This is a genomic window from Priestia sp. RMT2NF4 (assembly GCF_047872835.1).
Taxonomy (GTDB): domain Bacteria; phylum Bacillota; class Bacilli; order Bacillales; family Bacillaceae_H; genus Priestia; species Priestia zanthoxyli.
This window is the reverse complement of the sequence record NZ_JBLQZO010000010.1, coordinates 56,749-112,886: the sequence shown is the minus strand read 5'-3', so window position 1 is coordinate 112,886 and position 56,138 is coordinate 56,749. Positions and strand designations below refer to the sequence as shown.

Sequence of the window (56,138 nt, the reverse complement as noted above, 5' to 3'; positions counted from 1 at the left end):
ACGCCAAGTTCTTTTAATTTGGCTTCAGCTTGTTCCTTAGTCAGGGTACCGTCGCGAAGCTGATCCATAATAGCTTTCGCTTTTGCCTTTGTACCAGCATCTAAATTGCTAAAGGGGCCTTCTTTATGATGCTGAGGTAAGCTTACGCCGAGTTTCTGTAATTTTTCCTGTGCTTTTTTCATAATATCATCAACTTTTTGTTGTGTTGCATCACTCGTAGTTGTTGTATTGCCATTTGTTCGCTCTACAACCGTTGAAGAGCTTGTTTCATCTTTGCTTGCTGCAAATGCCGTGGAGTTTGCAGCGGCCATAACTCCTAGTGTTAAACCGCTTGCCATGATATAACCGAATAGTTTCTTTTTCATGCTGTTGTCACTCCTTAAAAGTTATAGGGGTGTGGTACAGAGCTGTCCACAATTGTTAATGTAACCACCAATAGTGAAAAAATGGTGAAAATAGATAAAAAACGAAAAAATATAGACGTTTGTTGAACACTACAGCTCTTTTATTGGATAACAAAATGAAATTCGATATGATTTTATCTAAGTAACAGCAAAAAAGAATGGAGACTTTATATAGATGAACGTTCTTAAAAAATTGGCAATAGCTTTGATAGTTGTGATAGCGGTAAGCCTGTTATTTTTGTTTCGCGATGAGTTAAAGCCAGGTCCAACGTTAAAAGATTTTTCAGGAGCAGCTGAGTTGCATCCTGTCGTAGAAGAAAAGAAAAATAAACTTGTTCAACAAGCAAACGACCAAGGAATCTCGATTGTCATTACGGAAGGTTTCCGTTCAAAAGAAGAACAAGATAAGCTTTATGCAAAAGGCAGGACGGAAGAAGGCAACATTGTTACCTATTCAAAGGGCGGCCAGTCTTATCATAACTATGGACTAGCTATTGATTTTGCTATTGGGTTAAAAGACGGAGAAGTTATTTGGGACATGAAATATGACGGTAATAACAATAATCGGTCTGATTGGATGGAGGTTGTAGATATCGCAAAAAGTTTAGGGTTTGAATGGGGAGGAGATTGGCAAGGTTTTAAAGACTATCCGCATTTTCAAATGAGTCCGGAAAATATAAAAGGCCACACACGCTAATAAAGCGTGTGTTTTTTAGAGAAATAATATAATTTCACTATATTTATGTCAGAACCTCTAACATGAATGGAAGCTTGTATTTACTTTTTTTATTAATTTACTGCTAAGAGAATTATATATATTAATATAATAAAGTGATAGACGGATAATTAGAAAAAGGGCTGATTAGAGAGAACTGCCCTAGAAAAATGAAAGACAATTCGTATAAAGATATGCGTTAACTAATATAATCTATTGATTAAGCTTATACAAGTACCTTCAGCCTAGCGAACGTATGCTTACATATCGGCAAATGCCAACAAAACCTTTTATTTTTCTAGCATATTTTATTTGAAGATAGTTCATTTTGATTACAAAAAAGAGATAATTTGTCAACTGTTGACTTTGCTTTAAGGGTAAGAATATAATTTTTAACATATTTTAAATATTTTAAAAATTTAAATATTTATCATTGTTCGTAGATTAGGAGGAGGAAAATGATTGTTTTTGACGGAGTGAACAAATATTACGGTGATTTTCACGTATTAAAAGATATCAATTTAACGATTAAAAAAGGTGAAGTTGTCGTCGTAATTGGACCTTCGGGTTCGGGTAAAAGCACGATGCTGCGATGCATAAATTATTTAGAAACAATATCTAACGGACAATTGACGGTAAATAATATATTGGTTGCAGATAAAAAAACAAATATTAACAAACTGCGCCGCAATATAGGTATGGTTTTTCAGCATTTTTATTTATATCCGCACAAAACGGTTTTAGAAAATATCACCTTAGCGCCTATGAAAGTACTGGGACAGTCGTCAGAAGAAGCTAAGAAAACAGCTCTATACTATTTGGATAAAGTAGGAATCGGTGAAAAAGCCAACGCCTACCCATCCCAGCTTTCAGGTGGCCAGCAGCAGCGTGTAGCCATTGCGAGGGGACTTGCAATGAAACCAGAGATTATGCTTTTTGATGAGCCTACCTCTGCTCTTGATCCAGAAATGATTGGAGAAGTGCTGGATGTCATGAAAACATTGGCTAAAGAAGGAATGACGATGGTAGTTGTAACTCATGAAATGGGGTTTGCTAAAGAAGTAGCAGACCGCATTGTATTTATGGATCAAGGAAAAATCTTAGAAGAGGCAACTCCGGCTGAGTTTTATGAAAACCCGCAAGAAGAAAGGGCACGTTTATTTCTTAGCCGTATTTTAAATCATTAATTGTTTAATAGGGGGAGTAATATGAAGAAATCAAAAACGTTTTTAAAGGCAGCTGTGCTTTCATTAGCAGCGGCTATGATGTTAGCGGCTTGTGGAGGGAAAAGTGAAGAAACGAGTGGATCATCAGCTAAAAAAGATGCGCTCACTGAAATCAAAGACAGAGGGAAAATTGTTATTGGAGTTAAAAATGATACGCGTTTGTTTGGCTTAAAGAATCCAAAGACGGGTGAAGTAGAAGGTTTTGATGTTGATATTTCTAAGCAGCTGGCTAAAGAGATTTTAGGAGATGAAAACAAGGTAGAATTTAAAGAAGTTACGTCCAAAACAAGGGTTCCTCTTCTTCAAAAAGGAGATATTGACGCTGTTGTTGCAACAATGACCATCACAGATGAGCGTAAAAAAGAAGTGGATTTTACGGACGTGTATTTTCAAGCTGGCCAGTCTCTTCTTGTGAAAAAAGGCAGTAAAATTAAAAGCGTTGATGATTTGAAGAAAGGTACTAAAGTGTTGGCTGTTAAAGGATCAACTTCAGCTATTAATATTCGCGAAAAAGCACCGGAGACAACGGTATTAGAGTTTGAAAACTATGCAGAAGCATTTACCGCTTTAAAATCTAAGCAAGGAGATGCTTTAACAACTGATGATGCTATTCTTTATGGAATGGCTGATGAAGATCCTTCTTATGAATTAGTAGGAAAGCCGTTCACAGAAGAGCCTTATGGCATTGCTGTGAAAAAAGGAAACAAAGAGCTTGTAGATGCATTAAACGATGCGCTTAAAAAAATGAAAGACTCTGGAAAATATGATGAAATTCACGACAAGTGGATCAAACAATAAGCGTACAGTTTTCTTTTCTCAGGATGAGCAGCATTATGCTCATCCTGCTTGTTTAGTTGAAAGGAGGAAGAAAATTGCTGGATTTTTCAATTCTGACGAACAATATGGATCTTTATTTAGAAGGTTTTAAGTACACCATTATCGCCGGTCTGATTGCTTTAGTGGCCAGTTTTGTACTTGGTACAATCATTGCGGTAATGCGAATAGCCCCTCTCAAAATAGTAAATGTAATTGGCACTGTCTACGTAGAGTTTATTCGAAATATTCCACTTGTGGTTATCGTCTTTTTTATTTTTATTGTGGCAGGAATCAGCGGTACAGCAGCCGGAGTGCTGGGATTAACTATTTATACGGCAGCTTTTATAGCCGAAGCCATACGAGCGGGAATTATGGCAGTTCCAAAAGGGCAGCTTGAAGCGGCGCGTTCATCCGGCCTTACGTATGGTCAGGCTATGCGATTCATTATATTGCCTCAAGCCATTAAAATTGTCATTCCTCCTCTTGGGAATCAATTTATTAATTTAGTGAAAAACTCATCCGTGTTAGGGATTGTTGCTGGTTTTGATTTAATGTATCAGGCAGATCTTGTTTCCTCTCGAACTTACGTAGTGTTTGATGTGTATATTTTTGTGGCCTTATTCTATTTAGTTCTAACCATTCCGTTGAGTTTAGGAGTTGGTTATCTTGAGAAACGTCTTGGTAAAACAAGCTGAAAGGAGTGAAAGTGATGGATTTTATGGGTGCTTATTCTCCTGATCACCTTTCCTTCTTAGTAGAAGGATTTTGGGTTACTTTAAAAGTGGCATTCATTTCGATTGTGTTAAGTTTTCTTATTGGAAGTATAGTAGGTATTTTAAGGTATGCCCGCATTCCAGTTCTTTCTCATGTACTCGCTTTTGTCGTAGAAATTATCCGGAATTTGCCGCTTCTTTTAATCATCTTTTTTACATACTTTGCTTTACCTGAAATCGGAATTGATATGGAAATTACGTCAGCAGCGATTGTGGCCCTCACTGTATTTGAATCTGCTATGATTTCAGAAATTATCCGAAGCGGATTAAAATCAATTGAAAAAGGACAAATTGAAGCGGCACGTTCATCAGGTTTAAACTATTACCAAACGCTTCGTTTTATTGTATTGCCACAAGCTTTGCGACGAATGGTACCTCCTTTAGTTAGTCAATTTATTTCATTATTAAAAGATACGTCGCTTGCAGTGGTCATCGCGCTTCCTGATTTGCTGCATAATGCTCAAATCATTTATGGACAGAAACAAAGTTACGTGGTGCCGATGTTTTTGATCATTGCGATGATGTATTTTATTGTAAACTATGCTTTATCAGTCATTGCACGAAGACTAGAAGTCAAAAGGGTGTAGATACTCTTTTGACTTTATTTTTGGAAAATAAATAACATTGACAATGCATTGTTGCAACGCATAAAATGACTAAAGTAACAGTGATTAAATGAGATTATTTTCATTCATTATATAGAAGAAAAAAACAGTGTTGGTCCAACCCCTACTGAATATCCGGTAGGGGTTTTTGTGCAAGAAGTGATTTGGTTAAACTAACACGTAAAATGAACAGAAGGGACGGGCATTATGGGAAAACAAGATCAAAATTTAAAAAAAGGTCTGTTGCCTCGTCATGTGCAGCTCATTGCACTTGCCGGCATGATTGGGACAGGCATTTTTAAAGGTAGCGCTGACACGCTAGGTATTGCAGGACCAAGTGTTGTACTTGCGTATTTATTTGGCGGCCTTATCTTATTTATTGTAATGACAGCACTAGCGGAGATGGCAATTGTCTATCCGAATATGAACGTACAAAATTTAGTGCATAAGGCATTCGGTACGCAAACCTCTTTTATTGTAGGGTGGCTGTACTGGGTGAACTGGATTGTTGTGACGGTTGTTGAACTGCTTGCGGGAGGAAGCTTTTTGAAGTTTTGGTTCCCTTCTGTACCTCTTTGGCTCTTAAGCTTTCTCTGTGCAGTGCTGATTGTAGGGATGAATTTATTTCAAGTGAAGTATTACGGAGAAATTGAGTTTTGGTTTGCCGGTATTAAAGTAATTGCTCTTACTGCTTTTATCATTTTGGGAGCTTTCATTTTATTCGGTGTAATTCCAAGTGATGTGCAAAATCCTTGGGCAAATTATACGGCTCATGGAGGCTTTTTCCCTCACGGCATGAGCGGTGTGCTGAGCGCCTTTTTAATTGTGATGTTCTCTTACGGGGGAGCTGAACTAATTGGTGTGGCCGTAACGGAAACAAAAGATGTAAAAAACGTGTTACCGAAAGTAATTAAAGGCACAGTATGGCGAGTGATTGGCTTTTATATTTTGCCTATTTTAATTATTTGCGGCCTTATGCCCTGGAATTCTGTATCGGGGCAAGACAGTCCCTTTGTGCAAGTGTTTAGTATTACCGGTCTGCCAGGTGCGGCTCACATTATGAACTTCGTTTTATTGACGGCCGTTTTATCAGCAGCCAATTCAGGGATGTATGCAACTTCGCGTACGCTCTATGCTATGGCTCAAAGCGGAGAAGCATCAAAGCGCTTCTTGAAAGTTTCAAAAAATGGCATTCCGATTAACGGTTTGATGATTACGGCTGCTTGTATTTTAATAGGTTTGTTTTTAGCCTATAAGACGCCGGATAATGTAATTAGTTATTTAATGACTATTCCAGGTTTCACGATCATTCTCATTTGGGTGAGCATTTGTTTAGCTCAATTAAAGCTGCGTAAAGGGTATAAAGAAAAGCCGTTTTTTGCCTTAAAGTGGTTTCCTTATACAACGCTCTTTGCAACAGCAGCACTGCTTGTTATTTTTGTATCGTTTATGTTTAACAAAAACAATGTGATTGGATCAAGCGTATGTGCGGTTATCCTGGTCGTACTCCTCATTTTTTCATTTATTAATAAAAGTCGAAAAGAAAAAAAGTTTGAAGTATAGCAAAAAGGCAATATACTAGAAAGACGAGGGTAAAAGCTTGTCTTTCTTTTTTTGCGAAAATTTCTGTATCACGTTACATATTTCTAGATGAAATGTTTAGTTAAATAAATAAAGGATGAGGACTACAATGGAATCAAATAATGTATTTACAACAAACCCAAAAAAGAAATCAAAGCACTTGGCCACGATTTCTTTGGCGATTATGGGAGTGGGCTTCGTTGCCACCATGCCTTTTGGTGATTCAATTTGGGGTCGGTTGCTTCAAGGTGGGTTCGAAGCTGGATTAGTCGGCGGCTTAGCGGATTGGTTTGCAGTTACGGCTCTTTTTCGTCACCCTTTAGGCATTCCTATTCCACACACTGCGCTGCTTCCTAAAAACAGGCAGCGTATTACAAGAGGGTTAGTCTCAACGCTTGAAAACGACTGGCTGTCAAAAGAAAGTATTCAAGAAAAAGTAAAAAGAATTGCGTTTACAAAGCGTTTGCTTCCGATTGTTCGAAAAGGTGTTCATTCGGAAACGATTCAACAAAAAGGAACAGCACTGCTTGTTGATGCGATTAATCGTGTGGATACAGAGAAAGTAGTTCCTATTATTGAAAAAGAGCTCAAGTCATCGCTTTCAGCAATAGAGTTAAAGCCTATTGTGCATTCGGTTGTTGGAGAAGTGGTTAGAAATCAGTATGATGAAAAAGCACTTGATGTTCTTTTAAATAAGGGAGAGGGCTGGATTAAAAAAGAAGAAACCCAGTATCAGCTCGGAAGTATTGCTAAAAATGCGCTTGATAATATTGAGCTTGACGGTATTTTACAATTTGCTCTCAAATCATTTCAAAGCATGATTAACGAAGAGAAGCTAGGGTCTATTTTGCAAAATCTACTGCTTTCTATTACAGGTCGTCTTCGTAATGAAGATGATGAATATCGCCTTGCTTTGGTAAATGGAATTAGAAAAGAGCTGCAAGGCTTGGAGCACAATGAAGAACTTCTTGAGAAATTAGAAGCATGGAAACAAAAAACGATTAATGAATTAAATGTAACGAATAAATTAACAGAAATCGTCGATAAAATGAAAGCGAAAGTGACGGCATTTATTGAAAGCCCTGAATTTATGAAAAGCTACGCCGTTCCTTACGTAGAGAGCTGGCTGAATGCTCTTGAAGTGGATGCACAGCGTCAAGAAGCAATTGATACGGCTATTCAAAAGCAAATCATGAGTTTTGTAGACGAGAATCATTCAAAAATTGGGCAGCTTGTTCAAGAAAACTTAGATAAATTAGATGATGAAACGCTTGTGGATATGATGGAAAACAATGTCGGAAAAGATTTGCAGTGGATTCGAGTGAACGGAGCTCTATGTGGATTCTTGATTGGTATTGTGTTAACGGTTATTAAATTAGCGGTATAAAAAAAGCACGCCCCTTTTGGAGCGTGCTTTTTCTATTAATCATCTATTTTTACACTGATTACGTCACCGTTTTTGGCATCTACTGAAACAGTTGCTTCACGTTTATCGGCTGTGTCAATTTCAATTTCATATACTAAACGGCTGTTTTCTTGGTCTAAATCCGTTTCATTCACGGTTCCTTTAGCACTTTTTAAAGCTGTTTTGATCGCTTGATCTAATGAAACAGCAGGGGAAATGTTTTGGAGATTTTCTTCTTTCTCATCATCATCGTCTTTTTGGTCTTCATCAAATTCAATGATTTTACCGCTTCTGCTGTCAATATCTACATCGTATTCTTTATTACCTTTTGTGATATCTACTTCATATTGTTTAACGCCGTCATCTACGGCTAATTGGATATTTGTAATGTCACCGCCGTCTGTTTTTTGAAGAGCAATGTCTTTTGCCTTGGCTTCTTCAATCGTTGTGGTTTGCTTCTTGTCATTGCTTTTAGACTGATCCGTCATGGCATATGCACTTGCACCTAATCCACCGACTAATACTGCACTGGCTAAAACGGTTGTAATAACTTTCATATGTTACGGCCTCCTTGATTTGTTGTTAAGACTATCTTAGCCGATGAACTTTAAAGGAAAAGAAGAAGAAGTTTAAAATTTTCTTAGAAATAAATAAAGGTGTATAAAAAAAGCACAGCTTTTCGCTGTACTTTTAGTCGTCGTCATTTTCATAGGTGATGGAATCTACATGCCCAGAGTAAGCGTTTATCATTACTTTAGCTTCTCTTGTTTTAGACTGATCAATTTCGACTTCGTAGAAGGTTTGGCCTTCTTCCTCTTCTATTTCAACTGAGGAAAACGTTCCTTTTACTTTTTGTAAAGCAATATCTCTTGCTTGTTCCATTGAAATGAGAGGCTCGTCGGATGTAGGAGAAACGGGTGGCTGCTCGCTCTTTTTTTGTTCTTTTTCTGTATCATTTTTAGTTTGAGTAGACGTTTGTTTCTCTACTTTTTGTTTGATTAATGACTGGACTTCTCCATTTTCTCCATTTACTGTGATGTGGTATGGAATATCACCTTTAAGCAAAGTGATTCGATAAATCGGTTCATCATCTTTTTGAGAAAAACTTGCATTTTCAATCGTGCCGCCATATTTCTGCTGAATCATACGGCTGATTTCAGACTCGGATAAAATGGTATCAGATCGATTCATTGCTTTTGCTATTCCATAAAAGCAAGCTGAACCAACAGCAAGAAAGATAAGTATAAAAAGCACCGTTTTCTTCATACATTCACCTCCAGTATTATGAAAAATAGTATAGCAGGCAATTCTTAAAAATCTCTAAGAAACGGTGAGAAATCAAAGAGGAAAGCAAACCGTTACGGATGTCCCTTTGCCTTCATCGCTGCTAATCTCAATACGTCCGCTATGGGCTTCTACAATCTTTCGAGCAATGGATAACCCAAGCCCTGAACCACCGGTTTCTCGATTTCTTGCTTTATCTACGCGGAAAAAGCGTTCATACACGTTTGATAAATCTTCTTTTGGAATACCAATTCCTTGATCTGTGACCGTAATCATAAAGCTTTCGCTTCTTGTTATGGTTACCTCTACCGCTTTTTCACTATATTTAATGGCATTATCTAAGAGGATGTACAGCAGCTGCTTTAAGCGCTTTTCATCGGCTGTTACAATTGGATGATCAGTTTTTACGCTTAAATAAATGGTTCGTTCAAAAGCTTGTTCTAGATGCTTGATTGTTTGGTTACAGACGGCCGCCGCATCTACGTGTTCCATGTGAAGCTCCCACTGCGACTCATCTTTCGCAAGCACCAGCATTTGAGACGTAAGCTGTTTCATGCGTAAAGACTCAGAGTGAATGGCTTCGATGGCTTCTTCTAAAATATCTGGACGCTTCATCCCCCAGCGTTTTAGCATATTGGCATAGCTTTCTACCACGGTCAGGGGTGTTTTTAATTCATGAGAAGCATCGGATACGAACTGCTCTTGCTTTTTATAGTTTTCCTCTAATAAATCCATCATATTATTGAAGGTGTTGGCCATTTGATCTAACTCATCTTTAGAAGAGGAAGAGAGAGCGATTTTTTTGAATGTGCGAGACACTTGAATTTCTTCCATAGTATGAATAAGAGATTTGATAGGCCGCAAAATGATTTTACTTAAAAGCCGTCCGGCAAATATGGTCGGAATTAATATAACAAGAGAGGCAATAAGCAAGATGAATTTTAACGTCTGTAAAGATTGTTCCACGTCTTCGAGTTGTTCCGTGACTTCTAAAGAAACGACTTCACCGTTCGTCCAAATGACCGGAGTATGCGAAATTGCGTATAGGTGGCCGTCGTCTTCTTTGATGGTTGTTTGTTCATTTGAATAATAAGAATAGGATAAGTCCTGAAGCTCTTTCGTTTGATCAGTAACCGATACAACTAAAGGACTCCCTGATTTAGGCAAAATACGAATCATTCCGTTAGGAGGCAAATAGGCACGAAGCAAATTGGCTTGTTTAACCGTCGAACTTGTTTGTTTTAGCCCATTTGTTACGTTGCTTGTTTCTGCTTGTAAACGTTCAATTGCATTGTCTTCCATGGTTTTCTTGAAAATGAAGTAAATCGAACTGTTTGCAATTACTAAGAGAATAAAAAGCAGGGCAGTTGATGTAAGGATAATCTTTGTTTGCAGTTTCATAAGCTACTCCTTAAGCATATAGCCAACGCCGCGCACCGTTTGAATATAAGGTGTTGAAAATGGTGCATCAATCTTTTTGCGCAAATAACGAATGTATACGTATACAATATTGGTGTCGCCGTAGTAATCAAATCCCCACACGTTTGTAAGAAGCTGTTCAAAGCTTAGCACTTGATTGTTGTTTTGAAGCATATAGACAAGTAAATCATATTCTTTAGGAGTCAGCTCAATAGCTTCATTTTCACGCGTGACTTCTCGCGTTTTTTCATTAACAACTAAAGTTCCTAGCTGCAGAGTATCTGCTTCTTTTTCAGCAGGAGATGCTGATGCAGGATGGCGAAGCCATACGCGGATACGTGCAAAAAGCTCCTCAATTTGAAAGGGCTTTGTAATGTAATCGTTCGCTCCTAAATCTAGTCCGCTTACCTTATCAGGAAGGGCGTCTCGAGCGGTTAATAAGATAACGGGCGTCTGATCATTGTTTGCTCGAATGCGACGAAGTACTTCAAGTCCGCTCAGTTCAGGAAGCATCACATCTAAAAGCAGCAAATCCCAATCGTGTTCTTGAAACTCTGCCAATCCTTCTGTGCCCGTATAAGCCATGCCGGTTTCATAGCCTTCATGTTCAAGCTCGAGCTGAATTAAACGAGCAATTTTGCGCTCATCTTCTACAATTAAAATTCTGCCTTTACTCAAAAAAATTCCCCCTTGTGTCTATGTATAGTTGCGTACATTATAGCATGGAGAGGATTGAGGTGTATAAAAGCAGCTGGAGGTTAGCCCGGCTGCTGATTGGTTGAAAGAGGAATATGCAAGGTAATGGCAGTGCCTTGGTTAGGAGTGGATTTCACTTCAATATGCCCTTTATGAAGTTCGCAAATGGCCTTTGCGATACTCATGCCGAGTCCAGCACCTTCTGTTTTTTCGGTTGTATTTGTGCCGCGGTAATAGCGGTCAAATAAATTTTTCTGCGTTTCTTCATCCATTCCAATTCCATCATCTTGAATTGTAATCAAGACGTTGTCACTTTTTAGAACGGTCAAAATTGTAATAGTGGTGTTCTCCGGATTATGTTTAATAGCATTAAAAATTAGGTTATCAACCATTCGTTCAAACCAGCGCGGGTCAGCTTGAATAAAAGGTTGAAGGTGAACGGGTACATAAGAGAATTGCACACTTTTAATGGTTCGATCGTTAACGAATTTTAAAACAATATGCTGAAGCAATTGATGAACGTCCACTTTTTTCGTTTCTAAGGCAACCACATTATTTTTAAGCTTAAAGGCCAGTGAAAAATCTTCTACAAGCCCCACCATATATTCACTTTTGTCACGCAGCGTTTGGCCAATTTCTTTTAGCTCTTCTTCGTTCCAATTGTAATAGCCGCTTTCAAGCATATGGCCATATCCTTGAATCGTCGAAAGGGGTGTTCGCAAATCATGTGATATTCCAGTCATCCATTCTTCACGAGTGGTTTCTAGCTGCTTTCGTTCTTTTTCAGCTAAGCTAAGCTGCTCTGCCATCTCATAAAAGGCGTTAATGACTTCTGAATACAAACGATATTGAAAACGTACTTTTCCATTTTTCCGAAAGACGCGCTTCCGCTCTTTTTCTGTTAGCACTTCTGAATAGTTTCCGCTTCCCATGCGCCCGAGCCAGCTGGTGAAGAGAAGTAAGGGGCCACCGTAGCGAAAAGCGTTCCAGATTGAAATAGAGATAGTTGCTAAAAGAACTAAAGCAGCAACTATAACTGCGCCAACTACTGTTTTTTTAATAATTGAGTAGTCAGAAATAGTTTGATGTTTGTTAGGGGTATGAAAAACCCATGAATAATTTTTCTTTGAATCATGAAAAATTGTAGCTGTAGATTCATATTTATCTTTTTCTATTTTGCGGGAAATAATGTCTAAAGGCTCATACTGCTGTTTTTTTTTGGACATTCGAAAGGAAGAGACAACTTCGCCTTGGTTATTAATAACTTGCAGAGAAGCATCTTTACTTAATAACTGCTTTTCCAATTGAGGTACTTTTTCCGTTATTGGAAGGCCGCCTTGGCTGTAATTTTTATATAAATCGTATAGCTGGTCTTTTAATTCATTTTTATAGCCTAGTATGTAATATGTGGGTTGTACCAGAAACGTATCCAGTTCTGTGACGATATGATAGTCTCGAAATTTTTTCTGTTTTTCAATATCGAGAAGTTGAGCAACTGTATAATGCTTAGGGATATTCTTAGGAGTATTGACTTCTCCAATTACATCTCCTTGTTTGTTCAGTACTTGGTACCATAATCCTTCTTGCTTCAACCGTTTTTCTAAATCTGCTGAAATGGTTGCTTTCCCATTTTTCACTGTTGTGTCCGTAGTTAATACGCTAAGTGATCCAGAGGGCAAGTCTCTTTTGATATCTTGTTTTGTAAGGTAATAGCCTAGAAATATTAAAGCGCAAAAAAGAATGCAGCAAACACACGCAATAACCGCAATAAACTGAAACGAAAAATGAAAGGTCAACCTTCTTTTAATTGATTTCATAGTGCTTTTCCGTTCACTAATTTATAGCCAAGCCCTCGTACCGTAACTAAATGTTGTGGACTGCTAGGGTTATCTTCGATTCTTTCTCGAATTCTTCGAATATGAACGGTTACCGTATTATCGTCTACGAACTGGTTATATCCCCAGACGGCTTCAAGCAGCTGGGATTTGGAAAGAACCACGTTCATGTTTTTACAAAAATGAAGTAGCAGCAAAAATACTTGTGCGGGGCAAGCAATCGTTTGACCATCTACAATGAGCTCTCCAGCGGATTCATCTACGATAAAACGATCAAACTCATAGCGATTTGAAGGCTGTAATTCCATTTTTACAGGACTTCTTTCGATCAGCGTTTGTTTTCTGCGCAGTCGTGCTTTAATTCGTGCCGCAATCTCTAAAGGATTAAATGGCTTGGTTACGTAGTCGTCTCCGCCCATCGCGAAACCTGTTAACACATCCAAGTCAGATACTTTGGCTGTTATGAACAGGATATATGCGTTTGAGAGCTCACGAATTTTAGGACAAATATCAAATCCGCTTTTATCGGGAAGCATGACGTCCAACAAAATAATATCAATCGTTTTATTATGTAAAACATCTAGCGCTTCTTGAGCGGTGTGAGCTTTATAGATTTGGTTGAAGCCTTCTTTTTTTAATACTGTCTCCAGCATTTTGACAATAGCAATTTCATCATCCACTAGCAAGATAGATGCATCTTCCAATATAAATCACCTCTGTTTCATTTCATACGTATTCGATTTTAGCATAAGAACATTACGAAAAGATTAACAAAATTGGAAAATGTTAAAGAAAAGATAATCTCCCGTTTATTTTCTTGAAAACTTCATTTCATATACTAAATATACAGACACATAGTAAAGGAGTTAAAAGGATGAGTAATGATGTTAGGCGGGTTAAAGTAATTGATAGTATGAGAGGATTCAGCTTGTTTGGTATTTTACTAGCGAATATGCTGATTTTTCAATATGGTATTTACGGAAAGGATATGATTCATCTCTTCTCGCTATCACCAAGTGATTCAGCAGCCTATGTCTTTTTAAAAGTCGCGGTAGAAGAAAGTTTTATGCCAATCTTTACTTTTTTATTCGGTTATTCAATGGTGAAGATGAAAGAAAGTTTAGAAAGAAGGCAGTTAGGAGTAAAAAGGCATTTCTTTCGCCGCTTTCTTCTGCTTCTAGGATTTGGCCTACTGCATGGAGTACTTTTATGGGAAGGAGATATTCTTACGTTTTACGGAATGATGGGGATATTTTTATTAGTTTTCTTTTTAAACCGTAAAGCTAAAACGCTGTTGGTATGGGCATCGATTTTACTAGTTCTTACGGGAGCAGCCGGTTACGGTTCATTAAACGATAATATGTATCTTCTTAGTGATAAACAAACGCTCACCACATACGTAAAAGATACGATTCATGTATATGGAAGTGGAACTTATGAACAAATTAAAGACCACCGCAACAACGTTGATCCGATGAATATAGCAGGATATAAATTTGCTTTTGCCTTCTTGTTTACACCATTTATAATGGGTGCTTTGTTTTTGTTTGGCATGTACGCAGGGAAGAAAAATTGGTTTTACGACGTTTCAGCTAATTCAAAACAGTATGGCCGTTGGGCGGCCGTGTTGGTTCCGCTTAGCTTGCTGTTAAAAGGAACTATGTACGTATGGCCAGATGCTAATTGGGCTGGTTCTACACATATGTTAGGTGGGAGTCTCTTATCTCTTGGTTATATTGCAGGCTTTGCTTGGCTATATGCGAAATACGAAAAGTCATTTTTGATGAAGGCTTTTGAAAGCGTAGGCAGGATATCGCTTAGTAATTATTTAATGCAAACGGTTATATGCACGACGATTTTTTATGGTTATGGATTAGGTTATTTCGGAAAGCTCGGCATGATTGCAGGGGTTTTTGTCTGCATAGGTATTTACGGAATTCAGCTTATCGGAAGTTATATGTACGTGCAAAAATTTCAAACTGGACTGGTGGAAAAGCTGCTGCGCATATGGACAAATTTTTCTTGGAACGGAAAGCCCAAAGAGAAAAAAGCTTTACCTGAGGGAATAAATCATCCTTTTGTTGGATGATAGCAGTCAAACTTATTTAAAAGGAGATTTTCGAAATGTGGGCCATTAGTGTAAAAGAGTTTCAAAGCTTATTTAAAAGTGTTAAATCAATTATCGTTATTTTAATCGTATGCGGTGCTTCCTATGGAATAGCCCATCTAGTTAGTCAACTTGGAGGTCAACTGACGAGCGCACAGATTCGAGATGGAGCCAACGGGGGAATTTTGGTGATGCTTCTCGGATTCGGACCCTTGTTTATTTCAAGTCTTTCTCACAATGTTATTAATCAAGAAATTAAAACAAGAACAGCCAGGTTTTTAGTTACCAAAACATCAAGAGAGCGTATTGTACTAGGAAAATTCTTAGGAATTTGTTGTTTCTGGCTTGTTTGTATCTCTATTTCATTTCTACTGATTACGTTTATTTCGCATCATTTTTCTTTTTATATATTTTTAGAGTGCCTGCTATTCACCGTTTGTATCATTTCATTTGTTTTAATGCTTTCAGCTTTAATACCAAGTCCAACTCATACTATGTTTTTATCAATTATTTTATCGTTTGTTCTACCGGTACTGAGTGGATGGAGCATATTTTCATCAAAAGCGTACATTGCATGGTTTAAGTATGTGACACCTTACTACTATTTAAAGTTGGAGAAAGGGTATTTAACGGTTCTTCTTATTTTTGCAGCACTCTGTTTATGTACGGCACTTTGGAGTTTTAAAAGGAGAGAAGTATAATATGTATGCTATTGAAACAAGTAAATTAACTAAAAAGTATGGATCTAAAACAATTGTTAATAGTATTAATTTGCAAGTCCCACAAGGAGAAATTTACGGATTTTTAGGGAGAAACGGAGCAGGGAAGTCTACATTTATTAATATGCTTACCGGCGTTTCATTCCCTTCAGCAGGAGAATTTACGCTGCTGGGACAGAGTGATATTGATTTAGAGCTTCAGAAGAAAATAGGTGTGCTTCCTGACTATGCTACCTTTTATGATGAGATGACGGCACTCAATCATTTGCGCTATTTTTTAAAGATAAACGGACATCGTTTTTCTAAAGAACACTGTAGTAATGTACTGAAGAAAGTAGGATTAGAAGGACATGACCATCAGAAAGTTGGAAAGTTTTCTTTTGGAATGAAAAAGAAGTTAGGAATTGCTCAAGCGATTGTAACAGACCCAGATCTTATCTTTTTAGATGAACCAACTTCTGGAGTAGATATTGAATCTGCTCTCCACATTCATGAATTAATAAGAGAACTTCAAAATCAGGGCAAGACAATTTTTATGACGTCTCATAATTTAAATGAAGTTGAGAAGATTTGTACACGTGTAGCGATTATGAAAAATGGTGTTATTTTAGTAGAAGGGACAATGGAAGAACTGCGTTTTCAATACCAAGCGAAAAAAACGGTGATGATTAAACATGATCCTTACCCAAGCAGTCATAAAGAATATATTCAACAGTTTTTCCGTACGGTGAGTCCGGACGTGGAATACCATCACACGTACACAAAAGTGATGCTTCAAAAAGAGAGAAATATCCCTCTGATTATTCGCGAATTGATTCAATGCGGCATCGATATTTATCAAATTCACGTAGAAGAGCCTTCTTTAGAAGAAATCTTTTTGCAAAAAAACATCGTGGATCATTCGCAAGTAAGTTAATGGGCAAAAATCTGTTGGCTTACTACTCAGCCTGACTACGTTATTTATAAATACCAGTTAGGAAGCTTCTGACAAAAACATGTTCATTTTCTTCAGAAACTGATAAGATAGCTAATGACATTTAAAAATAAGAAAGGATTTCGATTATGTTATCAGCTATTAATTCAGTAGACTATACCATTTTCCATGCGGTGAATCAGTACGCCTCGCATGTGAAGTTTGTAGATTCGCTGATGGTATTCTTTGCAGATTATGCCCAGTATGTACTTATTGTTTTACTCGGCTTGTTTTTACTTATTAATAAAAACGGCAGCCGTGTTGTAGCATTTCAAGCTTTATGTGCTTGTGCCACAGGAGTCATTATCAATAAAGTGATTAGTTTATTTGCTTATCGAGATCGTCCGTTTATCTCTCACCACGTGAATCAGCTTATTGATCACGCCGCGAATTCTTCATTTCCAAGCGATCATGCTACATCTGCATTAGTTATCACTTTTACCATCTGGCTGCATTTCAAACGTTCAGGGCGCATGTGGGTTGTCATGGGTGCACTCATTGCATTTTCACGCGTATGGGTTGGCGTTCACTATCCATTCGATGTGTTAACAGGAGCCGTTTTAGGCTGCGTGCTGGCGCTGTTTATTCATTATGTTATTTTTAATACGAAACTGATGAGGGCTATTACCAACTTGTCTATTTTTCGAAAATCAGCTTATGACGAACAGTCTCAATATTATTAAGAAAAAGTCGCATATACGCGGCTTTTTTTATTGGAAAATTTTTAATGTATTTAACACTTGTTTTTTAAAATTAAATTGTGTACAATTAAATCACAGAAACGATAAATAAAAAATTTTAATAAAATTACTAAAAAAGAGGAGAGATTTATACATGAAAGCTTTATATGAAACGACAGTCGTTAACACAGGTGGAAGAACAGGAGAAGTTCATTCTTTAGATAATATCTTTAATTTAGACGTTGCAACACCTCCAGCGCTTGGTGGAGAAGCAACAACAGCAACAAACCCAGAGCAGCTATTTGCAGCTGGATACAGTGCTTGTTTCAACAGTGCGTTAGAATTTATGTTGAAAAAACATAACGTAGAAATTAAAAGCAGTGAAGTAAAAGCTACGGTTCAGCTGCTTCCAGATAAAGCTGATCAAGGAGTGAAAATTGCTGTAGCGCTTGAAGCTCATATCGAAGGCTTAGATTTAGAAACAGCTAAAAAATATGTAGACCTAGCCCACTCATACTGCCCGTATTCAAAAGCAATCAGCGGCAACGTAGACGTAACGGTAGAAGTAGTTTAATGGCTTTAAAAAGCCCTGCTAAGCATGTAAAGCTTAGCAGGGCTTTTTTATTTGAATTTTCTCTATTCATTTGTAAGGAGTACTAGTATAATGAGGAAGAAAATGAATCATTCGCACAGTTTAGGTGCTCTTACATAGCGTAAGAGGTAACAGGGAATCGAGTGCAAATCTCGAGCGGTCCAGCCACTGTAAGCAGGGAGTTTTCTATCTTATCGTCACTCAAAACGGGGAAGGCGGTAGAAAATGATGATCTCAAGCCAGGAGACCTACCTATTCTGTACACTTGACTCTTCTAGGAAAGAGGCGGTGTATCAAGGTACGCAGTGAGCAATTACTGTTTATTTTCATATGCCGACACATCCTCAATTTCTATAGAATTGAGGCTTTTTTACGTTTTATTTTAAAAAAAGGAGTGTAGGAAATGGAAGGTTTATCAGTTTTTTTACTTGTCTTTTTATTAGGAATCAGGCACGGATTAGATGCAGATCACTTAGCTTTTATTGATGGCCAGACCCGATATAATTGGCGAATGGGCAGCCGTTTTGCCCCGTGGGTCGGAACGCTGTTTTCACTAGGTCATGGAGGAATGGTGGCCGTCACGGCCGGGGTGCTGGGCGTAGTGATGAAGAATTTTACGTTTCCAGCATATTTCGATCATTTTGCATCTTGGGTATCTATCATCTCTCTCTTTCTGATTGGGACATTAAACACATATCATTTGCTTCGAACTAAAAACAAAGAAGAAGAGTTTCAGGTGAGCGGGTTAAAAGGGAAGTTTATTCCGAAAATCGCAAAAGGAACAACGAATCCTTTTTTAATTATTCTTGTAGGAGCGCTGTTTGCCCTAGCCGCTGAAACGGTCAGTCAAACGGCCGTGTGGTCTCTAGCTGTAGGGAACGCAGGCAAATATACGCCGCTTTTATTAGGACTAGTATTTATGTTTGGTATGATGCTGACAGATACAATCGATTCACTGATTGTACATAAAATGGTGAATGAATCGAGTAAGTTTGGGCAATCTGCTTCCCGCTTGATGGGCTGGGTTATTGTTATCCTCGCATACGGGGTGTCCTTCTACTTAGCATTCACTTTCTTTAATCCATGGGCCGAAGTAAACTTTGAAATGGTTGGCGTTATTTTGTTTGTTTTTTTAGTGTCTATGTTTGTTTTTGTAAGTGTGAAGTCAAAAGGGAAAAATATCAAAATAAATGTCAATTAATAAAATGAAAGCTTTAATCTGTTGAAGATTGAAGCTTTTTTGTATAAATTTGTTGAAGTTTATGGCTATTTTCGGTCGGTTATGAATAAGTTAAAGTATTATCTGTATTTTAAGGATGGAAAATTGTCTGAAAACCATTATAATTAAGGATAATTTAAGGTCGTTATGTGAAACGTAGAACATACTCATACGTACGATAAATAAAAGCAGTGAATGCACAAGCAGCAGGGGTTGTTTGGAGGAGGAATTGATTTGAGTCAGGTAATGGTAGAACAAAGCGTATTTAGTTATTTAAAAGAACATGAACAAGAGATGCTCGAAGATTTAGTTGGATTTGTGAAAAAAGAATCACCGTCCTACAGTAAAGAGTTAGTCGATCAGTGTGGAATGTATTTAACGCAGCTGTTTCAGAAGCGTTTAGGCGTAGGGTATGAAATCATAGAAGAAAAAGAAGTAGGAAACCACTTGAAATTTACGATTGGAGAAGGAGAGAAGCAGCTTTTAATTATCGGTCACTTTGACACGGTATGGGAAAAGGGAAGGCTGAGTCTAAGAACAGAAGGAAACAAGCTTTATGGTCCGGGAATTTTAGATATGAAAGGCGGCATTGTGCAATCAATATGGGCAATTAAAGCGATTCAAGAGCTCGGCTTAGAAATGGATAAAAAAATTGTGTTTTTCTGCAATTCAGATGAAGAGATTGGATCAATTTCCTCTAAAAAATATATAGAAGAAGAAGCACAAAGAAGTGAAGCAGTGCTAGTAGCAGAACCTGCGGTGGCGGGTTCAGGTGCGTTAAAAACGTCGCGTAAAGGAGCGGGGATTTTCACCGTAAAGGTGTGGGGACGAGCAGCCCACGCTGGTAATCACCACAAAGAAGGAATCAATGCTATTGAAGAGCTAGCGCGCCAAGTGATTTTTCTGCAGAGCTTAACCGATTATGAAAAAGGTACAACGGTGAACGTTGGGACATTTACCGGAGGCAGCGGTACAAATGTAGTGCCGGAATATGCAGAAGCGCACGTGGATTTACGTGTTTCTACAGAAGAAGAAGCAAAACGTATGACGGATATTATTTTGAATTTAACGCCCATTTTAAAAGGGATTAAGATTGAAGTAACAGGAGGCATGAACCGTCCTCCAATGGTTAAGTCTAAACAAACGGAAGAGTTATTTGAATGCGCTCAGTCAATTGCGGCCAAACTGGGTATGAAATTAGAAGAAGCAGCTGTTGGAGGCGGAAGTGATGGCAATTTTACAGCGGCCATTGGCATTCCCACGTTGGATGGATTAGGAGCATGCGGAAAAGGAATACATGCAGAATATGAACATATTCAAATTGATACGTTGTCCGAGCGTTCTTCTTTATTTGCGAATTTGCTGCTTCAAATATAAAAAAAGCCCGCCTCAAACGGCGGGACTAACCTGAAAGCTTATAGTGGGAGAGTATAAGCTTTCTTTTTTATTTACTGCTTTCTTCTTGAAGAGAAAAAGCAGTTTCTTTCTTTTTAAATACCACTTTATCAAGAGCAAGGAACTGGCTTCCTGCAAGAAATAGGTGAGCAGACATGGCAATTAAGGCAATATCAAACTCAAACCCGCCAACGAATCCGCTTTTAAGCTTGGCTGTAAAAATAGCGCCAAGCATAACTGCCACAAATAAAGCAGCTACGACTCTTGTTGCTAGACCAAGAATAATCAGAACCCCACCTACAAGTTCAATTGTTGCCACAATATATGCCATGAAACCAGGGATTCCTAAGCTATCGAAGAACCCTACTGTATTTTCAATTCCCCCTTGCCATTTTTGAAAGCCGTGTACTAAAAATGTAAAACCTAATACTAAACGAATAATAAGCGAACCAATTTCGACGTTTTTATTCACTTTACTTCCTCCTTTAAGTGTATTTGAAAAACACTACATTATGTAGTGTAAAAGCCCGTAAAAAGAAATGTAGCAATTAAATAAAGTCTTTCTTATTTGGATAATTTTACAACATTATGAACATCACACTACACATTGTAGTGTGATGTTTGTCCCCAGTCAAGTAAAAATATAAAATTAGACCATTTGGCATACAAAAAATTTCTGAAGGGTACTTGAAAAATCCTTTAATTATGTACAATTTAGTTCCTTATTTTCAATCTTATTCTCCAACATGCTATACTGATGGCGGAGGTGTTACGATGCGCTTAGAAAATAAAAGAGTTATTGCGCTTGTTAGTGCAGACTTTGAAGATCTAGAACTATGGTATCCAGTGATGCGTCTTCGCGAAGAAGGAGCAGAAGTACATTTAGTTGGAGAAAAAGCAAACGAAACGTACATGGGGAAATACGGTGTTCCAGCCGTATCGGACTACGCATTTAAAGATGTTGATCCAGCTGAATATGACGCTATTTTAGTACCTGGAGGCTGGGCGCCGGATAAACTGCGCCGCTACCCTGAAGTAATTGAAATGGTTCGTCATATGGATGAACAGCAAAAGCCAATCGGCCAAATCTGCCATGCAGGATGGGTATTAATCTCTGCAAAAATCTTAGATGGCCGAAACGTAACAAGTACGCCAGGAATCAAAGATGATATGGAAAATGCGGGAGCTATTTGGCATGATGAAGCAGTCGTAATCGACGGCCACATCATTTCAAGTCGCCGTCCGCCAGACCTTCCTCCTTATGCAAAAGCATTTGCTGATGTACTAGCAGAGCAATAAGAAAAAAGCCGAAACCATATTGGTTTTGGCTTTTTTATAAGATTCCCTAAAAAAAGAAATGATAAAGTAAATAAAAAATCATCATTAAAAAAGCGAGCAGATGCATCTGCTCGCTTTTGTTCGTGTTTCTTATCAGTAACTTGCTTTTTGCAAGTGTAAAAACAAAATGATTACTTTCTTTATAAAATCCATGATTACGGTTTTTGTATGTTTCGTTGTTGTTAGGGCACAATTAGCATTGATTGTGCTTGCATGGATTTCATCCATTGCCGCGGTTTGTTTTTCCACATGATCGATTAACCTAAACGACGCAAGCCCTACCTCTCTTGCATCCTTACGGCTCCGAAGCCGATCCAGTGTGAATAAGTTTTGTTCAAAGACATGTGTCGAATGCCAGTATTTTTACCTTGCATTGTACGATACATCCTTTCAAGTTACTTTCACTATGTCCAGCTCTTAAAGAAAAGCCAGAAATCTAAATATAACACTTCAGTTGATTTATGTCAAATAGAAAAAAGATTTTTTTCACGTGAAACAATTGTAGCTAAAACATGGTTATGTAAAGGGATATCCTTTTTATATAGAAGAGTTTTTTGATACGATAAGCTAGAGGAATCCTAGAGGAGGATGAACAATGAACAAAAATGAACAGTTTCGAAATGATGTATTGAACAGTGTAGAATCATTAACATATGAACAATTAAATCAGCAGCCAGCATCTAATACATGGAGCGTTATGCAAGTATTAGAACATTTATATTTGATGGAGCGCATGATTGTTTCACGTGTAAAGGATCAGTTAGAAAACGGTGTAGATCAGCCAACCGAAGATAAGCCGTTTCATTTAGCGGTAGACCGTTCTCGAAAAGTAGATGCACCGGCTCAAGTTACGCCTTCTAATGAAAAGCAGACATTAGAAGAAATGAAGAGTAAGCTGGCGGAATCAAGAGCGGCTTTAGTAGAGTTAGAAGAAACAGCCAGTGAAGAAAACCTAAAGCAAAAATCGTTTCCACATCCTGTGTTTGGGTTAATGGATTTAAAGCAATGGATTGATTTTATTGGCTATCATGAAAAGCGTCATCAAGAACAAATAGAAGAAATCAAAACAGCAATTGGCGCATAAAAAAAACAGGCATTCCGCCTGTTTTTTTATTTTTGGACCAAAATAGGATAATCCGACATCATCCATATCCCAACACTGTATGTTTGGGGATTATGGTTCCCTACGGTAGAGCCTGTTTGGATGGTAAATGAGAGTTGCAGAGGGTCTTGATCGTAATAAATTGTTTGCTTGGTGGAAGGGGAATAGAGTCGCTTCGGAGGGATTTTAGGAACCGTATCCGTCGTGTTAACAAAACAGCGGCTATTTGAAACAAGATTTGTGTATGTTTGAACGAATTGAGGATCCCCTACTCGAGGAGCTCCGTAGTTGTACATTGTAACTTCCGGAAAAGATGCGTTTGTGGCGACATCCAAGGCATGAAGAGCAGCGAGTGCGCCACCTAGGCTATGACCCGTTATATAAATGGGCTTGGTGGGAAGGGATTTATATGTTTCAAAAATTTCATCACGGCATGATTCGTAAACAGCTAAAAAACCTTCGTGGACGAGACCCGCTTGTTGATTGTATGGATAAGGGCGCTGCCGAATGCGAGCATCAGCAATCCAGTCTGCCTCAGATTGAGTTCCTCGAAAGGCAATCACAATGGCTTCATCAGATTCTAAAATAAAACCAAACCATTCTTGCACCCCTACGGCAGAAGCTTTAAACGATTTAATAAGCCGGTAGCCTTCAGGTACATCAAACGTGCCTCCCTGTGCGTATTGCTTATAAGCTAAGACGCACGCATAAAGAAGGTCTAGAGCTAAAGAACGATAAAATAAAGGCTCGATTCTCATCATTGTTTTTCACACCTTCTAATAGAAAATAACTCCTATAGCCTATGTGTTCTTGAGAAGAAAGGTGCAGATATCTCTTTTTTGAGAGCAATAATTATGGAATGTAAACGATTTCTTATTGGATGTTTTTGAGGGGTTTATAACTTTTTTTGTGTATTTTAACTAAAAAACAAGTTTTAATTTAGAGTTTTATTGTTAAAATTTATAATTTAACTTATAATTTAAAATAGTCTGAATGAAAAAATAAGGGGGTTATCGTTTGGAGCAATTTGTAACGAGTTTGAATAATGTGCTATGGAGCACGCCTGTTATTTATGGGTGTCTTGCGATTGGCCTGTTTTTCTCGATTTTAACAAGGTTTTTACAGGTACGACACTTAAAAGACATGGTTATGCTGATGTTTCAGGGTAAAAGCTCAGAAGCAGGAGTTTCTTCCTTCCAAGCACTGTCTTTAGCGCTGTCGGGACGAGTTGGAACAGGAAATATTGCTGGAGTTGCGACAGCTATCGCTTTTGGAGGTCCAGGGGCTGTATTTTGGATGTGGGCAGTTGCTTTTATTGGTGCTTCTAGTGCATTCATCGAATCAACACTGGCTCAAATTTATAAAGTTAAGCAAGATGGCCAATATCGAGGTGGTCCAGCGTACTACATTGAAAAAGGAACAGGTATGAAATGGTATGGCATTTTATTTGCCATTGCAGCCCTTGTTGCGATGAGTATCTTAATGCCGGGCGTTCAGTCCAATTCCATCGCGCTTGGCATCGACAATGCATTTGGTGTTAGTCCAACGGTTACAGCAGTAGGATTAGTTATTATTCTTGCTTTTATTATTTTTGGAGGCGTTAAGCGTATTGCAGGGGTAGCCCAATTCGTTGTACCTTTTATGGCACTTGGGTATATTATTTTAGCTCTTATTATTATTGCCATGAACATTTCGGAGTTGCCGGGAGTTATCGCTCTTATTTTTAAAAGTGCTTTTGCATTAGATTCTGCTTTTGGAGGAATCGTTGGTTTAGCTGTTTCTTGGGGAGTGAAGCGCGGCATTTATTCAAACGAAGCAGGACAAGGAACGGGGCCGCACGCAGCAGCTGCAGCAGAAGTTTCACACCCGGCGAAACAAGGTCTTGTACAAGCTTTTTCGGTTTATATTGATACACTGTTCGTTTGTTCAGCAACAGCGTTTATGATTTTATTCACAGGCATGTACAACACGGAAGGACCGGGAGGTTCATTTATTATTTCAAATTTACCGGGTGTAGAAGCAGGACCTGGATTTACACAAGCTGCTATTGAAACAGTGTTGCCGGGGTTTGGAGCTGGCTTCGTGGCAGTTGCCCTATTCTTTTTCGCGTTTACAACGATCATGGCTTATTATTACATTGCTGAAACAAATATTGCTTATCTAACTCGCGGAAAGAACGGAAAGTGGGCTATGTTTGCATTAAAACTTGTCCTGCTGGGAGCTACGTTCTACGGGTCAGTGAAACAAGCCTCATTAGCTTGGGCGTTAGGTGATGCAGGACTTGGTATTATGGTATGGCTAAATTTAATTGCTATCTTAATTTTAGCTAAGCCTGCGTTAGTTGCATTAAAAGACTATGAAGCTCAGAAAAAACAAGGGGTAGACCCCGTATTTGATCCTGTTAAGTTAGGAATTAAAAATGCGGACTACTGGGAGAAAGAATATAAGAAAGATGAGTCACAAGTTTCGTAAACAAGAAAATCCTCACATATGTGAGGATTTTTTTATGAAGAAAGTGAGACAGGCGAATTGTTTAAGTTATAGCGTTCCTTCAAACGATGAATACGGTGTAGTTCTTCAAGCAGGTGATGAATCGCAAGAAGTTCGTACAGCATGGTTGTTTCTGTTGAAAAAGGCTGATCCACTCTGTTTTCTTCCTGCTTATGTGCCCAAAACCTTTGTTTTAAAGTCAAAACAAGCGTTTGATGCTGCAAAGAGCTTTTATATTGTTCATTTTGTAAGACGTTATGAAAGGAAGTGAAAGTGTCCCAAATCACTTGATGTTTTGCACTTTGCAGCTGATGAGCGGGCAAATAAATTAAATTACCAATATGGTAGACAAGCTGCCTCATAAGAGAAAGTTTCTTATATTCATAGTGGAATTTTCTCATAGCTGTACGAGTGAAATGATGAAATTTCCATTCTTTTCGCTGATACTCACAAAGCGTCTCAATTTTTTCAATTTCAGCAGAAAGCTGCTGAAATTGAAGCTTTGTTTGTTTATGACAAGCGTGTACTTGAGAAAGTTCGCTTCCTCTTTGCTGTAAGACGCTACTCATTTGTTTTGAGAGATTTTGAATTTTCCTCGTAATAATCGGTGTATAATTAGGAGGAAGAACAATGATATTTACAAGTGAAGAAGTAAGCAGCCCAATACTAGTGGTCGCTAGGCGAATTAAAAATGATATGAAATAATGGTCGTGCACAATCGTTAGCATAGCCACTCCTGTTAGCGTTGCAACGAGTGTTCCGGCATGTAAACGCAATTTATAACAGGATATAATAGTAGAAACAGCAACAAGCATATAGGTAAGCGGCGTTACGCCTAAAAGAAATGTGTAAATCATGGCAAAAGCAGCTCCAATTGCTGAAGCAGGAAAGCGAATGAACGCTTTTTTGATAGAATCCGCAGCGGTTGGTTCAATCGTAACAATGGCTGTAATAACAGCGAGCATATACGGCCAGCCAACGGACTGACAAATGAGTGCAGTTAAAAAAACGGCAATGCCTGTTTTAATAATACGACCGCCTAAAAAATTAAATTTTTTTACGTTAATCATTATGCATACCTTCTTTAAAACAGTTAGTAGTTTAATTATAAGGCATATTAAGGTGATAGGAAAACACGTCTTAAAAACTAGCTTTCAAAAAACGAATAAATATACTATAATTTGTTTAAATATTTAAAAGAGGAGTACAACTAATGAAACAATTAATAAATGAAACAATTAATAAATTACAGGATACATTTTATGATGTAAGCAAATATATTGGACAAAATCCTGAGCTTGGCCATAAAGAATTTAAGGCTTGCAAAGCATTAACAGATGTTTTAAAAGAACAAGGGTTCACAGTTGAAATTGGTACATGTGACTTGCCAACGGCTTTTACCGCTGTTTATGACAGTCAAAAGCCAGGTCCATCGATTGGGTTTATGGCAGAGTACGATGCTTTGCCGGATCTCGGACACGCATGCGGACATAACTTAATTGGAACCATGTCAATTGCCGCTGGTATTGGTCTGAGTAAAGCAGTCGCAGAAACGGGCGGTAAAATATACGTATACGGAACGCCTGCAGAGGAAACACGAGGCGGCAAAGTAACGATGGCTGAACAAGGTATTTTTAATCATTTAGACGTAGCTATGATGGTGCACCCTTATTACTGTCATCAAAAAAGCGGGCGTTCTCTTGCGATGGATGCGATTCAGTTTGAGTTCTTCGGAAAATCTGCACATGCAGCCGCTGCCCCTCATGAAGGAATCAATGCGCTAGACGGTGTATTACAAACGTTCAATAGCATTAATGCGCTTCGCCAGCATGTGAAGCCGGATGTACGTATTCATGGAGTGATTACAGAGGGTGGCAAGGCGGCCAACGTTGTACCGGATTATGCAGTAGCGCAATTTTATGTTCGCGCTTCAACTCGTGCATATGTAGATGAAGTAACAGATAAGGTGAAGGCATGTGCACATGGTGCTGCTTTAGCGACGGGAACAAAATTAAAAATCTCAAACTATGAGTTTTCTTATGATGATATGCAAACGAATCAAACATTATCCGACGTCTATACAAATAATCTCATCTCATTAGGTGTGAGCGAGCAAAGCATTACGGAAGACCAAGGCGATCATGGATCTTTAGATATGGGGAATGTGAGTCAGGTTGTTCCGGCTATTCATCCGTATATTCAAATTTGTGATGATTATTTTGTTTGTCATACGCACGAATTTAGAGAAGCAGCTTTAAGTGAGCAAGGAAGAGAAGCAATGATACTTGGTGCAAAAACAATGGCATTAACAGGGTATGACGTATTAACAAATCAAACGCTGCTCCAAAAAATTAAAGAAGAATTTAATGCTACAAAGTAAGAGATAATAATAAAACCATACTAAATAATACGCTTGCAGTGGCAAGCGTATTATTTAGTATGAGAAGTGGGACTGAATGGTTCGAAAAATTTGACCGTGGCGCTGTTCATCGCTCGCAGCTCGAACAATGCGGCTTTGAATTCGAGCATTTGTGATTCTTCTAGCGATTGATTGATAAAATGGAACGGTTTCTACTTCATCTTTAATGGATTCAGAGACCCCTTCTTGAAAAGTATTTGGCAGTTTTATGTTTAATGAAATCTGTGGGTAGCTGCCTGATAAATCATAATAGGCTTTAGAAAACCAGTCAAAGTGTTTAATTTCATCCTGCCGAATACCTAATATAGCTTGTTTAAACTGATCATTAGGAGCCAGCTCTGCTAGGCGTGTATAGTAGTGAATAGCGGAAAACTCATCGTTTACAGCTTTGTTTATATCTCTTAAAAGCTGTTCGTCTAGTCTTGTATCATCTTCCCAATATTCTTCATGCCGGGAGTAAAATTCATACATATGGATATACCTCCTCACCGTTTTGTTCTCTTGTCGTCACCATCATCGTATGTATAGACAAGAAAAGGCGTACATTAAAAGAAAAAAGTTTAACAAAATGGTAAAAAGGGTATGTGCAGAGAATAGTATCAAAAAAGACAGAGGTTATCTTATGATTAAAATTGTAGCTAAAACCAAAGAAGGAGCTATTAAAGAGATAGAAATGAATGAGATTCGTTCAAGCCATGACTTTCAATGGTATTGGGTTGATTTTTACAATCCCACCGAGGAAGAAAAAAAGCAGCTTGAACAATTTAATTTTCATCCTTTAGCAGTTGAGGACTGTTTGAATCAAGGTCAGCGGGCTAAATTTGAGTTGTATGATGAGCATTATTTTTTAGTGTATTATGCACTTCATAAAGAAGAGCTTGAGCACTTAGAAGTATCTGCATTTGTAGGAGATAACTTTTTAGTCACTTACCACTTGGACAAGCTAACGAGCGTGGCTAGAGTGTGGGAGCTTATCAAAAAAGACCCTGAGGCTACCGAAGATGGAACATGGGATATCATGTATGAACTCTTAGATCATACCGTTGATGAATACTTCCCTGTGCTTTATAAATTTGAAGATCACATAGACGACATTGAAGACAATGCAAAAGACGAACCTATGGATGAACTAATGAGGCAGCTTTATGACATCCGAAGTGATTTGTCACGAATGCGCCGGATTTTGAACCCCATGAGAGATTTAATGTATCGTATTATGTCAACCAATGCGTTAAAAGCAAAAGAGCAGGTTCGCTATTTTAATGATATTTATGACCACCTATTAAATATGATTGAAATTATGCAAGCAAGCAGGGATTTGTCAAATGATATTCGAGAAAGCTTTATGTCCATTAACTCGGATCGTATGAATTCAATCATGTTTACGCTAACGCTGATGTCAGCTATTTTCTTACCGTTGACGTTTATTGCTGGCCTCTATGGCATGAACTTTTCATATATGCCGGAACTGACGGGGAAATATAATTATTTTATTGTACTGGGCATTATGATTGGGCTTGTAGGCGTAATGGTCTTTGCCTTTTATAAAATGGGATGGTTCAAATATCGAAAAGGACCTAAACTATAAAGTAGATTGTTAACCTTCCTGTATAAATGTTCATCAACTCAGTAAAAATGAAATTAAATAAGCGAAGATCTTATCTGCCTCTAGATAAGATCTTTTTCTTGTGCTATAAACAAGGAAAGCAGGGAAGCGAGGGAAGAATGTGAAACACGGAAGAATGGGGCTGCGAAGCATCACGGTGCTGCTTGTATGCATGGTGGTAATTCTATCGCTATTGTTAACGGATTTATTAGTTAGCAGTTCAATTGGAAAAAACATCCGAGATCAACAGGCTGAAAAAGCTCGGACTATTGCTACAATTATTTCAGAATCAACGAACGTGAAAAAAGGACTAGAGACAAAAACACCTCAGTCAATTCAGGAATTTACTGAACGAATTCGTAAAAAATCAAGCGTCTTGTTTATCGTTGTTATAGATATGAATGGAATCCGCCAGTCTCACCCAGATCCTAAAAAGATAGGAAAGAGGTTTGCCGGAGGCGATGAGCAAAAATCATTGCACGGGAAATCTTATGTATCTGTATCAAAAGGAACGCTTGATAAATCTCTGCGCGCTTTTGCACCTATTTATAATGAAAAAAATCAACAAATTGGCGCAGTGGCTGTGGGGATTTCTTTGAATAATGTAAATGAAGCGATTAGAGATGGGCATCGTCGAATTGTTTTAGGTTCATTAATTGGCTTACTTGTAGGCGTTCTTGGTGCTATTTTATTAGCGAATTACATAAAGAAAATTTTATTTGGCTTGGAACCTTCTGAAATTGCTAAAATTCTAGAAGAGAGAAGCACCATGCTGCAGTCGGTTCGTGAAGGAGTGATAGCTGTTGATAAAGAAGGTAATATTACACTTGCTAATCGTTCTGCACGCCGCTTATTTGTTAAAGCAGGGTTAGCACCAGAGCCAATCGGTTTGTCTATTCGAGAATATATGCCCACCTCCAGATTGGACGACGTTTTGTCTACGGGGGAATCTCATTATGATGAAGAGCAAGTCATAAATGGAGTAGCCATTGTAGTTAATAGGGTTCCGCTAGTGGTAAACGAAGAGATTGTAGGAGCACTTTCTACGTTTCGGGATAAAACAGAAGTTAATATCTTAGCAGAACAGCTAACAGGTGTTAAAATGTATGTGGAAGCGCTTCGAGCACAATCGCATGAATTTATGAATAAACTTCATGTGATTTTAGGAATGGTGCAGATGAATTATTATGATGAGCTAAAAACGTATATTCATCAGCTTGTTAATCATCGTGTCGATGAATCTAGTTCAGTGACTAAATCTATTAAAGATCATGCGTTGGCAGGGTTTCTCATGGGCAAAATGAGTTATGCTAGAGAGGAAAGCGTAGAACTGACGTTTTCCGCTGATGAAGTTATTCCAGAACCTTCAGATCCACACGTTACTCATCATCTCATTACCATTATTGGAAATTTAATTGATAATGCAATTGATTCAGTTTGTCATCAAGCCTCTAAAAAAGTGTCCGTTATGCTTGTGTATAAAAACAATAAGCTTACGATTCAAGTTACGGATACAGGCTGCGGCATTCCTTCCGATACAATGAATCAGGTTTTCAAGAAAGGCTTTTCTACAAAAGGAACGAGCAGAGGGTTTGGGCTGCATTTAGTGAAGCAAACGATTGATGAACTAGGTGGCCAAATCGTTATTGACTCATTTATAAATAGCGGTACCACATTCTATATTGATATTCCGTACGAAACAAGGAGAGATCAAGTTGATTAAAGTATTAATTGTTGAAGATGACCCAATGGTTGCTCAGTTTAATCAAAAGTACATTGAAGAGATAGAGGGGTTTACAGTGGTCGCTGTTGCTCATTCGGGTCATGAAGCCTTAGTGAAGGTAAATGAATATCAAGTTGATTTAGTACTGCTTGATATCTTTATGCCTGGGCAAAATGGTTTGAGAGTTTTACAAGAGATTCGAACAAAGCAAGAGGAAATAGACGTCATTTTTATCACCGCTGCTTCGGATGCTCAAACGATTCAGCAAGCTTTACGCTATGGAGCGATTGATTATCTGATTAAGCCTTTTACATTTGAACGCTTTTATCAAGCACTTTCGGCTTATAAACAAACATTTCGTACGTTAAAACAGCAACCTCAGCTTAATCAACAGGAATTAGACGGGCTGCTGTCTAATAAAAAAATAAAAGAAGCTCCGGTAGAGCCGTTGCCTAAGGGTCTAACGACAGGAACATTAGAAGTCATCGTAGAAGCCATTGTGCATCTTAAAGATCACCCTTTTTCGACCGATGATGTGGCTGAAAAAACGGGAATTTCAAGAGTGTCTATTCGAAAATATTTAAAATTTCTAACAGATATAGGTCTTCTTGGAGAAAGAATGACTTACGGCACAATAGGACGTCCTGTGTATGCGTACTTATACAATGAACAAAACCGTCACTTGCTGCATCACTACCTCGTTGACTTTGAAAAATAAAAAGATTTACCTGTCAGAGACGTCCGGTGCTATTTTGTCGGTGTGAGAATATTTTACTGTAGAGTGCCGGTGAGTTAAGTGGTATGGTTGATAATAACAAAGGAAAAAAAACAAGTCGTTTGACTGAAAAAGAGGTGGTTTCTTGATTGAAAGCATAGAACGCTTGACTGAATTACTGTTATCAGGGAATCAAGATGAAGCTTGGAATATTGTGTGGAAAAAAAGACAGCAGGGTTTCGACACATTTTATATTTTTCAGCAATTCATTTCAGTGTCAATGGCTCAAATCGGTATGATGTGGGAAGAAGATGAAATTTCAGTGGCTGATGAACATTTAGCTACTACTACCTGTGACTATGTTTTGTCACGCTATCAATTGTGTATAAGACAAGAAGTTATTAAAAGTGAAAAAAAAGGTCTGTTTTTGTGTATAGAAAATGAACAGCATTTTTTAGGTTTAAAAATGATTTCCATTCTCTTTGAAGAGCACGGATGGCAGACGAAACTTTTAGGAGCAGATTCTCCGCTTTTACATGCAACGCACGCTGTTGAACAATGGAAACCTGATTTAGTAGGAATCTCGTTCAGTTTAACTCATCATATAGAAAAAGCAAACGAATATATAGAAGGATTAAAAAAGACAAAACATCAGCCGCTTATTTTAGTTGGAGGCCGAGTAGTTTCAAACTATAAGTTTCCTCTTGTTCAAACAAATCAAGTTCGATTTATTGCACAGCTAGAGGAGTTGAAAGAGCTTTTTCATTATCAATCAATTAGGGGGATTAAGGTTGTCGACTATTAAATATGCTCCGCTTCCTGCTTTTATTATGGATGAGGAAATGAATATTCTAGCGCAATCTGATGAAGCAGCCGCTTTATTCGGAGAGGTTCAACATTTTTTAGAAATTGTTGATGAAGATAGTCAGAACAAAGCTAGAAAACGATTAGGAAAGAAGGAAAAAATAAAAACAGAATTAGTCATGCATTCGCGTAAAGCTAAGATGTCTCTTTATACCGTGAATTGCAAATGGGAGCAAGATAAGGCGCATGTAATATGTGTAGAGGAAGATTCTCAAATTAGAATTCTCTCAGAAAAAATCGAACAGCATACAGCGCGTTTATCTGAAACAGACTTAGAACTGCTGCTGCAAAAAGAACGATTAGAAAAGGCCATGAACCGAGTTATAGAGCTGTCGGGACCGTTTATTCATTTATCGAACAACATGGTGCTTATACCTCTGTTTGGCGATTTATTTGAGGAAGTCATCATGAAAAATGAACATCGGCTGCTCAGACAAATAGATGAGGAAACGGTTGATCGAGTTATCATTGATTTTAATGGAATCGGTCAAATTGATGAACGAGGTGTTGCAGCCCTAGAACATTTAATATGGGAATTTCAGCTAATGGGCGTACAGATTTATTTAACAGGTGTGACACCCGATCACAGTCAATGGCTTCACCAGTATCATTTTCAAGCAAATGTAAAATCTATTAGTAACCTAGGTCAGGCCATTCATCAATTTTTTACAACGGCATGAAATGGCTACAAAAAGTGAACACTTCATATAAAGGCAATAAGACAGGGGATCAATACGGATAAACAGGTGATTAAAATTTGGTGAAACACGCGCGTAAAGTAGCTTTAAGAATTTCAATTATATATATCATTATTGGCGCTGTATGGATCTTGATATCTGATAATATATCTAGAACATTAGCGCAAGGTCGTTTTGAAGTATATATTTTTTTTCAACAATACAAAGGTTGGTTTTTTATTTTAGCTACGGGCATTATTTTGTATGGGTTGGTATATAGGAGAGCTTATAAACTAGTGGAGTCCCAGCAAGAGCTTGTAGTGAAAGAACACGAACTTCAAACGAGCAATCAGCACTATCAATCTTTGTTCAAACATAATCCTGATGGTGTTTTTGAAATAAGTAAAACGGGTGAAGTACTTCTTGCTAACCCGGAAGGTGAAGCAATCGTTGGATACTCCAGTGAAGAACTGCAAAAGATGAAACCTTCAGCTCTTATCGCAGCTGAAGAGTTTGATATGTGTAAAGAGTATTTTAAAGAAGTGCTGAATGGAAAAGGTGCTAAGTTCGAAATGAATGTGATCAATAGAAAGCGAGAAAGACGGTTGCTTAGGTGTTCTTTGCTTCCCATTATTGTTCATAAGCAGGTAGTAGGTGTATTTATGATTGCACGCGATATTACTACATACCGTCAAGATGAAGAGCTTATGATAACCTCGGAAAAAATGTCGGTTATTGGACAAATGGCAGGTGCCGTAGCACATGAAATTAGAAACCCCCTTACTTCTTTAAAAGGTTTTGTACAGGTTATGCAAGCCTCTAAGGAAACAAATGACACATATTTAGATATCATGATGTCTGAAATCGACCGCATCAACTTAATCTCCAGTGAAATGCTCATTCTTGGAAAAAAGCAGCATGTATCTTTTGAAAAGACCAATTTATGCGAGATTTTAAAACAAGTTATTACGCTAATGGAAGCGCAGGCCAATTTAAATAATGTTTCTATTTTATTGAAAGAAACAGCAAAAAGGCCTATTTATGTTTCGGCTGATGCAAATCAGTTGAAACAAGTGTTCATCAATGTGATCAAAAACGGTGTAGAAGCTATTATTGAGAAAGGCCATATTACAATAACAGTTGAAGAAAAAGATACACGAGCATTGATTCACTTTGAAGACAATGGAATCGGAATGAGTCAAGAGAGGATTGAACAAGTAGGGACGCCGTTTTATTCTACAAAAGAAGCTGGAACGGGCTTAGGGCTGGCCGTGTGTTACAAAATCATGGAGCGTCATCAAGGTACCATGCATTTTAAAAGCGGTAAAGGAAAAGGGACAACGGTTACTATTGATATGCCAATTACAGAACGAAACAGCCGCCTTTCGTAGTTCAGAGAGGCGGTTGTTTTCTTGAAAAAGAGGAAGTAAGCAGCTGAGCCCTTTGCGTCCGGATCCATATAGGACATAAAACCTCCTTCTTATACAAGTTTTCGTCCATAATAAAGAGGATCATATTGTTTTCTATAGAAGCAATAGTGTATCATAGTTGAAGCTATGTATATCGATGTAGAAAAGTTAAGGCAACAATCGACTTTTCTACTGACGGATTGACAGGGTCCCTTGGGATAAGGAAGGTTTATTTATAAATAGAAATTAAGGTCAGTATTAACGCACATGGCCACTGATACATTCGTTTAATTGAAATAAAAAAATCGTTTATAATATCGAGAAAAGCATGGAAAAGGAGATAGATATGAGTCAGTTTATAGAGACTTTACAGCCTTTTTTACAAGAGGCGTGGAAAAAAGCAGGGTTCAATGAGCCTACTGCCATTCAAACGAAAGCTATTTCAGAGATTTTAGCTAATAAAGATGTAATAGGAGAATCCCCAACGGGAACAGGAAAGACACTGGCATATTTGTTGCCTGTCTTACATCGCATTCAGCCGGGACCATCTCATGTTCAAGCGGTTATTTTAGCATCTTCCCATGAATTAGTTATGCAAATTCATGGTGAAATTCAAACTTGGTCGCAGGGAAGCGGTATTTCAAGCGCTGCGTTTATTGGCGGAGCAAATATGAAACGGCAATTAGAAAAACTCAAAAAGCGCCCTAATATCATTGTTGGTACCCCAGGACGTTTGAACGAATTAATTAAAATGAAGAAATTAAAAATGCACGAAGTCAAAACAATTGTGATTGATGAAGCGGATCAATTGTTTGTACCTGAGCATGTTCAAACGGTTCAACAGATTGTAAAAATGGCGTTAAGTGATCGTCAAATCCTAGTCTTCTCAGCTACTGTATCAGAACGTACCAAATCGCTAGCGAAAGACATGATGAACCAGCCTCTTGAAATAGAGGTAGGAAGAGATGAACTCCCAGCTTCGAAGGTAGAGCATGTATACATCAAAAGTGAAGCTAGAGATAAAGTGGACGTGCTTAGAAAACTAGTTCGTCAAGAACAAATGAAAGCTTTAGCCTTTTTTAAAGGGATTGATACTCTGATCGAGTTTGAAGAAAAATTAACATTTAAGCGTGTAGAAGCAGGCTCTTTACACAGTGAAACGAAAAAAGAAGATCGTGCTACGACGATTAAAGGGTTTCGAAAAGGAGATTTCCCTGTCTTATTAGCAACGGATGTCGCAGCTAGAGGATTAGACATTAAGGGATTGACGCATGTAATTCATATCGATGTTCCTCAAGATGCAGATCAATACGTACATCGCTCAGGTAGAACAGGCAGATCGGGAGCAGAAGGTACAGTCATTTCTCTTGTCACTGAACGAGAAGAGCGAAATTTAAAACAAATCGCACGTGAACTTCAACTTTCATTAGCGAAAAAAGAGCTTTATATGGGCGAAATCGTCGATGAAGGTACAAAAGAGCAGTCCCGTACAGCTAAAAAACCTTCAAAAAAGCCATTTAACAAGAAAAAGAAACAAAAAGGTCGGATGTAAACTAGGTATTCTTCCTTTTTATAACAGCAGTGTCACAACCTAAAAAGCAACGTCTACTGCTTTATTACAGCAGCCTGGCGTTGTTTATTTTCTCTATTTCCCCTGTATAAATAAGTAAAAAAAGAGAAATGTAGATATTTTTTCCTAGGTGTGAAAATAGTTTGAATGATGGATTTTGTTTTTTGTAACCTTATTTTAACATTACTTTAAGAGACTTCTAATAAAAGAGGAAGAAGGACGTGGGGACATTTTATGGATGCAATTGATGATCTCTTTGACGACATAGAGCGAAGAAGAAAAAGCAAAGAATATAGTCGAGATGCAGATCAATTAGAATCATATTTACATGAAGTTCAACGTATCATGGAATTTCTTGAAGAAGGTATCTATCTGTTTCAAAATTCGCACCAACAATATGCGTCAGATTGGTCAGGGCGTTCTAAGAGCTCATATGAGGATATTTATAATGATATTACGCAATCCACTTTTCATCTGTACGACGTAAGGGATGAATTGTTTCAAACTTTACGCTTAGAAATTTCACGATTAAGAGAGCTAGCATCGGCGTAATAAATAACATTATCGACTCACTCTTTTAGAAAGTGAGTCTTTCCGTATAGGCTTAAAAAATGTTTTGATGACTGAAGGCTTACAAGAGATAGGGGGACGGACATACATGGAGATAAAAGTAAATCCAGAGGTGCTGCAGACATTTGCAGAGCGAATTCAACAGTCTCATTCACAGACGGCTGATGCACTTCAAAAACTAAGCTGGGAAGCTACAAATCTACATTTCTTGTCTGTTGCAGATATTGATAAAGTGCTGGACTTGCAGGAAGAGTTACAGCATATGATTCGCAAACTTGATTCGCTAACGGAAAATGCACATTTATTAGTAAAAGACACTGCGGAGCAAATGAGAAAAGCAGATGGAGAGCTAGAAGGCTCTTCAGGCTGGACGGAGTTTTGGTCGAGCGTATGGAGCGATGGGAGCGCCCATTCGCAAGATACGTGGAATGACATAAAGAACTTAAAAGAATGGAACACGTATGACAATATGCATAGAACGATTGAAAAACCTCTAGGTACTCTTAATGTTATGTGGAATTCGCTTTCTATGTCTTGGGAAGAAAAAGTAGTGAATGGTTCTACATGCAGTCGAACGGAATTTTTTACTTATGGGGTTATTCAAATGGGATTGGGCATTTTAAGTCAGGAGATGAATCCTTCAAACATTATGTTTAGTGACAGCACAGAGGAAGTGAAGAGAGAATGAATGAAGTATATGATGGCGCTGGAAGTGAAATGGTACAGTTCCTTACAGGGTTGTCTCAGCAATGAAGTATACATTTAACTTATTAGAAAAATCGTTAATTGAAGCAATGAAAGATAATAAAAAGATTGCTCAATTTTATAAAACTTTAATGAATAGCAATTTATGGCTAGTTGTTAGCTCAGAACATGTAGCATCAGATATATTAATTGCAGAGCACTATGTTCAGACGATGAAAAGTGCAGCGTATCGATATTTACCTGTTTTTTCGTCAAAATATCCGATTGAACAGATGCTAAAAGATGAAAAGACCGTATGTGTATCATTTAAGGATATGCTGCCTGTATTAAATGAAGAAATAGCCATATTACTTAATCCTGACACGCCTCTCTCAAAATTATTCATCCCGGAAGAAATAAGAATGTTAAAAGAAGATCAAAATTATTTTAAGCAGTAGCCAAGGCGATAACAAGCACATGTCCTTTTTTCAAGCATGTCTGAATCTTAAATAAATAGGATATATATAGGCAGGGCCTTAAACAGGCTGCTGCTTTTTTATTACTAGTAAATAGTTCTATAGATAATAAATAGAAATGTAATTTAATAGTCTTATAGTTTTTATTTTCCTTTAAATAGGTACCTATAGATTAGATGGAAAAGGTTTAAATGAGAACAAAATCTTGGTTTTTCAGGTTTTATTTGCATTTTTTAGGGGTATTTGTAGATACATATTCTCATTTTTGGAGGCTTTTGCAAGTAACCTTTGACCTTATCACTAGAGTTTCTTACAATAATAGTAAATATATAAACCGAAGGAGAGATATGTATGTCAGGAATTATTCGCGTAACACCAGCAGAGCTTCGCGACATGTCAGGTCGCTATACTAACGAAAGCGGTCAAGTTCAAGAACTAGTAAGCCGTCTTGATACAATGAAAAATCAACTTCAAGATATGTGGGAAGGTGCTTCAAGCGAAGCGTTTGCTGCTCAATACGAAGAATTAAAACCTTCTTTCGTTGAAATGTCTAACCTACTTACAAAAATTGCTAAGCAATTAGACGACTCTGCAAATGTTCTTGAAGATACAGATAACCAAATCGCTAGCCAAATCCGCGGTTAACTTCATCTAATAATCTAAGTGAAGTAATAAAAGGAGCGCCCCATTCTCAAAAGATGAAGGCGCTTTTTCTATGTTTTGAGGTGATGAAACCCTATGTATATAGAAGTAACAGTAGACTTAAAGCACTATACAGGTGATCGGTTCGATTTGCGACTATCAAACTATCATTCAATCAAAAAAGTAGTCGAGATCGTTTGGCAAGCTAAAAAGATTACTCAATCACCAAAGGACGGTGCGTGGATACGTGTTTCAAATAAAAATCTTATTTTCTCGGGAAATGAGACGATGATTAACTGCGGAATTACCACAGGTGATTGTATCGAAATTCTCTAAAGGAGTCTATTAGAATGTCAGAGAAGAAACCGACTTACTTAGAAGAGCAGCTTGAAGCTGTAATGACACGTCATAATAATGAATATACATTTGTTTTTCAAAAAGAAAAAATTCGACTTGATCGTTCTGTTGAAATTGAAATGTTAAAGGATGTAAACACGGCTTTTCAAAAAGAAATCATGATGAGCGATGATGAACTTAAAATAACAATTAAGCCTACCTCTGAATTTCAACCTTTTACAGCATTAAGGGGAAAAGAAGAACAGCAAAAGTGGCTGTTTGCAGATCAGCTTATCAAAAAGGTAAAGCAGCATTCTTTTTCAAGGCTGCATTTGTTGATTTGTCCAGAAAATATCATTTTTGATAAAAGTTTAAGTCCTGCTTTTTTACATTATGGAGTGAAAGAAAGTTTACCTCCTTATGAGCCTAACGAGGAACAAAGCTTTCAGGAGTTAAAGGCTACGATAGCGGCGGCCGTTGACTCATCGCATACATTTGAACAGTATTTTAAGTTATACGAGACCTTGCAATTAAAAGAAGACGCTAAAAAAATAATGCATATCAGCAATGAGGAAGAGTTGAGTCAATTTGTTCAGCATAAGCTAACCCAAATTGAAAAACATCAAAAGACACTTGTTCAACTTCCTCAAAAACGCTGGACCATTTTTAAGTTTTCATCTGTCGGTATACTTGTCTTATTAATTCCAGCTCTTATTTATACTTTTTATTCTTATTTTTTTGCTCAGCCGAAACAAGAAGCATTTGTAGAAAGCAACGAATACTTTCTTGAAAAAAACTACAGCAAAGTAGTCGACACACTTGAAGATTACGATATTGAAAGTATGCCTAAAATTGTGCAATACGAAATAGCAACCTCCTATCTTGTTAATGAAAAGTTGGGAGAGGAGCAAAAGGCAAATGCTTTAAAGACTATTACGCTTCAGTCAGATCATCAGTACTTTGCCTATTGGTTTTACATTGGCCGAGGAGACAACAAAAAAGCTTTAGAAGTGAGCCGGTTGTTAGAAGAACGTTCGTTAATTATCTATGCATTAATGAAATACGAAGGTCAGCTAAAGACAGACAACGATTTAGCGGCTGATAAAAAGCAAGAAGAGCTTGATAAAGTAGCGAATGAACTGGAAGAATTCAAGAAAGAAAATGATCAGCAAGAAGCGGAAGCAGCCAAGCAGCAAGAAGAGAAACAGGCTGAGGAAGCACAGGCGGCCAAGCAGCAGGAAGAAGAACAGAAAGCTGCAGAAGCCGAGAAAAAGAAACAAGAAGAGCAGAAAAAACAGCAGGAAGATCAATCGAAGTAGGGAGGTAGTTGTATGAATATGCTTTGGATAGTTAGTGGGCAAACGTATCAGCAGCTGCCTATAGATTTTAAAACCTTTCGCCAAGCAACGGTTGGAAACACTCAGCATCAAACGTTTACTTTTTCCTATCCGTTTGAGAAAGGTCAAATGACGCTGTCATCTGAAAAGAACGGCCGGCTCTTGATTTCCTACGGAGAAGAAAGGATAGCAGAGCTATCTGTTTCTGAGTCGTTTGTATGGCGAGAACAAGGACAGGCTTTAACCTTTGCCCTTACAGAGACGGCTGTTAAAGAAGCTGTCTATTATATTGATTACGGATCAGAAGTCTCGTTTTCCACAAGTGATGAAGCAGCTGATGTGTATCAGCAGAAAGAAAAGTATGTAGTAGAGCCAAAAGAAGGATTTTACTTATCAAAGATAAACGGGAAGTGGAAGGTCTTCTATAACCAAGAACGGCTTTATCTTAATGGACACCGAATAGAAGAGAATAGGAACCTTCAGCCCGGAGATCTTATTTTATGGTCTTCTATGACGATTCAATTAATCGAAAAAGATTTGCTGAAGATTCAAAGCTACTATGATTATGCATCTAAGCTTCCGGCTACGGCACAACCTATTTCTGAAATGAAAAAGAAGTACCCGGTTTATAGACGGACACCGCGCATGATATATGATTTGCCTAATGATAAGGTGAGCTTGTCCTTTCCGTCTCAAGACAATGATGAAAATAACCGAAGCTTATGGCTTACCATTTTACCCCCATTAGTCATGCTTTTAGTCATGGGTACGGTATCGATTATTCAGCCCAGGGGAATTTTTATTATTATATCTGTCATGATGTTTACGACCACGCTGATTGTATCTACCGTTCAATATTTCAAAGATAAAAAACAGCGCAAGAAGCGCCAAGAGCGTCGTCGTCGAATTTATACAAAGTACTTAGAGAACAAGCGCGAGGAATTACAAGAACTAGCATCAGTTCAACGAGATGTATTATCTTATCATTTTCCAACGTTTGAACGAATGAAATATTTAACAGAACAGATTTCCGATCGAATTTGGGAACGAACTGTGGAAAGCAGTGATTTCTTACAGGTGCGTCTTGGAAAAGGAACAGTTCCTGGAAGCTACCAAATTTCTTTAAATAGCGGAGATATGGCTAATCGAGAAATTGATGATTTGCTTGAGCAGTCTCAGCACATGGAAAAAGTCTATCGAGAAGTCAAAAATGCGCCTGTTACCGCTCACTTAGGTTTAGGCTCTATCGGTCTGGTAGGAAAGATGAAGACGGTGAAGAATGAACTGCATCAGCTTGTAGGACAGCTGGCATTCTCCCACAGTTATCATGATGTGAGATTCGTATTCATTTTTGATGAAGAAGAATATAAAGAGTGGGAATGGATGAAATGGCTCCCTCATTTTCAGCTGCCTCATTCTTTTGCGAAAGGCTTCATTTATAATGAACAAACGAGAGATCAGCTTTTATCTTCTATTTACGAAATGCTGAGAGAACGCGACTTAGATGAAGCAAAAGGAGAAGGGGTTTTCTTGCCTCACTTTGTTTTTATTATTACGAATCAGCAGCTAATTGCAGATCACGTTATCTTAGAGTATTTAGAAGGGTATCACCCTCATCTGGGGTTCTCTACGATATTTGCGGCAGAGACGAAAGAAAGCTTAACGGAGCATGTTCACACACTCGTTCGTTATATTAACGAATCCGAGGGGGATATATTAATTCAAAAGCAAAAAGCTGTGAATATTCCATTTCAGCTTGATAAACACACGCTTGATTATAATGAAAGATTTGCAAGGATGCTGCGGACATTGGATCACCAAGTTGGCATGACCAACTCAATTCCAAATAGCGTTTCATTCTTAGAATTATTTAAAGCAAGAGAAATTGGTGAGCTGGATATCGTGCAAAGGTGGCACACCAATGAATCAGCTAAGTCGCTAGCGGTTCCAATTGGTTTAAAAGGAAAAGAAGATATTGTTGAACTAAATCTTCATGAAAAAGCTCACGGCCCTCATGGATTACTTGCAGGTACGACGGGGTCAGGGAAAAGTGAATTTTTACAAACGTACATTCTTTCTCTAGCGGTGAATTTCCACCCCCATGAAGTCGCATTTTTATTGATTGACTATAAGGGCGGAGGAATGGCTCAGCCGTTTAAAAACATGCCTCACCTGCTTGGAACCATTACAAATATTGAAGGAAGTAAGAATTTTAGTACAAGAGCCTTAGCTTCTATTAAAAGTGAATTAAAGCGACGCCAACGCTTGTTTGATAGATATGAAGTCAATCATATTAATGATTATACAGATTTATATAAGCAAGGTATGGCAGAAGAACCTCTGCCTCACTTATTCTTAATCTCGGATGAATTTGCTGAGTTAAAAAGTGAAGAACCAGAGTTCATTCGCGAATTAGTCAGCGCGGCGCGAATTGGACGTAGTCTAGGCGTTCATTTAATTTTAGCAACACAAAAGCCAGGCGGTGTTATTGACGATCAAATTTGGAGTAATGCGCGTTTTAAAGTAGCGTTAAAAGTCCAAGATTCCGCTGATAGTAAAGAAATCTTAAAAAATGCAGACGCTGCTTCTATTACGGTGACGGGTCGAGGCTATCTGCAGGTTGGAAATAATGAAGTGTATGAACTGTTTCAGTCAGCCTGGAGCGGCGCGCCGTACATGGAAGATACGTATGGGGCTGAAGATGAAGTAGCCATTGTCACAGATCTCGGGTTGATTCCTTTATCTGATGTATCTACTCAGCAGACGTCATCCAAACAAGCGGAAGCAGAAATTGATGTTGTGGTGCAAAAAATCGAACAAACGCAGCAGGAATTAGGTATCAAAAAATTAAATAGTCCATGGCTGCCGCCTCTTAAAGAGAGATTGCTTCGCAGTGAGTACAAAGAGAAGCGAGACGGCGTATTCCCAATTGGCTTAATTGATGAACCTGAAAAGCAAAGTCAAACGGTATATAACTATCAGCTGATGGACGATGGAAACATTGGTATATTTGGTTCGTCAGGATACGGTAAATCGTTTACAGTCATGATGTTGCTTCTTAGTCTAGCTGAAAGACAGAGCCCAGAGCAGCTTCATTATTACATTTTTGACTTTGGAAACGGTACGCTGCTGCCGCTTCGTCAGCTGCCTCATACGGCGGATTATTTCTTAATGGATCAAATGCGTAAAATTGAAAAATTCATGACGATTATCAAACAAGAAATCGCAAGACGAAAGCAGTTATTTCAACAGCAGGAAGTTAGCAATATCAAAATGTATAATGCTTTAAGTTCAGAAGAGCTTCCTCTAATTTTTATCACGATTGATAATTTTGATCTTGTCAAAGAAGAAATGCAAGATCTAGAAATGCAGTTCACGCAGCTTGTGCGTGACGGTCAGTCTTTAGGAATTTATATGATCTTTACCGCGACGCGCGTGAATTCTATTCGTCAGTCACTTATGAATAACTTGAAAACGAAGGTGGTTCATTACTTAATGGATCATTCAGAAGCGTATTCTATTTTAGGACGTACGCCGTATGCGCTAGAGTCTATTCCAGGCCGGGCTATTATCAAAACGGATCAACCTTATTTTGCACAGCTGTTTTTACCTGCGGAAGGAAAAGATGATTTTGAAATTTTTGATGCAGTTAAGCTGCACATTCAACGATTAAAGAATCAATACGCTGATGCTATTCTTCCGGAGCCGGTGCCAATGCTGTCATCGAAACTTGTACTTGCCGAATTTATGACGGACAGAAGAGTTATTCGCGAAAAAGGAGTTATTCCTCTTGGGTTAGATGAAGAGTTTGTTCGACCGGTGCATATGAACTTTACGAAAAATAAGCATTGTATCGTCATGGGGCAGACGCAAAAAGGAAAGACAAATGTAGTGAAAGTCATACTGCAAACAGCGCTTGAACAAGGCGTGAAGCAAATCGGACTATTTGATTCGGTTGACCGTGGTTTATCAAGCTATGCAGCTGAAGAGCAAGTTGTTTACATGGAAACAAAAGAACAGATCGTCGACTGGCTTGACCTAACCGAAGAACGATTGCAGCGACGTGAAAATAAGTATTTGGAAGCAGTGCAGGAAGGAACCGTACACGGTCTTTCATTTGCCCCGATCATGCTTGTAGTAGACGGATTTGTACGATTCCAGCAAAACTTAGACAGTGTCTTGCAGGATCGTATTACAAAATTGATGAAAAATTATAGCCACCTGGGCTTTAACTTGATTGTTGCAGGGAACAACAATGAGTTTTCAAAAGGATTTGACGCGTTAACAACAGAAGTGAAGCAAATTGGCCAAGCTGTGTTGTTGATGAAGAAAACAGAGCAAAGCTTATTTACACTTCCTTATGACCGAAAAGAAGCCGACGTTAACCCTGGCTTCGGTTATTATATTAAAAGTGGAAAAGAAACAAGAATTCAAATCCCGCTATGTGTAAGTGAAAGGAAGATCTTAACATGACCGAACAGCGTAAGTATACACTTAAAGTCATATTAGCTGTTGTTTTAATTTTGGCTCTTCCTTCTTTCTTTTTCCAGTATATTGGAGACAACCCGCTACAAGTCACAGAAAACTCAACAAGAACGATTGCGGTTGTTAACGAAGATAATGGAGTAAAAGAAAACAGTGAAAAAGCGATAGAATTTGGAGAAAAAGTGACTCCTCTTTTACAGGAGGGGTCGGATTATCAATGGACCGTGCTTGGACGAAGCGCAGCTACAAGCGGTTTACAGAATGGGAAATATGATGCGGTTATTTATATTCCCTCGACTTTCTCACAAAATATTTTATCGTATCAGGAAAAAAAGCCAGAAAAAGCTACTTTGGAATACAAAGTTCAAAGCCAGCTTAACGCAGTTAATAAGGAAAAAGTAGTAGGGGAATTAGAAGATGCTACTACAAAGGTTAATAATGAAATGTCCTCTTTGTACTGGAGTTATGTATCACAGGAAGTGGATAAGGTACGCGGACAGTTCGATAAAATTCTAAATAAAGAAATCGCCTTTCAAAAAACAATGGTCGCTTTTTATAAACCGAATTCAAAAGATTTAGCAGGTGAATTAAATGATCAAAAGAAAATTCTTCAGCAAATCCAAGATAATGTAAATAAAGCAGAAAAAGGTTCTAGCGACAGACAAGGCGACGTAGAACAGGTTGAAAAGAATTTAAACAGCTTCATTGAATATGTAAATCAATATCAAACATATCAAGAAACACAGAAACAAATGCTTGAAAAAACGCAGGCTCAAAGCGTCGCTGCGATTCAACAAGGGTTGTCTTCCCTTGAATCTAATCAGCCAAGCTCTAAGCAAAATTTTAATGAGCAGGCCAATCAAGTGTTTAGTGGCTTATCTTCCATTCAACAGCAGCTGGATGAAAATCAAAAAGCCGTTGGAGAACTTGGAGATCAACAAGCAGATAACGTCAGTGAACAAGAAAAAGCTCTGCAAGATTTGAACGGCCAAATCATCAGTTCATACAAACAGCAGTCTGAGCAAACAACCTTAAATCAAATTGAAAGTAAGCTAAAGCCGCTTCGTGCGCAGCTAGAGACAGCTTCATCAAATGATAGTGGTGGAGGCTCAACAGATCCAGGGGAAAGTGATGGAACTCAGCCAGATCCTAATCAAGACGGAGAGACGCCAACGGACCCTGGAGAAGGTGACGGAACTCAGCCAGATCCTAATCAAGGTGGAGAGACGCCGACGGATCCTGGAGAAGATGATGGAACTCAGCCAGATTCCGGTCAAGGCGAAGGAACGTCAGAACCAATTCAAGTGGATTTATCTCAGCAAACAGCAAAGCTTGATGATATATCAAAAGGGCTTGATGATTTAGAACAGCAGCTTCAAGGCATGACGAGTGAAACACCCGAAGCGCCTGAAGCACCTGAGACACCTGAGGGCACGGAAACGCCTGTAACGCCTGAAACACCGGATACACCGGATACATCAGGCACATCCAATGCTGTGAAAAGTGCGCTTGAAAAAGTGGCTAATCTAAAAACACAGGTACAGGCAGTCAAAGATGAGCTGCAAAATGTAACCGTTCAGCCTGAAACTTCAGGAGAAAATACGGATGCGCTGAAGCAGAAAATTGCCAGTTTGGAAGCAGACGTTAAGTCTTTGACAGCACAGAAAAACAAAGCAGAGAAAGACTTAGAAGAAGCAACCAAGTCGTCGAGCAGTCAAATTGCTAAGCTTCAAGAAGAAAATGAACGATTAAAAAAAGAGAATGAAAAGTTGAAAGAAGACGGCAAAAAACCTTCTAAAGGCAGTGCGGATGTTGATGGTCTCATTACGATGATTAAAAACAAAGAAGATAAAATCTTATCTTCTCCAAACCTTTCAGCTTCTCGAAAGGAAAAGCTGAGCAATACATTCTCAGGTAAGATTAAAAGCAGCAGTGCCGAAGATCTGTTAAAGTACTACGGTGATTTATCGCAGTATGATTTGACTTTAGCTCAAGTAGGAAATACAGACATACAGAACAGCGTCCTTAACAATGACTCTATTAAAGGAAGTTTGCAGCAGGCGTTAGCTGGAACCGTTTCTTCTCAAGACGCGCGTAAGCAAATTCAACAAAACCTGTCTCTAACAAAAGAAGAGTTAGCACAGTTCCAAAGTTCAGTGCAAAATTTTGCTGATCAATATGGACAAACAGTTGATGCTGAACAAGCATCGATTATGGAAGAGCTATCAGCTATTCAAGAAAAAGCAAATGCAATGAATCAAGAGCTTCAATCTAGCGCAGGTGAAGATCAAGCATTAGAAAAGAAAGAAGCTCCGGACGTAACAGGCTTAATGACGCTGCAGCAAAGCATGGGTCAAGAGTTGAAGGGAATGAACGAACTCATTTCATCTTTAGGTGAAAGACAAGCTAATGTTGTCACGTACACAGATGAATTGCAGAAGCGTGTAAATGAAGTTCAGGATAAGGCTGACACGCTTAACAGCAAGTGGGCCCAAAACGTGGATTCAACGAAGTTGGTACGAGGCCAGGTATACCGCTTGTTAAATAATACATTAGTAGATGGACAGAATAATGATTACGTTTATCATTATTTAGCAAATCCTCTTCAAGTAAGCGGTGAAGTGCCGGCTGAAAAAGTAAAAGAGGTTCCACCGGTTGTCATTTTGGTTATTATCTTAATCAGCAGCCTACTAATTGGCTATTTCAGTCAATACTACCGACATGCACCTATGCTTGTAAAAGGTACGCTCTTTGGATTATTGAATTTGATTGTAGGGTTAATGGTAAGTATCTTTAGCCTGAATATTTATTCGTTATCGGGAGACCGGGCAATGGAATGGTCAATCTTTACGATCGTCTTATTGCTTGCTTCATCTACACTTGTACGTATTGCTTTCTTATTAGGAAGCTTCGCTGGATGGGTGACGACAGTAGGGTTGATTTTATTTTATATTACCCCGCTTCTTAACTTATCTATGCCAAACTTTAATTACGAAGATCCAGTATCTAAAGTGTACATGTCCATTCAATATGATACGCAGTCTCTGTTTGGACAGGCGCTTATTGTATTACTGGGAATGACTGCCGTTTTAAGTGTTCTGCCATCTATTATTCGTGCTTTAAAGACGACTAAAGAGGTTGAAAATGATGAAACCTATAGTGCTTAGTAAGAAGATTGGAAGTGTTGTTCTTATTTTTTCACTTCTTTGTTTCCCTATAGCAGCAGCGGCTGAAGCTGATGATGGAAACGTTGAAGAGATTAAACCAAATGTATATAAAGATGATCCCATTAACTTAGACCCCGAATCTTTGCTAGAAAATAAAAAAGAAGTAGGAAATATTCCGGAGGAAATAAAGGATCTTACATTTGAAAAAGAGGAAGATGCAGAGAAAGAGAGTTTAAAAGAAAGTCTTTTTGCGAACGCATCAGCTGAAGATAATACGATTTCTGCGAAAGCAAAAGAATATAACTTGTTTTCTTCTAAAAACACTTCCTACAAGAAAGATCGGACAGAACAAACGGCTTCTGAAAAGTCATCAGATCTACAATGGTTTTACTTATTATTGATTGGTGTGGGGGTTGTTGTATTATTTGTGGTTTTAATACCGCGCATTAGCCCTCAGCCTTCTGTGAAAAAATGAAAAAACCTCGCTGTTAATCAACAGCGAGGTTTTTGCGTATAGACGTAAATTTACAGGCGGCGGAAGCCTTCTTCAAACAAATAATCTTCTGCTTCTTCGTAAGATAAAAATGCTGCCTCCAAATTCAAGCCAGAATAAATATTCCACAGGTCATCTTCATGAACAAGTAAAAGCGTTGCATTGTCTGGGCCGTTCCAGCGCTGTTCATTTCCATTCCCTACAATAGCTTCTTCTCTAGCTGTATCAGGAAGGGTAGACAAAGATTCAATAGAAGCTTCAATAATTGATCGAAGATCTTCTTCAGTGTAATCACGGATATTCACAAGACCTTTGTCATTTGTTTCATATCCTTTTAAAAAACCTGCATATACAAATCCATTTCCGTTAGGATGCAGATGATGCACAACAACCGTTTTATCGTACACGCTTTCTTCATAATGAAAATTCACGCGTCCTAAAGATACATCTTTTCGATGCAGCTCTGGAAACGATGAAATAATAGCTAATTTTTCGTCAAAACTAAGCATAGACAATCCTCATTTCTATTTAAATCATTTCATTTTCTGAAATGGTATAAGCTCTTTTACGATTCGGTTGATTATACCATATATAAAGAAAGACACATAATGCTTTTTCCAGTGTGGACTTTTAAAAATATAACCCTTCGCATAAAGCAGCCGCCACTGTAAAGAAGAACACATCTTTTTCACTATAAAACTTAACAAAAAACAGGCAGGGAATTCACAGTGAAAAAATAATATAAAGAGGTGGAAGGAAACGAGTTTTTAAACCTATCATAAGGAGGAATAAAAAAGTGAGATTACATGCTCTGTGTAAAAAAACATGGGTAATGTCCCTGCTTGTTTTTGCTCTTGTAGTGAGCTTAACTCCTGTTAGTCAAGCAGCGGCATCTTTATCTGTGTCACAAGCTCTTGAAAATCAAAACAATAGTGTACAAGCTGTTAAAGGATATGTAGTAGGTCAACCTACAGGCACATCTACAGTTATTACGAGCAATTACCCAAACGATTATGCACTTGCTCTCGCTGACAGTGCAAATGAAACCAACACAGACAAGATGGTATACGTTCAAATTCCTTCAAATTTGCGAAGTACATTTGGACTTCAAAGTCGCTCGGAGTTAAAAGGGAAAAGTCTTACTGTTACGGGCACACTCACCCCTTACTTTTCACACCCAGGAATAAAATCAGTTACTTCTATCAGTACAGAAACAGAAGGAACTGATCCGACTCCAGACCCCACAGAGCCAACTGTTCCAGTAGAAGACTATTATCGTACCGCAGCTGGAAAAACAGGAAACACCTTAAAAACACAGCTTCATAACATTATTGACCATCACACAGAACTTTCGTATTCATCCGTATGGGAAGCTTTAAAGAAAACGGATGAAGATCCAGCTAACGCAAATAACGTTATTTTGCTCTATACGGGGCGTTCACAGAGTAAGAGTACAAATGGAGGCGGAGTGGACGATTGGAATCGTGAGCACGTCTGGGCAAAGTCTCACGGGGATTTTGGAACAGCTATGGGTCCTGGAACAGATCTTCATCATTTACGTCCAACCGATGTGTCTGTAAATGGTACGAGAGGAAACTTAGATTTTGATAACGGAGGGACGGAACATAGCGAGGCACTCGGAAATTATTTTGACAGTGATTCATGGGAACCTCGAGATGAAGTAAAAGGTGATGTGGCTCGTATGTTGTTTTATATGGCCGTACGCTATGAAGGCGATGTAAGTGATGAGCCTGACTTAGAACTTAATAACACAGTGAATAATGGCACTGCTCCTTATCATGGGAAATTATCTGTGCTTCTTCAATGGAACGCCGAAGATCCAGTAGATGATCGAGAACGACGCAGAAATGATATTATTTATTCAGACTATCAGCATAACCGCAATCCGTTTATTGACCATCCTGAATGGGTGAATGAGATTTGGAACTAATGTAGGAGGCGTCCTGGCGGGGCGTCTTTTTTTATAAAAGAAAAAGGAAAAAACTAAAATCCGCCGAATACCTATAGGTGATTTTGAAAAAATGGAGGGAAGCTATGAAACAGCTATGTAAAAAAGGGTTGGCTTTTATTTTGGTGCTCATTTTTGTTAACGCTTTCATTTTGAATCCACTTAATGGAGCGGCTGCCGTAGATGGAAAATCAATGAATCCTGGTTACAAAACCTACTTAATGGCGCCTTTAAAAAAGGTAACAGACTATACAACATGGGAAGCGTTTGAGAACGATTTACGCAAAGCGAAACAAAATGGATTTTATGCGGTGACAGTAGACTTCTGGTGGGGAGATATGGAGAAGAACGGCGATCAGCAGTTTGATTTTTCCTATGCTCAGCGCTTTGCTCAAGCTGCTCGTAATGCAGGTATAAAGATCGTTCCTATTATTTCTACTCATCAGTGCGGCGGTAATGTTGGAGATGATTGTAACGTTCCGCTTCCGTCTTGGGTATGGAACTTAAAAAGTGATGACAGCCTTTACTTTAAATCTGAAACAGGTACGACAAATAAAGAAACGCTAAGCCCGCTTGCAACTGACGTTATTTCTAAGCAATACGGAGAGCTCTATACGGCATTTGCGCAAGCGTTAGCACCTTATAAAGACGTGATTGCTAAAATCTATTTATCCGGAGGCCCTGCAGGTGAAATTCGTTATCCGTCCTATACAGCAGCAGACGGAACCGGCTATCCGTCTAGAGGAAAATTTCAAGTGTATACGAACTTCGCCAAAAGCAAGTTTCAATCATATGCTTTGACTAAATACGGTTCACTCGCCGGCGTCAATCAGGCATGGGGAACCAATTTAACCTCTGCATCGCAAATTTTACCGCCATCAGATGGCTATCAGTTCTTAAAAGATGGTTATTCAACAGCTTATGGAAAAGATTTCTTAGCATGGTATCAAGGAGCTTTGGAAGATCACACAAAACGTATTGGACAGTTAGCTCATCAGGCTTTTGATGCCACCTTTAACGTACCAATCGGTGCAAAAGTGGCGGGAATTCATTGGCAGTATAATAATCCGACGATTCCTCATGCTGCAGAAAAACCTGCTGGATATAATGATTACAATGCGCTTTTAGACGCTTTTAAAACAGCTAAATTAGATATAACGTTTACGTGCTTAGAAATGACGGACAGCGGAAGTTATCCCGAATATTCTATGCCAAAGACGCTTGTACGCCAAGTAGCAGGTATTGCGAATGCAAAAGGAATTGTTTTAAACGGGGAAAATGCTCTAACTATAGGCAGTGAAGATCAATATAAAAAAGCAGCTGAAATGGCCTTTAACTATAATTTTGCAGGATTTACTTTGCTTCGTTTCTACGATGTCATTAACAATGATACGCTGATGGGGCAATTTAAAAATACGCTGGGCGTTACACCAGTTGCGCAAACGGTTGTAGTAAAAAATGCGCCAACTGCGGTAGGAGAAACGGTTTATATTGTTGGAGACAGAGCTGAGCTAGGTCAGTGGGATACGTCCCTTTATCCAATTAAATTAACATATAATTCATCTACAGCCGATTGGAGAGGCACCGTCTATTTTCCTGCGAGTCAAAATGTTCAATTTAAAGCAATTGTGAAGAGAGCTGATGGCTCGTTAAAAGCATGGCAGCCTTCGCAGCAATATTGGAGCGTGCCGTCAACAACAGCAACTTATACAGATAATTGGTAAACAAAGCCGCATAGCAAACGCTATGCGGCTTTGTTTTGAACATAAGAATTATTTCCAGTTCGCTTGAATAAACTCATCTCGACCAGACTTAGCGCGGTCTTCTTTATAATGCTTTGGATTTTTCTTGTGGAAATCTTGGTGATACTCTTCCGCTTCATAAAACGCAGAGGCAGGAAGGATGCTTGTCACGATTGGTTTTTTAAAACGTCCGCTTTTTGCGACCTCTAGCTTTGTCTCTTCAGCTTCCTGCTTTTGGCTATCGTTATGGTAAAAAATTGCTGTTCGATACTGCGAGCCTCGATCTTGGAATTGACCTCCATCATCTGTTGGATCAATTTGCGGCCAATAAAGATCTAACAAACGTTTATACGGAAACACTTCAGGGTCAAATGTGATTTGAACCACTTCGTAATAACCGCTTGTGCCAGATTTTACTTGCTCATAGGTAGGGTTATCCACAGTTCCCCCCATATATCCTGATACAATGCCGTGAATACCTTCTAGCTCTTCAAATGGTGTAACCATACACCAGAAACATCCACCTGCAAATGTAGCTTTTTCCATACGTAATCCCTCACTTAATCCGTTGTTATGAAGGGTATTATAACAAATTTATATTGAAACAGCTAGAAAAGGGTTTGTAGGTTGTGTAAAAGCTGTGGATAAAGATAAATATCCACAGCTTTTACACAATAAACTCGGCTATGTTGAAGATTGAAAAATGCAGGAGAGAAGAAAGAAAAAATGATAGAATAGATGAGGTGTATATATCGATGTAGAAGAGATTAGGCGGCAGAAGCAGGATCTATGCGGCATCTAGATAAATAAAGTTAGTACGTTAGTAACAAGAGGTAAGAAACAGCATATTCGCGCTGTTAAATAAATATACAAAGATAATAGGAGAGTTGAATATGTTACAAGATAATCTCATCCTAGAGCACTATGGATTAAATGAATTAAATTTTGATACGATCAAAAGCTACCGGGATCGATTTGCTGAAGTAAAACCAGCTCATCCTTGGAATGCGCTTGAAACAAAAGAGTTTTTATACAAAGTAGGAGCATGGGGAAAGGTAAGAGATACCCATAAAGAAGGAGTTACGCTCGCAGGCCTGCTTTTATTCAGTGAAGAACGGATTATCACAGAAGTTTTACCACAATACTTTTTAGAATACCGGGAAAGTAAAGGGAATGAAGAATGGACAGAGCGTTTTACCTCTCAAGACGGGACGTGGTCAGGAAATATTTTCGATTTTTATTTCCATATTCATGAAATTGTTCGTAATAGCGAACCCCAGTCGTCAATCGCTTCCTCTTTAACAGAAGTTTTAATCAATATGCTTATTCATGCAGATTATAATGGCGAGGGCGGCGTTATTTTAGAAAAGCAACCTTCTCATTACGTTTTTTCTAATCCAGGTCTTTTGTTAGTACCTACAGATTCAGTTTTTAGTAAAACCGTTAGTCAGCTTCGAAACCCGAATATCGTTAAGCTATTCAGTTTACTAGGGCTATGTGAACGTTCGGGCTCTGGCTTGAAAAAAGTGAAGCAAAACTGGAGCTTGCATCATTATAAAAAGCCTTCTGTTGACCAAGATGTTTCTATGCATCGTACGGTAGTCACGTTATCTCTGTCCACTCAAGAAAGACAGATTAGTTCTTCTGAAAAAGACACTTATCATACGTCTGTAACTGATTTGGGAAATAATTTTAAAAGTGTCGAAAAATATCAAAACATACCTGAAAACAATGTCGAAAATAACTCCTATAATAAAAATAAAGACTCTTATAATAAAGATTTATTAGAGGAGTTAAACTCATGTAATAACGACAATAACTCCTATAATAAAGAAGAAAACTACTATAATAGTGAACTTAACTCATATAATAAAGATGATTACTCCTATAATAGTTATCAAAACTCCTATAATAAAGAATCGGAAGATGGTTCTTCTAATTCAGTGAATGGTGAGGATATTGATACGAAGCTATGGGATATTGCAGCGCTGGCTCGTGAAAAAAAACGGCTTTCGCCTAATCAGATGGAGCATATTATTCTTGAATTATGCAAAGAAAAACCGCTCATGCTTAAAGAGTTTGCTTATTTACTAGAAAGAACGCCGGATGGAGTACGTAATAATTATTTAACAAAGCTATTACGAAAAGGACAATTACAGTTGAAATATCCAAATCAGCCAAACCATCCAAAGCAGGCATATTTATTCCATAAGAAAGATACAGGGAAGTAAATCAAGCAACCGCTAGAACAAATAAAGATTAGGCTGAAAAAATTGATAAGGAAGAGTTTGCTGAAAGCTACAGATCTAAGGGAGAAATTCACCATAAAGTTGCCAAGCTGCCAGACTCTCTTTATATGAGTTCTGGCTCGTATAAAGGAGGAAATAGAGTGTGAAAAGCAAGTGCGTTCTTATTTTTCTGGTGGTTGTATGGCTGTTTAATATGGGGAAAGGAACAGGATGTGGATCAAAGGTGAATGCAGAGATGAATATACCGCTGTCGACGTGGGTGTGGGATACAAAGAAATGGATGTTGGACCAAGAAGCTATCCGTGAAAAACTTCAAGAAAAAAAGGTGACAAAGGTTTATTTACAAATTGACGCTCATCTTTCACCTTCTGTATATAGGCATTTTATCCAACAAGCGCAAGTCCAGGGTATAGATGTCTACGCACTTGACGGCGCTCCTTCTTGGATAGGGCCTTCTGGTATAGAAGAGCAGGCAGCATTTTTTAATTGGATAACAGCTTACCAAGCAGAAGCGGAAGAACAACAGCAATTTTCAGGGGTTCATTTAGATATAGAGCCGTATTTGTATAAAAGCTGGAAAAATAATCGAGCGAAAAGTATTCTGCAGTATCAATATGTTATTTCTCAAGCTGCAGTACAGTCTCGTCAGTTACACTTGCCGCTTGCTGTAGATATACCGTTTTGGTTTGACGAAGTTCCATTCAAAAATAGCAACGGTTCCGGTTCGCTGGGGCATTGGATTATTCAGTACGCTGATGAAGTCACAATTATGTCGTACCGAAACCATGCAGATAAAGAAGACGGTATTGCTGACATAACGCAAAATGAACGCAAGTGGGGACGTGTACTATCTACTCCGATTGAAATAGGGGTAGAAACGATGGCTTCAGATGAAGGGGAATACATTTCTTTTTCTGCTAAAGGAGAAGAAAAGATGATGCAAGAGCTGGGTAAGTTGCTTACGAAGTGTCAAGCTAAAAACCCTCCAAGCAGTATAGCTGTTCATCATTTTGATAGCTGGCTACAGATGAAACCATGACAACGAAAAGACCGCTGCATCACTGCAGCGGTCTTTTTGGGTTTAGGGAGTATAGATACAATATAGCCATTTTATTAAAGGACTATACATAAAAAAAAGTAACCATTTAAAAAATGGCTACTCACACAAAGGGGGGGAACTTAATCTTATCATTCCCACTTTTTCTAAAAGATATGCCTCTTTTAACCCGTTTTTTTAAAATAATTTAGTCGTCCAAGATTCGCAGTTCCACACGTCTGTGACTACATCTTGATAAAATTCAGGTTCGTGACAAATAATTAAGATACTTCCTTTGTATTCTTTTAAAGCTCGTTTTAATTCATCTTTCGCATCTACATCCAAGTGGTTTGTAGGCTCATCCAGTACAAGAATGTTGGTTTCATTGTTAATCAGCTTACATAGACGGACTTTTGCTTTTTCTCCACCGCTTAGAACTTCTACTTTACTTTCAATATGTTTGGTTGTTAAGCCGCATTTAGCTAACGCTGCACGAATTTCATATTGGGTAAAGTGAGGAAACTCGTTCCATGCTTCTTCAATACACGTATTGTAGTTAGCTGATTTAACTTCTTGTTCGAAATAGCCAATATGC

General features: G+C 38.3%; 53 protein-coding genes and 1 riboswitch (1 of these 54 running past the window's edge). Of the genes, 38 read left to right on the top strand and 15 right to left on the bottom strand.

Annotated features, from left to right (window positions below; all coding sequences use genetic code 11):
• Positions 1–365: hypothetical protein (locus tag ACMX9J_RS25425; protein ID WP_416226371.1), on the bottom strand; the 365-nt coding region annotated here is incomplete at its 3' end.
• Positions 366–579: 214 nt separating this feature from the next.
• Here ACMX9J_RS25425 and ACMX9J_RS25420 point away from each other — a divergent pair.
• The 7 genes from ACMX9J_RS25420 to ACMX9J_RS25390 all read left to right on the top strand — a co-directional run bounded on the left by ACMX9J_RS25420 (position 580) and on the right by ACMX9J_RS25390 (position 7,507).
• Positions 580–1,101, top strand: coding sequence for a M15 family metallopeptidase (locus tag ACMX9J_RS25420; protein WP_033580701.1), 522 nt, complete (start codon positions 580–582; stop codon positions 1,099–1,101).
• A 476-nt stretch (positions 1,102–1,577) separates the two neighbouring features.
• Positions 1,578–2,306: an amino acid ABC transporter ATP-binding protein gene (locus tag ACMX9J_RS25415; RefSeq protein WP_028410185.1), complete on the top strand. Its 729-nt coding sequence runs from the start codon at positions 1,578–1,580 to the stop codon at positions 2,304–2,306.
• A gap of 21 nt (positions 2,307–2,327) precedes the next feature.
• Entirely contained in the window at positions 2,328–3,143 is an 816-nt protein-coding gene (locus tag ACMX9J_RS25410; protein ID WP_033580702.1) for a transporter substrate-binding domain-containing protein, read from the top strand.
• Between the two features lie 74 nt (positions 3,144–3,217).
• Complete coding sequence (locus ACMX9J_RS25405; protein WP_416226370.1) at positions 3,218–3,856, top strand: amino acid ABC transporter permease; 639 nt, start codon at positions 3,218–3,220, stop codon at positions 3,854–3,856.
• Positions 3,857–3,870: 14 nt separating this feature from the next.
• Positions 3,871–4,521: an amino acid ABC transporter permease gene (locus ACMX9J_RS25400; protein WP_047751752.1), complete on the top strand. Its 651-nt coding sequence runs from the start codon at positions 3,871–3,873 to the stop codon at positions 4,519–4,521.
• A gap of 225 nt (positions 4,522–4,746) precedes the next feature.
• Positions 4,747–6,102: an amino acid permease gene (locus tag ACMX9J_RS25395; RefSeq protein ID WP_033580704.1), complete on the top strand. Its 1,356-nt coding sequence runs from the start codon at positions 4,747–4,749 to the stop codon at positions 6,100–6,102.
• Between the two features lie 127 nt (positions 6,103–6,229).
• The gene (locus ACMX9J_RS25390; RefSeq protein WP_033580705.1) at positions 6,230–7,507 is read left to right on the top strand and encodes a DUF445 domain-containing protein; all 1,278 of its coding nucleotides are present in this window, start codon (positions 6,230–6,232) and stop codon (positions 7,505–7,507) included.
• Positions 7,508–7,542: 35 nt separating this feature from the next.
• On the opposite strand, the gene ACMX9J_RS25385 is transcribed toward ACMX9J_RS25390, so the two are convergent.
• The 6 genes from ACMX9J_RS25385 to ACMX9J_RS25360 all read right to left on the bottom strand — a co-directional run bounded on the left by ACMX9J_RS25385 (position 7,543) and on the right by ACMX9J_RS25360 (position 13,463).
• Positions 7,543–8,082, bottom strand: a complete 540-nt coding sequence (locus ACMX9J_RS25385) for a PepSY domain-containing protein (RefSeq protein WP_033580706.1) — start codon at positions 8,080–8,082, stop codon at positions 7,543–7,545.
• A 133-nt stretch (positions 8,083–8,215) separates the two neighbouring features.
• Positions 8,216–8,791, bottom strand: coding sequence for a PepSY domain-containing protein (locus tag ACMX9J_RS25380; protein WP_033580707.1), 576 nt, complete (start codon positions 8,789–8,791; stop codon positions 8,216–8,218).
• A gap of 72 nt (positions 8,792–8,863) precedes the next feature.
• The gene (locus tag ACMX9J_RS25375) at positions 8,864–10,210 is read right to left on the bottom strand and encodes a HAMP domain-containing sensor histidine kinase (protein ID WP_033580708.1); all 1,347 of its coding nucleotides are present in this window, start codon (positions 10,208–10,210) and stop codon (positions 8,864–8,866) included.
• A gap of 3 nt (positions 10,211–10,213) precedes the next feature.
• Positions 10,214–10,906 carry a response regulator transcription factor gene (locus ACMX9J_RS25370; protein ID WP_033580709.1) on the bottom strand — a complete coding sequence of 231 codons (693 nt, stop codon included), beginning with the start codon at positions 10,904–10,906 and terminating at the stop codon, positions 10,214–10,216.
• Between the two features lie 80 nt (positions 10,907–10,986).
• Entirely contained in the window at positions 10,987–12,741 is a 1,755-nt protein-coding gene (locus ACMX9J_RS25365; RefSeq protein ID WP_034266943.1) for a sensor histidine kinase, read from the bottom strand.
• A complete protein-coding gene (locus tag ACMX9J_RS25360; protein WP_034266945.1) occupies positions 12,738–13,463 on the bottom strand; it encodes a response regulator transcription factor in 726 nt (241 codons plus the stop codon). The genes ACMX9J_RS25365 and ACMX9J_RS25360 overlap by 4 nt, the downstream gene beginning before the upstream one ends.
• A 170-nt stretch (positions 13,464–13,633) precedes the next feature.
• On the opposite strand from ACMX9J_RS25360, the gene ACMX9J_RS25355 reads away from it, so the two are divergent.
• The 7 genes from ACMX9J_RS25355 (at position 13,634) to ACMX9J_RS25325 (ending at position 20,426) form a co-directional block, all read left to right on the top strand.
• Positions 13,634–14,848, top strand: coding sequence for a DUF418 domain-containing protein (locus tag ACMX9J_RS25355; protein ID WP_377564086.1), 1,215 nt, complete (start codon positions 13,634–13,636; stop codon positions 14,846–14,848).
• Between the two features lie 35 nt (positions 14,849–14,883).
• Positions 14,884–15,567 carry an ABC transporter permease gene (locus tag ACMX9J_RS25350; protein WP_034266951.1) on the top strand — a complete coding sequence of 228 codons (684 nt, stop codon included), beginning with the start codon at positions 14,884–14,886 and terminating at the stop codon, positions 15,565–15,567.
• 1 nt (position 15,568) lies between these two features.
• The gene (locus tag ACMX9J_RS25345; protein ID WP_034266954.1) at positions 15,569–16,501 is read left to right on the top strand and encodes an ABC transporter ATP-binding protein; all 933 of its coding nucleotides are present in this window, start codon (positions 15,569–15,571) and stop codon (positions 16,499–16,501) included.
• A 146-nt stretch (positions 16,502–16,647) separates the two neighbouring features.
• A complete protein-coding gene (locus ACMX9J_RS25340; RefSeq protein ID WP_033580715.1) occupies positions 16,648–17,241 on the top strand; it encodes an undecaprenyl-diphosphatase in 594 nt (197 codons plus the stop codon).
• A gap of 151 nt (positions 17,242–17,392) precedes the next feature.
• Positions 17,393–17,812 carry an organic hydroperoxide resistance protein gene (locus ACMX9J_RS25335; protein WP_028412491.1) on the top strand — a complete coding sequence of 140 codons (420 nt, stop codon included), beginning with the start codon at positions 17,393–17,395 and terminating at the stop codon, positions 17,810–17,812.
• A 105-nt stretch (positions 17,813–17,917) separates the two neighbouring features.
• A riboswitch (cobalamin riboswitch) is annotated at positions 17,918–18,101 on the top strand.
• A 132-nt stretch (positions 18,102–18,233) separates the two neighbouring features.
• Entirely contained in the window at positions 18,234–19,031 is a 798-nt protein-coding gene (locus ACMX9J_RS25330; RefSeq protein ID WP_047751749.1) for a sodium:proton antiporter, read from the top strand.
• 231 nt (positions 19,032–19,262) lie between these two features.
• On the top strand, positions 19,263–20,426 hold the full coding sequence (locus ACMX9J_RS25325; RefSeq protein ID WP_033580777.1) for a M20 family metallopeptidase: 1,164 nt from the start codon (positions 19,263–19,265) through the stop codon (positions 20,424–20,426).
• 67 nt (positions 20,427–20,493) lie between these two features.
• Here the strand turns inward: ACMX9J_RS25325 and ACMX9J_RS25320 are convergent, their stop codons facing one another.
• Positions 20,494–20,916 carry a DoxX family protein gene (locus ACMX9J_RS25320; RefSeq protein WP_033580717.1) on the bottom strand — a complete coding sequence of 141 codons (423 nt, stop codon included), beginning with the start codon at positions 20,914–20,916 and terminating at the stop codon, positions 20,494–20,496.
• Between the two features lie 302 nt (positions 20,917–21,218).
• Between ACMX9J_RS25320 and ACMX9J_RS25315 the strand changes: the two genes are divergently transcribed.
• Positions 21,219–21,743, top strand: coding sequence for a type 1 glutamine amidotransferase domain-containing protein (locus tag ACMX9J_RS25315; RefSeq protein WP_013055087.1), 525 nt, complete (start codon positions 21,219–21,221; stop codon positions 21,741–21,743).
• A 132-nt stretch (positions 21,744–21,875) separates the two neighbouring features.
• On the opposite strand, the gene ACMX9J_RS25310 is transcribed toward ACMX9J_RS25315, so the two are convergent.
• Entirely contained in the window at positions 21,876–22,031 is a 156-nt protein-coding gene (locus ACMX9J_RS25310) for a hypothetical protein (RefSeq protein WP_014461889.1), read from the bottom strand.
• A 346-nt stretch (positions 22,032–22,377) separates the two neighbouring features.
• Between ACMX9J_RS25310 and ACMX9J_RS25305 the strand changes: the two genes are divergently transcribed.
• The gene (locus tag ACMX9J_RS25305; protein WP_033580719.1) at positions 22,378–22,866 is read left to right on the top strand and encodes a DinB family protein; all 489 of its coding nucleotides are present in this window, start codon (positions 22,378–22,380) and stop codon (positions 22,864–22,866) included.
• A 26-nt stretch (positions 22,867–22,892) separates the two neighbouring features.
• Here the strand turns inward: ACMX9J_RS25305 and ACMX9J_RS25300 are convergent, their stop codons facing one another.
• Complete coding sequence (locus ACMX9J_RS25300) at positions 22,893–23,645, bottom strand: lipase family protein (RefSeq protein WP_033580720.1); 753 nt, start codon at positions 23,643–23,645, stop codon at positions 22,893–22,895.
• A gap of 256 nt (positions 23,646–23,901) precedes the next feature.
• Between ACMX9J_RS25300 and ACMX9J_RS25295 the strand changes: the two genes are divergently transcribed.
• Complete coding sequence (locus ACMX9J_RS25295) at positions 23,902–25,356, top strand: alanine/glycine:cation symporter family protein (protein WP_028412486.1); 1,455 nt, start codon at positions 23,902–23,904, stop codon at positions 25,354–25,356.
• A gap of 32 nt (positions 25,357–25,388) precedes the next feature.
• On the opposite strand, the gene ACMX9J_RS25290 is transcribed toward ACMX9J_RS25295, so the two are convergent.
• The gene (locus ACMX9J_RS25290) at positions 25,389–26,444 is read right to left on the bottom strand and encodes an aromatic acid exporter family protein (protein WP_033580721.1); all 1,056 of its coding nucleotides are present in this window, start codon (positions 26,442–26,444) and stop codon (positions 25,389–25,391) included.
• Positions 26,445–26,587: 143 nt separating this feature from the next.
• Here ACMX9J_RS25290 and ACMX9J_RS25285 point away from each other — a divergent pair, with 143 nt between their 5' ends.
• Positions 26,588–27,754: a M20 family metallopeptidase gene (locus ACMX9J_RS25285; protein WP_033580722.1), complete on the top strand. Its 1,167-nt coding sequence runs from the start codon at positions 26,588–26,590 to the stop codon at positions 27,752–27,754.
• Between the two features lie 54 nt (positions 27,755–27,808).
• On the opposite strand, the gene ACMX9J_RS25280 is transcribed toward ACMX9J_RS25285, so the two are convergent.
• Complete coding sequence (locus ACMX9J_RS25280) at positions 27,809–28,264, bottom strand: ferritin-like domain-containing protein (protein ID WP_176344991.1); 456 nt, start codon at positions 28,262–28,264, stop codon at positions 27,809–27,811.
• Between the two features lie 151 nt (positions 28,265–28,415).
• Between ACMX9J_RS25280 and corA the strand changes: the two genes are divergently transcribed.
• From corA to essA, 16 genes are all read left to right on the top strand, one after another.
• Positions 28,416–29,381, top strand: coding sequence for a magnesium/cobalt transporter CorA (gene corA / locus ACMX9J_RS25275; protein WP_028412482.1), 966 nt, complete (start codon positions 28,416–28,418; stop codon positions 29,379–29,381).
• Between the two features lie 154 nt (positions 29,382–29,535).
• Positions 29,536–31,122: a DcuS/MalK family sensor histidine kinase gene (gene dcuS / locus ACMX9J_RS25270; protein WP_176345020.1), complete on the top strand. Its 1,587-nt coding sequence runs from the start codon at positions 29,536–29,538 to the stop codon at positions 31,120–31,122.
• Positions 31,115–31,840, top strand: coding sequence for a response regulator (locus ACMX9J_RS25265; protein WP_028412480.1), 726 nt, complete (start codon positions 31,115–31,117; stop codon positions 31,838–31,840). Before dcuS ends, ACMX9J_RS25265 begins: the two co-directional genes overlap by 8 nt.
• Positions 31,841–31,982: 142 nt before the next feature.
• On the top strand, positions 31,983–32,642 hold the full coding sequence (locus ACMX9J_RS25260; protein WP_028412479.1) for a cobalamin B12-binding domain-containing protein: 660 nt from the start codon (positions 31,983–31,985) through the stop codon (positions 32,640–32,642).
• A complete protein-coding gene (locus tag ACMX9J_RS25255; protein ID WP_033580723.1) occupies positions 32,629–33,381 on the top strand; it encodes an STAS domain-containing protein in 753 nt (250 codons plus the stop codon). The genes ACMX9J_RS25260 and ACMX9J_RS25255 overlap by 14 nt, the downstream gene beginning before the upstream one ends.
• A 293-nt stretch (positions 33,382–33,674) precedes the next feature.
• Positions 33,675–34,769 (top strand): ATP-binding protein, encoded by a 1,095-nt coding sequence (locus ACMX9J_RS25250; protein ID WP_224980631.1) that lies wholly within the window; start codon positions 33,675–33,677, stop codon positions 34,767–34,769.
• Between the two features lie 364 nt (positions 34,770–35,133).
• A complete protein-coding gene (locus tag ACMX9J_RS25245; RefSeq protein ID WP_028412476.1) occupies positions 35,134–36,339 on the top strand; it encodes a DEAD/DEAH box helicase in 1,206 nt (401 codons plus the stop codon).
• 252 nt (positions 36,340–36,591) lie between these two features.
• Positions 36,592–36,909, top strand: a complete 318-nt coding sequence (locus ACMX9J_RS25240; protein ID WP_013055102.1) for a hypothetical protein — start codon at positions 36,592–36,594, stop codon at positions 36,907–36,909.
• 106 nt (positions 36,910–37,015) lie between these two features.
• Positions 37,016–37,615 carry a WXG100 family type VII secretion target gene (locus ACMX9J_RS25235; protein WP_028412475.1) on the top strand — a complete coding sequence of 200 codons (600 nt, stop codon included), beginning with the start codon at positions 37,016–37,018 and terminating at the stop codon, positions 37,613–37,615.
• A 61-nt stretch (positions 37,616–37,676) separates the two neighbouring features.
• Positions 37,677–38,069: an SseB family protein gene (locus ACMX9J_RS25230; RefSeq protein ID WP_033580724.1), complete on the top strand. Its 393-nt coding sequence runs from the start codon at positions 37,677–37,679 to the stop codon at positions 38,067–38,069.
• Between the two features lie 369 nt (positions 38,070–38,438).
• Positions 38,439–38,732: a WXG100 family type VII secretion target gene (locus tag ACMX9J_RS25225; protein WP_028412473.1), complete on the top strand. Its 294-nt coding sequence runs from the start codon at positions 38,439–38,441 to the stop codon at positions 38,730–38,732.
• A gap of 93 nt (positions 38,733–38,825) precedes the next feature.
• Positions 38,826–39,065: an EsaB/YukD family protein gene (locus ACMX9J_RS25220; protein WP_025752817.1), complete on the top strand. Its 240-nt coding sequence runs from the start codon at positions 38,826–38,828 to the stop codon at positions 39,063–39,065.
• Between the two features lie 14 nt (positions 39,066–39,079).
• Positions 39,080–40,384, top strand: a complete 1,305-nt coding sequence (gene essB / locus ACMX9J_RS25215) for a type VII secretion protein EssB (RefSeq protein ID WP_416226369.1) — start codon at positions 39,080–39,082, stop codon at positions 40,382–40,384.
• Positions 40,385–40,396: 12 nt separating this feature from the next.
• Positions 40,397–44,875, top strand: a complete 4,479-nt coding sequence (gene essC, locus ACMX9J_RS25210; protein WP_098627100.1) for a type VII secretion protein EssC — start codon at positions 40,397–40,399, stop codon at positions 44,873–44,875.
• Positions 44,872–48,054 (top strand): type VII secretion protein EsaA, encoded by a 3,183-nt coding sequence (gene esaA, locus ACMX9J_RS25205; RefSeq protein WP_416226368.1) that lies wholly within the window; start codon positions 44,872–44,874, stop codon positions 48,052–48,054. The genes essC and esaA overlap by 4 nt, the downstream gene beginning before the upstream one ends.
• Positions 48,032–48,529, top strand: a complete 498-nt coding sequence (gene essA, locus ACMX9J_RS25200; RefSeq protein ID WP_028412470.1) for a type VII secretion protein EssA — start codon at positions 48,032–48,034, stop codon at positions 48,527–48,529. The genes esaA and essA overlap by 23 nt, the downstream gene beginning before the upstream one ends.
• A gap of 50 nt (positions 48,530–48,579) precedes the next feature.
• On the opposite strand, the gene ACMX9J_RS25195 is transcribed toward essA, so the two are convergent.
• Positions 48,580–49,056 (bottom strand): hypothetical protein, encoded by a 477-nt coding sequence (locus tag ACMX9J_RS25195; RefSeq protein WP_028412469.1) that lies wholly within the window; start codon positions 49,054–49,056, stop codon positions 48,580–48,582.
• A gap of 287 nt (positions 49,057–49,343) precedes the next feature.
• On the opposite strand from ACMX9J_RS25195, the gene ACMX9J_RS25190 reads away from it, so the two are divergent.
• Both ACMX9J_RS25190 and ACMX9J_RS25185 read left to right on the top strand, forming a co-directional pair.
• A complete protein-coding gene (locus ACMX9J_RS25190) occupies positions 49,344–50,498 on the top strand; it encodes an endonuclease (RefSeq protein WP_416226367.1) in 1,155 nt (384 codons plus the stop codon).
• 104 nt (positions 50,499–50,602) lie between these two features.
• Positions 50,603–52,240: a family 14 glycosylhydrolase gene (locus tag ACMX9J_RS25185; protein WP_033580731.1), complete on the top strand. Its 1,638-nt coding sequence runs from the start codon at positions 50,603–50,605 to the stop codon at positions 52,238–52,240.
• Between the two features lie 48 nt (positions 52,241–52,288).
• Here the strand turns inward: ACMX9J_RS25185 and msrA are convergent, their stop codons facing one another.
• The gene (msrA, locus tag ACMX9J_RS25180; RefSeq protein WP_028412466.1) at positions 52,289–52,804 is read right to left on the bottom strand and encodes a peptide-methionine (S)-S-oxide reductase MsrA; all 516 of its coding nucleotides are present in this window, start codon (positions 52,802–52,804) and stop codon (positions 52,289–52,291) included.
• A 347-nt stretch (positions 52,805–53,151) separates the two neighbouring features.
• Here msrA and ACMX9J_RS25175 point away from each other — a divergent pair, with 347 nt between their 5' ends.
• Entirely contained in the window at positions 53,152–54,489 is a 1,338-nt protein-coding gene (locus ACMX9J_RS25175) for an ATP-binding protein (protein WP_221818369.1), read from the top strand.
• Positions 54,490–54,649: 160 nt separating this feature from the next.
• Positions 54,650–55,546, top strand: a complete 897-nt coding sequence (locus ACMX9J_RS25170) for an amidase (protein ID WP_416226366.1) — start codon at positions 54,650–54,652, stop codon at positions 55,544–55,546.
• Positions 55,547–55,741: 195 nt separating this feature from the next.
• Here ACMX9J_RS25170 and ACMX9J_RS25165 read toward each other — a convergent pair whose 3' ends face one another.
• Positions 55,742–56,138: the 3' end of an ABC-F family ATP-binding cassette domain-containing protein gene (locus ACMX9J_RS25165; RefSeq protein WP_028412463.1), read on the bottom strand. 1,160 nt of this gene lie beyond the right edge of the window; 397 of the gene's 1,557 nt are visible here — the last part of the coding sequence; the start codon falls outside the window, past its right edge; it ends in the stop codon at positions 55,742–55,744.

Excerpts from the sequence above, each read along its gene's own strand:
- ACMX9J_RS25230 (WP_033580724.1), top strand. The coding sequence starts at position 37,677 with ATGAAGTATACATTTAACTTATTAGAAAAATCGTTAATTGAAGCAATG.
- ACMX9J_RS25300 (WP_033580720.1), bottom strand. The coding sequence starts at position 23,645 with ATGATGAGAATCGAGCCTTTATTTTATCGTTCTTTAGCTCTAGACCTT.
- ACMX9J_RS25245 (WP_028412476.1), top strand. The coding sequence starts at position 35,134 with ATGAGTCAGTTTATAGAGACTTTACAGCCTTTTTTACAAGAGGCGTGG.
- ACMX9J_RS25335 (WP_028412491.1), top strand. The coding sequence starts at position 17,393 with ATGAAAGCTTTATATGAAACGACAGTCGTTAACACAGGTGGAAGAACA.
- ACMX9J_RS25415 (WP_028410185.1), top strand. The coding sequence starts at position 1,578 with ATGATTGTTTTTGACGGAGTGAACAAATATTACGGTGATTTTCACGTA.
- ACMX9J_RS25220 (WP_025752817.1), top strand. The coding sequence starts at position 38,826 with ATGTATATAGAAGTAACAGTAGACTTAAAGCACTATACAGGTGATCGG.
- essA (WP_028412470.1), top strand. The coding sequence starts at position 48,032 with ATGATGAAACCTATAGTGCTTAGTAAGAAGATTGGAAGTGTTGTTCTT.
- esaA (WP_416226368.1), top strand. The coding sequence starts at position 44,872 with ATGACCGAACAGCGTAAGTATACACTTAAAGTCATATTAGCTGTTGTT.
- ACMX9J_RS25410 (WP_033580702.1), top strand. The coding sequence starts at position 2,328 with ATGAAGAAATCAAAAACGTTTTTAAAGGCAGCTGTGCTTTCATTAGCA.
- ACMX9J_RS25390 (WP_033580705.1), top strand. The coding sequence starts at position 6,230 with ATGGAATCAAATAATGTATTTACAACAAACCCAAAAAAGAAATCAAAG.
- ACMX9J_RS25175 (WP_221818369.1), top strand. The coding sequence starts at position 53,152 with ATGTTACAAGATAATCTCATCCTAGAGCACTATGGATTAAATGAATTA.
- corA (WP_028412482.1), top strand. The coding sequence starts at position 28,416 with ATGATTAAAATTGTAGCTAAAACCAAAGAAGGAGCTATTAAAGAGATA.
- ACMX9J_RS25315 (WP_013055087.1), top strand. The coding sequence starts at position 21,219 with ATGCGCTTAGAAAATAAAAGAGTTATTGCGCTTGTTAGTGCAGACTTT.
- msrA (WP_028412466.1), bottom strand. The coding sequence starts at position 52,804 with ATGGAAAAAGCTACATTTGCAGGTGGATGTTTCTGGTGTATGGTTACA.
- ACMX9J_RS25345 (WP_034266954.1), top strand. The coding sequence starts at position 15,569 with ATGTATGCTATTGAAACAAGTAAATTAACTAAAAAGTATGGATCTAAA.
- ACMX9J_RS25420 (WP_033580701.1), top strand. The coding sequence starts at position 580 with ATGAACGTTCTTAAAAAATTGGCAATAGCTTTGATAGTTGTGATAGCG.
- ACMX9J_RS25400 (WP_047751752.1), top strand. The coding sequence starts at position 3,871 with ATGGATTTTATGGGTGCTTATTCTCCTGATCACCTTTCCTTCTTAGTA.
- ACMX9J_RS25355 (WP_377564086.1), top strand. The coding sequence starts at position 13,634 with ATGAGTAATGATGTTAGGCGGGTTAAAGTAATTGATAGTATGAGAGGA.
- ACMX9J_RS25350 (WP_034266951.1), top strand. The coding sequence starts at position 14,884 with ATGTGGGCCATTAGTGTAAAAGAGTTTCAAAGCTTATTTAAAAGTGTT.
- ACMX9J_RS25385 (WP_033580706.1), bottom strand. The coding sequence starts at position 8,082 with ATGAAAGTTATTACAACCGTTTTAGCCAGTGCAGTATTAGTCGGTGGA.
- ACMX9J_RS25240 (WP_013055102.1), top strand. The coding sequence starts at position 36,592 with ATGGATGCAATTGATGATCTCTTTGACGACATAGAGCGAAGAAGAAAA.
- ACMX9J_RS25280 (WP_176344991.1), bottom strand. The coding sequence starts at position 28,264 with ATGTATGAATTTTACTCCCGGCATGAAGAATATTGGGAAGATGATACA.
- ACMX9J_RS25330 (WP_047751749.1), top strand. The coding sequence starts at position 18,234 with ATGGAAGGTTTATCAGTTTTTTTACTTGTCTTTTTATTAGGAATCAGG.
- ACMX9J_RS25395 (WP_033580704.1), top strand. The coding sequence starts at position 4,747 with ATGGGAAAACAAGATCAAAATTTAAAAAAAGGTCTGTTGCCTCGTCAT.
- dcuS (WP_176345020.1), top strand. The coding sequence starts at position 29,536 with ATGGGGCTGCGAAGCATCACGGTGCTGCTTGTATGCATGGTGGTAATT.
- essB (WP_416226369.1), top strand. The coding sequence starts at position 39,080 with ATGTCAGAGAAGAAACCGACTTACTTAGAAGAGCAGCTTGAAGCTGTA.
- ACMX9J_RS25365 (WP_034266943.1), bottom strand. The coding sequence starts at position 12,741 with ATGAAATCAATTAAAAGAAGGTTGACCTTTCATTTTTCGTTTCAGTTT.
- ACMX9J_RS25185 (WP_033580731.1), top strand. The coding sequence starts at position 50,603 with ATGAAACAGCTATGTAAAAAAGGGTTGGCTTTTATTTTGGTGCTCATT.
- ACMX9J_RS25290 (WP_033580721.1), bottom strand. The coding sequence starts at position 26,444 with ATGATTAACGTAAAAAAATTTAATTTTTTAGGCGGTCGTATTATTAAA.
- essC (WP_098627100.1), top strand. The coding sequence starts at position 40,397 with ATGAATATGCTTTGGATAGTTAGTGGGCAAACGTATCAGCAGCTGCCT.
- ACMX9J_RS25380 (WP_033580707.1), bottom strand. The coding sequence starts at position 8,791 with ATGAAGAAAACGGTGCTTTTTATACTTATCTTTCTTGCTGTTGGTTCA.
- ACMX9J_RS25225 (WP_028412473.1), top strand. The coding sequence starts at position 38,439 with ATGTCAGGAATTATTCGCGTAACACCAGCAGAGCTTCGCGACATGTCA.
- ACMX9J_RS25235 (WP_028412475.1), top strand. The coding sequence starts at position 37,016 with ATGGAGATAAAAGTAAATCCAGAGGTGCTGCAGACATTTGCAGAGCGA.
- ACMX9J_RS25195 (WP_028412469.1), bottom strand. The coding sequence starts at position 49,056 with ATGCTTAGTTTTGACGAAAAATTAGCTATTATTTCATCGTTTCCAGAG.
- ACMX9J_RS25340 (WP_033580715.1), top strand. The coding sequence starts at position 16,648 with ATGTTATCAGCTATTAATTCAGTAGACTATACCATTTTCCATGCGGTG.
- ACMX9J_RS25375 (WP_033580708.1), bottom strand. The coding sequence starts at position 10,210 with ATGAAACTGCAAACAAAGATTATCCTTACATCAACTGCCCTGCTTTTT.
- ACMX9J_RS25305 (WP_033580719.1), top strand. The coding sequence starts at position 22,378 with ATGAACAAAAATGAACAGTTTCGAAATGATGTATTGAACAGTGTAGAA.
- ACMX9J_RS25285 (WP_033580722.1), top strand. The coding sequence starts at position 26,588 with ATGAAACAATTAATAAATGAAACAATTAATAAATTACAGGATACATTT.